Below are 57671 nucleotides of genomic sequence, written 5' to 3' on the forward strand. Positions count from 1 at the left end.
GCCGCGGCCTTCAGATCCAGCTCTTCAGCAACCGGAATCACAAAGACGTACGGCTGCGGCCCGCTGTGTGCGACCAGTGTCTTGAATACTACTTCAGGAGGCAGGCCAATCTTCTCAGCAACCGCTGTTCCGTGAATCAGCCCGTCCTCATTGTCGTAGCTATGAATGGTATAGCTTATCTTCCTTGCATCCAGTATGCGCATGGCATTCGTTTTGTTCATCTGCCGCTCCCCCTAATCCCGGGGGTAATTGATTTGCATAATGTCCATGAACGGCACCTTGATAATCTCTTCATGATTTCTGACATGCACCCTGCCGGTACGCGAATCCATCTCTACAATCACTCCGCGCACCTCTTCTTCCTTCCCCCAGACCGTCAGCAGAATCTCGGAATCCTCCTGCTTCGCCTCTACCAGCTGGTTGCCCAGCTCCTCAAGCACGAATTCGTCGCGGGTTGGACGTTTTGCCACTTTTGCCTTCGCCACACTTTGCCTCCAGTAAGCCATTACAGAATATAGGATCATGCCCGGTGTAAATGCTCCTGTCTATTATACCATGAGAGGAAGCCTGATTTTACACAATTCACGATTATTATTCATGATTCAAAAGCGCCGCCCCCGCGATGCCGGGATGGGTCATTTCATACGGGTCCAGAATGAGATTCAGCTCTTCTTCACTCAGTACATTGTATTTCAGACACAAGGCCCGGACCGATTCTCCGGTCAGAATAGCTTCCCTGGCAATCCGCGAGACGACCTCATATCCCAGATGCGGGTTCACGGCGGTAATAATGCCGACGCTTCGCTCCACCTCACGCGCAAGCTTCTCCTTATTGGCTTCAATCCCTGCCAGACAATAGTCGGTGAACACCCGGAAGGAATTGTTCATGATGCTGATCGACTGAATCAGATTGAACACCATCACCGGCTCCATCACGTTCAGCTCCAGTTGACCGGCCTGAGCGGCGAGACAGATCGTATGATCATTGCCGATCACCTGAAAAGCCACCTGGTTAATCACCTCGGCCATCACCGGATTCACCTTGCCGGGCATGATAGACGATCCCGGCTGGCGGGCCGGCAGCGTAATTTCATTGAAGCCCGAGCGCGGGCCGGAGGCCATCAGGCGCAGGTCGTTGGCGATTTTGGACATATTCATCATGCAGACCTTCAGGGACGCCGAGACTTCGGTATAGGCATCCGTATTCTGCGTGGCATCCACCAGATGCTCCGCGCTGACCAGCGGCAGACCGCTGATCTCAGCCAGCAGCTCGACGACCCGCGTAATATAACGGGGATCGGCGTTCAATCCGGTACCCACGGCGGTCGCGCCCATGTTCACCTCATAGAGATGGCCCCGCGTATGCTCGATCCGCTGAATGTCGCGCTCCAGCACCCGGCTGTACGCCTCGAATTCCTGTCCCAGACGGATCGGCACCGCGTCCTGCAGGTGAGTCCGTCCCATTTTAATTACGGAATCAAATTCAGCCGCCTTCTGCAAAAATACACCGTGCATCGTCCGCATCGTGATCAGCAGCTGCTCCAGCAGCGATAGCGTGGCAATATGAATCGCCGTCGGAAACGCATCGTTCGTCGATTGCGCCATATTCACATGAGTGTTCGGACTAAGCTGCAGATAATCTCCCTTGGCCTTGCCCAGCAGCTCCAGCGCACGGTTCGCAATCACTTCATTGGCATTCATATTGAGCGAGGTGCCCGCGCCGCCTTGAATCGGATCCACGATGAACTGCTCATCCCAGTTCCCCGCAATCACTTCTTCTGCCGCTTGGACGATGACCTCCCCCAGGCCTTTATAGAGGCGGCCGATTTCCATGTTGGCGAGCGCAGCGGATTTTTTGACAATCCCCATCGCCTTGATTAATTCATGATGCACACGGTAGCCGGTAATCGGGAAATTCTCCACCGCCCGGAGGGTCTGTATCCCGTAATAGGCCTGATGCTCCACCTGCTTACTGCCCAAAAAATCCTTCTCCAGCCGATATTCTGTCTCTGACATCCTGCTCTCCCCCATGTCTTCAGTAGTAGATCCTCAGCTGCAAATTAGTCAACTTATTCTTTCCTTGCAGCCCTAAAGATATTACCTTCATTGCTGCTCCATGCTCAGGCCCTATGCGGGTAGCGCAAAGAACCCGGCAGCCATTGCTGACCCCCGGGCTTTATGTCATTGTAGCTTAAAATTTGAGATAGTTCCAATCTGAAAAAATCTTAAGATCCCCAGGGGGCGGAGTGTCCCGTTTAGACCTTATAATGTTCAAATGATACCGGTTTGCCGTTAATCTGCGAAAGTATTCCCGTATGCTTATTGTCAATGCTGAGCTGCAGGCGTTCATTCCCGCTCCAGGCCGTATACGCTGCCGAGAGGCTCTCTCCCTCCGTAAATTCCGGTGCCCGCTTCATAGCGGCTGCAGCGAATTCCTCAAGCCCGTATATCCCCAGCTCTGCCGCCTGATCTGTGCTAAGCGCTTCGACCACGACGCCTCCCGGCATGTTCTTGGACGTTACCTCCAGATAGGATGACCGCTCCAGCAGTTCATAATCTTGTGATACATAGACGGCAAAATACACATTGCCCGCATAGCCAAGCAGCGCCTTGGGCTGCCTGATCCATTCGCCTAGCGGAAGCACCCCGACGATGGCTGTATCTGCTCCTTCGGGCACAGGGAACAGCGACAGTACCGTGTTCCGGTGATATAGCACCTCCATATAAGGACTCTGGTGCCGGGGATCGCCCGGCTGATAGCCTTGACCCGGATGGAAAAAGTAAAGCCGGTTCACACCTTCCGCCGCCGGAACCGGCAGCGAGAAGGCCCAGCGCAGCTGCTCATTGTCGAATTCCTCCACCCGCTCCCACATCCCGCCTGCCGCGTAATCCTTGCAGATATAGGCGTAAGAATGCAGCGCCGGCTGGCGCTCCGGGGAACCGGCAACCACCTTCTCAGTCTTCTTGCAGACCTCCACCGGTAACTGGCGGTTCAGCGCAGTAGAGCGCACCTCTTCCGGTGCTTCATAATAGAGGAACCCTGCGTATTCGGTACGGGGCATCTCCGCAGGCAGAGCAAAATCCCCGAACTGCACATAGTCGTGCAGCACATTGCCGTCTGCCGGAACATCATGCGGCCAGCCCCGGGAATGCGCGCCTGCCCACGCCCCTTGCAGATACCATTGGCTCCGCTCAGCCCACAGGAAGTCCAGCATCCCGCCAAGCATCTCTCTGACGCTGCTGTCCTCTTCAAGCTCCCAGGCACAAGTGAATGCCTGTACCCAGTGCCAGAACCACGGCAGGCTGCCATACTCCGGCATGCCCTTCGCACGGATATGCGCCAGCGTGATCTCCAGGCTGTGCCGCCCGTCTTCCCGCAGCTCCTCATCCTCAAACAGCTGGCCGAAGATCAGCTTCGCCGCCGTATATTTCGCTTCATGATGGCCGAACTCCGCTACCTGCTTCCGGAAGAAGCCGCTGCGGTAGATATGTCCAATTGCTGTATGGAACGCCACGCGCAGTCCCGCGCTGAACCGGGCGGAATATCGCTTGCAGAACCAGACCATCAGGCTGCCCATGATCTCCACCGGCAGCTCATGCGGTGCAGCCTCCTGAGGCGCGGGGCTTAGCCCCAGCGGCCAATGTCCATATAAGGGTGTTCCCGGCATCCGGTTCTGAAGTCTAACCGTCTCTAAAAGTACAGCTTCGGCCTTCCGCTTGGCATCCTCCCGGCTGAACGGCAGCTCCAGGTTATCATCCACCGCAGCGGCAAATAAATAGGAAGCATAATAGAAGTTGTTGCGCACATCATCATGGAACCAGAGTCCGCTGAACAGCAGCGGACGGCGCTCTGCCTCCACTGCGGCAGCGTACATAATCTCCCGCTGGCGTACTATATAAGAAGTCTCTTGCTGATGCTTAGGCTGGTCTGTCATATTGCTCACCCTCCACAGTGATATTTCTATCATTTATTTTACAGTGCAATTCGTTCTCTCCTGCTCTATTGTGCACGCTTTCAGTACATATGGCAATCTTATCAGTGAATAAATAAACTAAAATAAACGTACTAAAAAAGATTATGCTTGATAAATGAACGTAAATGGATTAAATTGTACCTATACGAACGAAAATATGTTTTCTAAGGAGACTGAATATTCGATGGAAAGACGTTTTGCATCACATCCGAATGAAGTGAAGCAGTTTGACACTGAGCGCCTGCGCAAGGAGTTCCATATCCCGGTGATCTTCGCACCAGACGAGCTGAAGCTTGTCCTGACGCATGAAGACCGCATGATCGTTGGCGGAGCAAATCCGGTGAACGGCGAGGTGGCTCTGACTACGGACCTCAAGGAGCTTGGCGTAACTTACTTCCTGGAACGCCGTGAGCTGGGCGTTATCAATGTCGGCGGCAAGGGTTCGGTTGTTGTGGACGGAACTGAATATGAGGTTGATTTCAAGGAATGCCTGTATGTGGGCCAGGGCTCGAAGGATGTTATTTTCAAGAGCGCTGACAGCGCCAAGCCGGCCAAATTCTATCTGAATTCCGCTCCGGCGCACCAGTCCTACCCGACTACGAAGACTACGCTGGCTGAATCCGAATCCGGGGCCATGGGCGGTCTGGAGAATTCCAATGAACGGACGATTCACCGCTTCATCCACACGAACGGCGTGCAGAGCGCACAGCTTGTCATGGGGATGACTCAGCTGAAGCCGGGCAGCATGTGGAACACCATGCCATCGCATACACATCCACGCCGGATGGAAGCCTACTTCTATTTCGATCTGCCGGACGATTCCATCGTCTTCCACCTGATGGGCGAACCGACCGAGACCCGTCACATTGTAATGCACAATGAACAGGCTGTTATCTCGCCAAGCTGGTCCATTCACAGCGGTGTGGGCACGCATAACTATACCTTCATCTGGAGCATGGCCGGAGACAACAAGCGGTATGATGATATGGACCCCGTAGGGATGAAAGAATTACAATAGAAGCAAATCAACTACGGAAAGATGAGGCAGGCGGATGAACCCGATACGGCGGCACGAGATGATTATGGAAGTTATGCTGAACCAGAAGGATGTAACCGTGAACGAATTGAGCGACAAGCTCCAGGTCACCGGCAAAACGATCCGCGAGGACTTAAGCAAGCTGGAGGAACAAGGACTGATTATGCGCGTCCACGGCGGCGCCGTGCTGGCACAGAGCGATCAGTTCGGCATTCTGCCCCTGCGCAATCCGCTGGATAAATACGCTGAGGAGAAGACGGAGATTGCCCGGCGTGCGCTGGCGCATATCGCTCCGGATGACATCATTGCCCTGGACGGCGGAAGCACAACGCTTGAGATTGCCCGGCGGCTGGACAATATTCCCCTTACGGTCATTACCAATGATGTCTACATCATCAGTGAGCTGGTTCCCAGAGACAACATCCGGCTGGTCGTTCCCGGCGGTTACCGTGTCCGCAATATGCTGGCCGGTCCCGAAGCCGTGTCCTATGTACAGAAGCTTAATATTCAAAAAGCCTTTCTCTCGGCCACAGCCGTTCATATTGAACACGGCCTGTCCATCTATACCGGCGATCTTATAGATTTCAAACAGGCGTTAGTCTCCACGGCCCGTCAGGTGTTCGCCGCATGCGATCATCACAAATTCGGTCAGACCGCGCTGCGCACCTTCGCTTCCCTGCAGGAGGTCGATGTGCTGCTGACGGACAGCGGGCTCGCCCCGGAGACCGCCGGGCTGTTCCGCAAAGCTGGCATTAATATTGAATGCGGGTAACTATACAATTCCAATAGCTCAAAGGAGAGATTAATCATATGTCATCTTTATTCAGCTTGGCAGGTAAAACAGCAATCGTAACAGGCGCAGCGCAAGGTCTTGGACAAGGCATTGCCATCGCCTTCGCAGAAGCCGGTGCAGACGTAGTCTCCGTATCTCTTAATTCCAGTGACGAGACCGTAGCAGCCTGTGAAGCTTTTGGCGTCAAAGCACTGAGCATCTCCGCTGACCTCAGCGATCATTCCAAGCTTCAAGGCATGTTCGACGAAGCCGTTGCCTTCACCGGCAAAGTGGATATCCTCGTCAACTGTGCAGGCATGATCCGCCGCACTCCGGCCAAGGACCATAGCGAGAAGGACTGGTTCGATGTCATCAACCTCAACCAGAACACCGTCTTCCTGCTGTCGCAGATTGTCGGACGTCACTTCCTGGAACGGGGAAGCGGCAAAATCATCAACATCGCCTCCATGCTCTCCTACCAGGGCGGCATCAACGTGCCGGGCTACACAGCAAGTAAGCATGCCGTAGCCGGTCTGACCAAAGCCTTCGCCAATGAATGGGCTGGCTCGGGCCTTAACATCAACGCGATTGCTCCGGGCTACATGGCTACCGAGAATACCGCTCCAATCCGTGCGGACCAGAGCCGCTCCGATTCCATCCTTGACCGTATTCCAGCCGGACGCTGGGGAACTGCTGACGATGTGAAGGGCCCTGCCGTATTCCTGGCCTCCGCCGCTTCCGACTACCTGAACGGCCACATTCTGAATGTGGATGGCGGCTGGTTGGCTAGATAAGGAACGACAAGTAGAAACGGGCGCCGTCCTTACAGAGACGGCACCCGTACAAAGAACCCCCGGTTGCTTCTTAATGAAGCATGGCCGGGGGTTTTGTATGTTCCTTATAGTCTGCTCATGAGCTGAGGCCGGGTTATGTTGTCCGAGATTCTTTTGAGACAGAATAGATTGCTAATTCCAAGAACCGCGAGATAGATCATGGACCCCATCATCATGTTCGGAGCCAAGTAGATGATATATAATACCGGGAACACAAACAGAAAGGACAGAAGGCTTGTCGCATACAAGCCCTGACGCGGAGTTCTGAGCCGCAGAGAAAGAATAGCTGCTATGAACATCATGGCTATGGATGAGAGCAGACCAACGGGAAACAGCAGGATAAGCTGTGCAGCTGTATAGCCTTGGATGGAGACAAGCTCAGGACTGATCAGCGCTGCAATAGATACCCCCGCCAACGTCAGCAGGGATGAGAGGGCCAGCATGACCGCCGTTACAAGCACTGGAATCATACATTTAGCCAGAAAGACCGGCCGGATCTGCAGAGGTGTAGACAATAGGGCTTCCCCTGTCTTATATACTTTTTCCCCGCCTATGGAGTACGCTATTAAGTTAGTCGGCACTCTCGGTATCATTAGCACGGTTAGCAGGACGGCATAGTTGAGGTCAAGCGTTCCCGTAAAATACAGCAGCAGACACACCATAGCAACCGGCGAGAAGCACAGAAATCCAAAGCTCAGGAGCATTCTTTTCAAGGTCATCAGCATCTTCCATTCCAATCTTAACACTATGCCAAACTGAGATCCCGGGAGAGCTAAGGATATACGCTGCTGATGCCCTCTCTCCGTCTTCTGGATGGCTATCGGCTGGAAAAAATCCGGCTGCTTCATCCTCCTGATCTTCGCCGCGAACATCGATATAACCCAAAGGTAAATCAATGTACAGATGCAACTTACAATCAGCGCCGAGAACAAGTCCACAGTTCTTATAACCGACAGACAGATGACCAGGAGAAAGCTGAGAGGATAAGCCATTAGCGACACCCGCTGGTTGGCAGCCCGCAAATCTCCTGATGTGGAGGAAACATACACCCCGCCCATGCATATTGCACTATAATTCAGTCCAGCTACAATCAGGATGCACATCCATTGCCAAGGAATCAACGCTGCTCCGCCGCCGGTAAGATAGCTCGTTAACGCAGAGCAGAGAACGGTTATAGTGAAGTAGACCAGCGCAAATAAGAAGCAGAACTCAAACTTCCTCCAAAGCATGCTTTTCCCATGGATGGGACTGGACAGGAGTGTCTCCAAAGTATGGTGCTCCCGTTCCCCCGCAATGCTGCCGGCTAACATGGGTCTCAGTAAGACTGACGTAAGTAATGCTGCGGTGGCTAAGGAGACTTCTACCCCGTGCATGAACAGCGGGAGGATTATACCGGTAATGCCTATGGACAGGCCGTAAAAGAAGAGCATCCCTTTGTCACTTGTAAACTCTGCGCACTGCATACGAAAAACGGGATAGGATCTGTTCATCTGCCTCCCCCCTGCTCTATCTCCATGTACAGCTTCTCAAGACTGAATTGCCCGTTCTCCCTGTAATGCTCGCTGTCCCGGAGCGCCGAGATAGAATCTGTAAAAATATTCCGCCCGTGCCGCAGAATCGTGATTCTATCGCACAGCTTTTGGACCTCTTCCAAATTATGCGTGGTCATAATAATGGTGGTCCATTCCTCCTTCGCCAGCCGCGATAACAACTTCCTCAGATCGGTTGTGCTGACAGGATCAAGCCCATTAGAAGGCTCATCCAGGATCAGAAGGCGCGGTTTATGCAGTATGGCCCGGATCAGGGCAACCTTTTTCTTCATGCCGGTAGACAAGCCCTTAATCATCGTTCGTTTCTTGTCCTGCAGTTCAAATGTCCGCAGCAGCTCGTCAATACGGCTACTAGATTCTACACGGCTCATACCATAAATGTCAGCGTAATACATCAGGTTATCCCAGACGGTCAAAGACTCGTACAGCCCTGTATCTTCGGATAATACTCCGCACAGCCCGCGCACGCTATCCCCCTCCTGTATAGGATTCCGCCCAAAAACATTGACCTCCCCGTCGTCCGGCTCCAGCAGACCAAGCAGCAGGCGAAGCGTTGTGGTCTTTCCCGCTCCATTGTGCCCAAGCAGTGCATAGACCTCGCCCTCCGCGATACTCAGATCCAGGCCGTTTACGGCAGCGACATCGCCAAAGGACTTTCTGACCCCTGCGAACCGTATATTCTCCATGCTCCCCGCACCATCCTTTAGGTTAACTTATGTATAGCTTACTGCACATATTTAGTGTAGTCAACTACACATAAATGGTATAGTTAACTTGACTAAGCCCTTAACCGTGCAACATAATAACAGAGTTGAGGTGCAGATAACATTACTTCAGGGGAGGTGGCTGGTTATTGAAGACAAGAATACGCGAGCTGCGAAAAGAGCGGCGGATTTCCCAAGAGGAATTGGCTAAGGCACTGCGTGTCACACGGCACACCATCACTTCAATCGAGAATGAAAAGTACATCGCCTCCCTCCCGCTTGCCTATAAAATTTCAAAATTTTTCGGTTTGCCGATCGAGGATATTTTTGATTTTTCAGATGTGGAGGAGATCGACTATGAAGTCTTTTGAACAGGAGCTGCGGCGGCGGATCGTTATCAATTCCTTCTACGCGGCAGGTATGGGGATAACCGTTATTGTGGCGTTTATACTCAAAGCATTCGTATGGGGCAGGCTCGACATGCTGGACAGCTGGGATATAGGGATTCTCGCCGGTTTATTGTCCGGTTCGTGGATTTCTGCAGCTCTCCGTATTGCCAGGCTCCGCAAGGCGCTCAAAAACCCTGAAATACTAGAAGCGTTACATATTGCCGCGCAAGATGAACGTAACCGGATGATCGCCTTAAAAACGGGCAGGGCTGCTATACGTCTGTTCTTTCTTTTATTGTCTCTTTCTGCTGTCGTCGCCTCTTTGATTAACCAAACCGTGTTCTTAACAATTGCTGTGACTTTGCTTACCCTTATGTTGTTGTACCTTCTGTTATCAGCATACTACTCCCGGAAAATTTAACTTACCGGGACAATGGAGGCGAATTGTATGAATGAAGAATTATTAGCTACATTCGATGAACAAGGAAATCGTACGGGGACGGCTCCCCGGGACGAGGTGCACCGCCAAGGCCTCTGGCATGAGACCTTCCACTGCTGGTTTGTCCGTAAGGCTGACAACGGGCTGAGGATCTGCCTCCAGCTGCGTAGTCAGCAAAAGAAAGATTATGCCGGGCTGCTCGACATCACCGCTGCCGGACATCTGCTGGCAGAGGAGACGGCCTTGGACGGCATTCGCGAGGTCCAGGAGGAGCTGGGACTTGCGATAGCTTTTGACGAGTTACAGCCGCTCGGGGTCATCCCCTACCAGATGGATTCCGCCGGATTCATGGACCGTGAACGGGCGCATGTCTATGTCTATGAGAACCGCTATGCGCTCAGTGCATTCACGCCGCAGCTGGAAGAAGTGGCAGGCATCGTAGAGGCCCGCTTCACTGACTTCCGCAGCTTCATCTCGGGCGCAGACAGCAAGCTTCATGTGCAGGGCTTCCAGATTAACGGGAACGGTGAACGAACGGACATCGATGAACTAGTGGACTTCACGCGCTTTGTCCCGCATGAGCGTGAATATTTTAGGCGGGTGATTGAGGGGATTGAGCGGTTGTACGGTCCAGCCATAACCTAAGACATACTTAAAAGGCAGAACCCGTCGATGGGGTTCTGCCTTCTTCATCTCAATGTATCTTTGCAGATACATGTACTATATAACGCGATTCAGCCGCTTCTTCTTATGCTTTAGCCGCTGCGCGCTTCAGAATTGCCAGTCCGTTCACTGCCAGCGTCAGCTCGGCCGGGGCCGCTGCGCCGGATTCAACATCAGTGTAGGCTTGTCCGTCCAGCTTCACTACTTGCTCAGAGCCGCTGAAATTCTGCACGAATACATACTCATGCTCGCCGTCGGAACGCAGTTGGGCGGTTACTCCGGTCGGAAGCTCACTGTTCAGGGTGCGGCTAATCCGCTCTTTTCCGGTAATTGCGGCGTACAGATCCACATAGAACTGCGCGTCCTTCACACGTGTTGCCAGATGATAAGCCTTACCCGCTCCCAGCTTATTCACAGTGAGTGCAGGACGTCCGGCGTAGAAGTCGCTGCGGTAATGACCCAGCGCCTCAGCGCCTTCCAGATGAATCAGCTCGGCAATCTCATGCGCATCGTATTCACCGCTCAGCTTCAAGCTGTTGCCGGGGTCAAGCACCAGACCGTTCAAGTCGCGGCTATGCAGCCCTTCTGTCTCTTCGGCCCAAATGCCCAGCGTTCTGCGCAGCGGTCCCGGGAAGCCGCCCAGGTGACACAGATCAGTCTCGCCGACCACTCCCGACCAATAGGTAGCCAGGAAGGTTCCGCCCTGTTCAACGTATTTCTCAATCCGCTTCCCGTTCTCTTCGCTGATCAGGTACAGCATCGGAGCAATCACCAGCTTATAGCCGGACAGGTCATCGCCTGAGCCTACCACATCTACCGGAATTCCAAGCTCCCACAGTCCCCGGTAATGCTGAAGCACCGTCTCTTCATATTTCAGGCCGGAATTGCGGATCCCTTGGGCATCCTTCACCGCCCAGCGGTTATCCCAGTCGAACAGAATGGCTGTCTCAGCAGGAGTTGTAGTACCTACAACTTCCTCCAGTCCCGCCAGGGTACGGCCTACCTCAGCTACATCCTTGAAGACACGGGTCTCCGTATGTCCGCTATGGTCGATCACCGCACCGTGGAATTTCTCGCTGGAGCCGCGGCTTTTCCGCCACTGGAAATACTGTACGGAATCCGAACCATGCGCAACTGCCTGGAGTGAGGACAGCTTGTGCATGCCCGGACGCTTCAGCTTGCTGACAATCTGCCAGTTTGTGAGGGAAGGCGTGCTTTCCATGAGCAGGAACGGCTTCTTTTTGAAGCTGCGGTACATGTCATGATGCATCGCTGTCCAGGCGGCCAAGCGGGCGTCATCATCGTCCTCGGTATATCCCCAGTCCGGGTAAGCATCCCACGATACCACATCAAGAATCTTAGCCATGTTGCGGTAGTCCACGCCGTCAATCATGTGCATATTAGTAGTTACCGGCAGATCAGGGTTGAAGCCGCGCACCGCGTCAATCTCATGCTGGCAGAAGTTGATCGTCTGATCGCTTACGAACCGGCGCCAGTCCAGGTTAAGCCCGTGAACCTGAGTCTCACCATGCGGAGCAGGGGACTCGATCTGTTCCCAGGAAGTGTACGTATGGCTCCAGAAGGTAGCCCACCAAGCGTGGTTCACCTCATCCAGATCATTATTGTATTTCGCCTTGAGCCAGTCTCTGAAGGCATCCTGACAGTAATTACAGTGACATTCGCCGCCGAATTCATTAGAGATATGCCAGCCGATCACTGCCGGATGATGCGCGTAACGCTCAGCCAGCTTGGAGTTGATCAGCGCTGTTTTTTCACGGTAGACCGGTGAAGTGAAGCAGTGATTATGACGGACGCCGTGCAGGTTGCGCACCCGGTTCCGTTCCACCCGCAGCACTTCAGGATACTTCTCGGACATCCATGCCGGACGCGCACCGCTCGGAGTCGCCAGGAAGGCGTAAATTCCATTCTCTGCAAAACGGTCCAGGAGCTGATCCATCCACTCAAAGTTAAATACTCCTTCTTCGCGCTCCAGGGATACCCAGGAGAAAATTCCGACAGACATGACATTACAGCCTGCCAGCTTCATCATGCGGATATCTTCTTCCAGCACCCCCGGATATTTCAGCCATTGCTCGGGATTATAGTCGGCACCGTGAAGCATTACAGGAGCCTTGCTGCTGATTGCAGGAACTTTGCTGCTCATATGATTTCATCCTCTCGTTTATGTGTGATAGCAGATGTCAGGATGGGACTTTTCTCGGATACAGTTTCTTCTGTAGCACTGTCCCTCTTGCTTGTATCGATTTATACTATTTATAATAAAGGATATTCTGTGATCAATGGTAGGATAATAATAGCGTTAACATAGCACAAAATGAATATGAGGTGTTCGTATGCTCCCCTTCTCTCTGATTGAAATGCCGCGTGACCTGAATGCTTTTCCCCTCTATCCATACTCTGTCGGCCGTCATATCCAGTATCACCATGTGCGTCCTGCCGGATTCCCGGTGCATCAGATTTTTCTGATCCGCAGCGGCAGCGGGCGGTTCCGTGATCTGGAGGACGGCACCGAAACGGTGTTGCAGCCGGGGATGGCCTATGCCTTTCCGCCTGACCGCGGACATGAATATTATCCGTTATCCCACGAACCGTGGCATGTCGGCTTCATCGGGTTCCACGGCAGCCAGTCTGCCTCTGTTCTGGAGAGTCTCGGCCTGTTGCCTTCGGCCCCGTTCCGCCCCGAGCGGTTCGAGGAATGCTGGGACATGCTCGGCGGGATCTGGCACACGGTGAACGGGAACAGCTCGGCGCGTCAGGAGGAACAGCCGATGCAGGAGTTGTCGGTGACGCTGTACCGGCTGCTGCTGATGCTGCGCAAAAGTGAAGTCTCCACAGGTCCGGCGACCCGGCTGGAGAACGAGAATGTCCGTAACGATGCGCTTAATAAAGCAGTCAGTCTGATCAACGAGCATTTCACCGAACCGCTGCTGATCACCAATCTGGCGGCGGCTGTCGGTTATTCCGTCCAGCATTTCCAGCGTCTGTTCCTGCAGGAATACGGCGTCACTCCGCATAAATATCTGCAGAACCTGCGGCTGCAACGCGCCATGCAGATGCTGACCGAGGACCCGGAGCGTCCCGTGCAGGATATCGCCCTTAACCTCGGCATGGAGACCAATTACTTCATCCGGGTCTTCCGGAAGGCTCATGGAGTGACTCCCGGGGTGATGCGCAGCCGGCTGCATCCGGGTAAGGATCATTGTTGAGCTCACTGGTCAAAAAAACAGCTGCGGCACACTTCCGTAGAAGTTCTGCCGCAGCTATTCACAATAATCGTATACCTAGTTACACCGCCGTAAACTGGCTGTTGTATAAGCGGGCGTAGTAGCCTCCGCTCTCCAGCAGCTCATCATGCGTTCCGCTCTCCACGATATCTCCATCCTTCATGAACAGGATGAGGTCCGCCTCGCGGATCGTGGACAGCCGGTGCGCAATGACGAAGCTGGTCCGGCCGGTGATCATTGCCAGGAAGGCCTTCTGTATCCGCGCCTCCGTCAGCGTATCAATGCTGCTGGTCGCCTCATCCAGAATGAGCATCGGCGGATCAACCAGCATGACGCGGGCAATGGTGAGCAGCTGCTTTTGTCCCTGGGAGAGATTATCTCCCGAGGTGCTGATCTTGGTGTCATAGCCTTCAGGCAGGCGCTTGATGAAGCTATGTGCATTCGCGGCCTTGGCGGCTGCAATCACCTCCGCTTCGGAGGCCTCCGGCTTGCCGTAAGCAATATTGTCGCGAATGGAAGCCCCGTACAGCCAGGTCTCCTGCAGCACCATACCGAAATTGCGACGCAGACTGTCACGGGTGATGGAAGTAATATCTACGCCGTCAATCCGGATCGTTCCGCTATCCACCTCATAGAAGCGCATCAGCAGGTTAACCAGCGTGGTCTTGCCCGCCCCGGTCTGGCCGACGATCGCCACGCGTGTGCCCGGCTTCACCTCCAGACTGAAGTTCTTGATCAGCGGAAGCTCCGGTGTATAGGCGAAGCTTACCTTGTCGAAGGTAATGGTTCCCCGGCTGTTCTCCATCACATAGGCATCCGGCTGGTCCGGGGCCTCCTGCGGGAGATCCAGAATGGTGAAGATCCGCTGCGCCGAAGCTGTGGCGGACTGCAGTTGTGTAATAACGCCAGTAATCTCATTGAACGGCTTCGCGAACAGACTGGAGTAGATCAGGAAGCTGGACAGATCCCCTACGGAGAACAGGTCTCCGATAACAAGCACACTCCCGATCATCGCAATCAGCGAGAAGGTGATATTATTGACCAGCCGCGTGGTCGGGTTCGAGAGCGAGCCATAGAACTGCGATTTCGTCCCTGTCTTGTACAGCTCATTATTCCGCTCCGCAAAACCTGCAAAGGAACGGTCCTCGTAATGATAAGCCTGCACCACCTTCTGCCCGCCGACGATTTCCTCGACATAGCCGTTCAGCCCCCCGAGAATCTTGGCCTGCTCACGGAACAGCTGCTGGGAGCGCATCGTAATGAAGCGGGCAACGAAGAAGGTTGCCGGAGCAGACAGCAGCACCACCAGCGTCATTATAGGGCTGATATAGAGCATCAGGCCTATGGCTCCGGCAATGGTTACGATCCCCGTCAAGAGCGTGGAGAAGCCTTGGAGCAGTCCGTCAGACACAGCATCCATGTCGTTCACGAACCGGCTGATGCTGTCGCCCTGGGGATGGTTATCATGGAACTTCAGGGGCAGGGCGTCCAGCTTGTCAAACAGCTCGCGGCGCAGGTCATAGACCGTGCGGAACGCCAGCTTATTCGTATAATAAGTGAGCAGCCAGCCGAAGAAGCTGCCGACCAGATACACACTGCCCAGGATCAGCAGCAGGCGCAGAATCTCCGGGAACTCCACCCGGTCCGGCCCGATCATATGGTCAATGGCGCGGCCAATCAGGAGCGGCCCGATCAGGCTGGCAATCACGCTCAGGATCGCGCAGAAGATAGCGCCATACGTTATTTTCCGGTACTCACGGGTATATTGAAACAGACGTTTCCAGGTCATTGTACTGGTCATTGTAATGCCTCCTCGCTTGAGAGCTGTGACATGCAGATTTCCTGATAGACTGCGCAGCTCTCCAGCAGTTCCTCATGCGTGCCGATTCCGGCAATACGGCCTTCCTCGAAGACGATAATCTGATCGGCCTGCCTTACTGTGCTCACCCGCTGGGATACAAGCAGCACGGTCATATCGGTACTGTTCTTGCTTAGTGCACGGCGCAGTGCCGCATCCGTAGCGAAGTCCAGCGCACTGGAGGAATCATCCAGGATAAGGATCGGCGGATGTCCTACGACAGCCCGGGCAATGGTCAACCGCTGCTTTTGTCCGCCGGACAGGTTATGCCCGCCGCGTGCGACCAGCGTATCCAGCCCTTCCGGCAGCCGGGTGATGAACTCCTCAGCCTGGGCAACCGCCGCTGCGGCCATGATCTCATCCCGGGTAGCAGACGCCTTGCCCCAGCGGATATTCTCAGCAATCGTCCCGGTGAACAGCACCGCCTTCTGCGGCACGATGCCGATTCTGCTGCGCAGCTGCTCCAGCCGGTAGTCCCGTACATTTACACCCTCGACTCTAACTTCCCCTTCCACAGCGTCATAGAAGCGCGGAATCAGATTTACGAAGGTGCTCTTACCTGAACCGGTACTGCCAATTAGCCCAACCGTTTGCCCTTTAAGGATATCTACAGAGATATTCTCCAGGGCCAGTTCACCGGTCGTGTTATAGCCGAAAGACACATTGCGGAAGGAAATCACCGGCGCTGCACCGTCCGGCTTCGCAGCAGGTGCAAGAGCAGGCACTTCAGCAACGGAAGCTGTCATAGCCAGCACCTCATTGATCCGGTTCGCAGACGACGAGGCTTTGGTGAACAGAATGACCAGATTGGAGACTACGATCAGGGCCAGCAGGATCTGGGTTACATAGTTAATGAATGCAATAATCTCACCCTGCGACAGACTCCCGGCTTCAATATGAAAGCCGCCTACCCAAAGTATAGCAATTATTGCCGCGTTCACTACCAGTGTCGTCATCGGTCCCAGCCAAGCGGAGATCCGCCCGACACGGATGGCCGTCTGCGTCAGATCCTCCGAGGCATCATTGAAGCGCTGCTTCTCGCGGCGGCTCTCGGCGAAGGCCCGGATCACCCGGATGCCGGAGAGATTCTCGCTGAGCACCAGCGCCAGACGGTCCAGCTTCGCCTGATATTTGCGGTACATTGGCGAGCTGCGTGTAATGATGAAGTACAGAATGATTCCGAATACAGGAGTAGCGGCAATCAAGATCAGCGACAGGCGGAAATCCAGAATCATCGCCATAATAATCGCCCCGATACAGATGAACGGCGCACGGATGACCAGCCGGATCAGCATGGCTACCGCCACCTGCAGCTGGTTGACATCGTTGGTGATCCGGTTGATCAGGGAAGGCGTGCCGATAATATCCAGCTCGGCATACGACAGCGAAGAGATATGCTTGAACATTTTGTTGCGCAGCGAGGTCCCAAAGCCCTGTGAGGCCCGCGCCGCATAATATTGGCATACCAGGGAGCAGCCGAAGCCCAGGATGGCCATTACCACCATCAGGGAGCCCATCTTGTAGACATAGCTGCTATCCTGCTTGGCAATTCCGTTGTTGATGATCAGGGCTACAATGGTCGGCAGCAGCAGCTCCAGAATCGCCTCCAGCAGCTTGAATACCGGCCCGATCGTCACTTCTTTTTTGTACGGTTTTAAGAAAACTGCAATTTTGTGCACATTGATCCTCACCTAACTTAGCGTAGTATGTAGTTCCTATTGAAAATAACAAAAGACCCGTTATGATTATGTCATACCTGTTTACATATTGATAATATTGGTTTCGTATCAATCCCATATGGATAGCATATGTCATAAACCTTAAGAACGGAGGCTGCACCATGGATATCCGCCAATTGAAATATTTCCTGGCGATTGCCGAGGAAGGACAAATTACATCCGCAGCCAGGAAGCTGAGGATGGCCCAGCCGCCGCTCAGCCAGCAGCTGAAGCTGCTGGAGGAGGAGCTGGGGGTCAAGCTGGTGGAGCGCGGACCGCGCAGCATACAGCTCACAGATGCCGGAATCATTCTGCGTAACCGGGCTCAGCAGATTCTGGAGTTAACGGACTCCACCGCCCGGGAGATCAGCGATTATGCCAAAGGGCTGAAGGGCAGCCTTACCATTGGGACGGTCTCTTCTTCAGGCGCCACCCTGCTTCATGAGCCGCTCACAGCGTTCCATAAGAGCTATTCGGGCGTGTCCTTTGAAATCCATGAAGGCAATACATTCATGATTATCGACCTGCTGAACAGGGGCATTGTTGAGGTGGGCATTGTCCGTACCCCGTTCAGCACCAGCAACCTGGAGTGTCTGTATTTCCATTCGGAGCCGATGATTGCAGTAATGACCACCGGTTATGACTGGGCCCCCAGCCAGAGTGCTGCCCAGCTTGGCGAGCTGCAGGACAAACCGCTGATTATCTACCGCCGCTTCGAGCAGCTCATCCGCGAGACCTGTCTGGAGCACGGCTTTGAGCCACAGATCTTCTGTATGAACGATGATGCCCGGACCACGCTGCTGTGGGCCAATGCGGGACTCGGGATCGGGATCGTACCCAAGTCGGCGTTCGAGCTGGCTAATCACAGCAACCTGATCTACAAAGAAATCCTGTGCGAGACCCTGCGCACCCGCGTGGCCGCCGTATGGATGAAGGATAAGTATTTGTCGTCCGTGGCGACCAAGTTCATCGAGACCTTCAAGTCCATTTGAACCGGCCGCGCACCACTTCCAGGCTCCGCATTCAGGAGGATGTCCAATCCCGGCGGCATTCATCCGCAGGCTGCCCGGACGCCATATTCCCTGATCAACGTAAATACCCCGCTACCAGTCAACACCAGTAGCGGGGTTTGTTATTCACTCAGGTCTGTGCCCGGCGACAGCGCCGGTGTTAGACCATGATTTTACAAATATCGTTCGTGAACTGCACCGGATCATTAACCTGCAGGCCTTCGATCAGGAGCGCCTGGTTGTACAAGAGGTTGGTGTACAGGCCCAGCTTCTCCTTATCGCCCTCGGCCGCCGCCTTCAGTGATTTGAAGACATCATGGTGAATGTTGATTTCCAGCACCTTGTCTGCTTGTACATCCTGGCCGCCGTTAGGCATGGCCTTGAGGATTTTCTCCATCTCAATCGTCAGCTCGCCTTCGGTGGACAGGCAGACCGGATGGGATTTCAGCCGCTTGGAGGCTTTGACCGCCTTCACTTTGCCGGACAGAATGCCCTGCATAGCTTCGAACAATCCCTTGTTCTCATTCTCTTCCTCTTCAGATGGCTTATCCTCGGCACTCTCTTCAATGCCCAAGTCACCGCTGGAGACATTTCTGAACTCCTTCTCCTTATAAGCCATGATCATCTTGATCGCGAATTCATCGATATCATCGGTGAAGTAGAGAATCTCGTAGCCTTTGTCCAGCACCATTTCGGTCTGCGGCAGCTTCTCAATGCGTTCTACCGATTCACCGGAAGCGTAGTAGATATACTTTTGGTCTTCCGGCATTCTCTCTACATATTCAGCCAGTGTCACCAGCTTCTTCTCTTTGGAAGAGTGGAACATGAGGAGATCCTGCAGCGTTTCTTTCTCCATACCGTAGTCGTTATAGACCCCGAACTTCAGCTGCCGGCCAAAAGACTTATAGAACGTCTCATACTGCTCGCGCTCATCCTTCAGCAGGCTCAGGAGCTGGCTCTTGATCTTGCTCTTGATATTCTTGGCGATCATTGTCAGCTGGCGGTCATGCTGCAGCATCTCACGGGAAATATTGAGCGACAGGTCCTCGGAATCGACCATCCCCTTGACGAAGCTGAAGTAATCCGGCAGCAGATCGGCACATTTGTTCATAATCAGCACGCCGTTGGAGTAGAGCTCCAGACCTTTTTCATATTCCTTGGTGTAGTAGTCGAACGGAGTATTCTCCGGGATGAACAGAATTGCGTTGTAGACCACTGCGCCGTCGGCACTGATGTGAATATGCTTCAGCGGCTTGTCGAACCCATAGCGCTTCTCTGCATAGAAATTGTTGTAATCTTCATCAGTCAGCTCTTTCTTGTTCTTGCGCCAGATTGGCACCATGCTGTTGACCGTCTGCTCTTCAATCGTATCGATGAATTCATTCTCAGCGCCCTCTTTGGGCTGTCTGCCGGTAATATCCATCTTGATCGGGAAGCGGATGAAGTCCGAATACTTCTTGATGATCGATTTCAGACGGAATTCTTCGAGGAATTCATCGTAGTTATCGTCTTCCGTATTCTCTTTGATCTTCAGCGTAATTTCGGTACCGACCGTATCCTTCTCACAAGGCTCAATGGTGTAGCCGTCCGCACCCTGGGATTCCCATTTGAACGCCTGCTCGCTGCCCAGCGCCTTACTGATTACGGTCACATCGTCAGCCACCATGAATGCGGAATAGAAGCCGACCCCGAATTGTCCGATGATGTTGTGGCCGTCCTTGGCTTCATTATCCTTCTTAAAAGCAAACGAGCCGCTGTTCGCGATAATCCCCAGGTTATTCTCCAGCTCTTCCTGTGTCATCCCGATGCCGGTATCGGCAATGGTTAACGTGCGGCTTGCTTTGTCAGCGGTTACTTTAATGTAGTAGTCCTCTTTATTGAACACCAGACTGTCATCGGCCAGTGCCTTGTAATAGATTTTATCGATGGCATCACTTGCATTTGAGATCAGTTCCCGCAGAAAAATCTCGCGCTGCGTATAAATGGAGTTAATCATCATTTCCAGCAGTCTTTTGGATTCAGCTTTAAACTCTTTTTTAGCCATGAATAAATAAATCTCCTTTCAAAAGTAACCTTCGGATTGCGGAGCATCGTTTAGCACTCCACTCACTTGAGTGCTAACACTCCCTTTTATATAACATATTCTAGTTTTTGATGTCAATATCTTGCTGCCTAAGAAGTCCACAAAAAAAGAAATGAATTCTATTTTAGTCCATGTTAGCATTCGGATTGTACTTCATTTGACCACTTAACCACAGAAAGGATAATGATTCATGATGAACATTCAGCTCGAAAGCATTCCGGCAACACGTATAGCTTATGTACGGCAGACAGGTCCCTACGGGCCCGCAAACGCTCAGGCGATGGAACAATTGAAGCAGTGGGCGCGGGAACAAGGCTTGCTTCAAGGCTCGGCGGTGCTGTTCGGCATTCCGCAGGACAACCCTGCAGCTACACAGCCGGAGCATTGCCGATATGATGCCTGCATCAGCCTGCCTGAGAATCCTCCCGCCGAGACCTCAGTACCTTACGGTGAGCTTCCCGGCGGAGCCTACGCAGTAATGAGCATCCAGCATACGGCTGAAGCCGTCCAGCAGGCATGGGCCGAGATTCTCCCGGCGATGTCACGCAGCGGCCGTAAGCTTGATCCCGGGCGTCCGGTGATGGAGAGATACACGGAGGACATGGTCAGCAGGCATCTTTGTGAGCTTTGTTTTCCTGTGCTTGAGTAAGAGCGGATTTGAAAAGCGGATGTGCCGAAATCCATGAATGGAGCAGGATCAACGTAGGCGCTTGGGTGGACACTCCGCAAACGGAACGTTGTTACAATCGCTGTGGTCTCCAGATTTTTTGATTCCCCTAAGCGGTGAAAATCCGGAGACCAAGGCGACCGCTAACGCTTTTATACAATCGTTCCGTCCGCTCCTCTGTTCAAGCGGGTAGCGGACAAAATCATCCTAACAGGCAAAGGATGCTGGTGTCTCATCGCCTTCTGGTGATATACTTCCAGCCCGTTTGCCTTTTACACACACCTTGTAGTCGATTTTCACATACGTCCTGAAATGTTTCTTCCTTTCCTGGAGGTGCTCCATCTATCTATCGCCAGTTCTGAACTTTTATCTCACCGACCACTTGTATGAAGCAGAATTGTTGCACATTTTGCAGGACTCCACTAAAAAAAGTTACTGGTTGTGGTACATTGTTGCATCATTTGCAGGAATTCCGGTGCTGGAAGCAAGTTAGCGCTGGCTTTGTTGCATTTCAGAGACAATTTCATAATTCAAAACCCTTGCTATATCTGGTTTTTTTGAGCATAGAAAAAGGAGTACCTCCCCAAATTCTCGAAGTTATAGGCGACGAAACCAACACCCGAGAAGAAAAGAGGTAATCCCTATCTATTCTATTCGACAAGAAGAACTGTTTTCCTTTGAGGAATTGCTCCAGATGGCTCCGGAAGATAAATACAGCCAAATCTTTGAACACTTACATTTAGCTCCAGTTCTATTCGCACTGGGGAAAAAGAGCCATCGCGGACGGCCTGAAAAATTAAACGTACCTGCCATGATCTACTCGCTGCTGATTGCTAAAATGGAGAACATCGAGTTTGTCTCTGCCTTGGTCCGGCGATTGAATCATAGCAACGAATTTCGAGTCCAGTGCCGGTTTACGGGCTCGGACAACATTCCCAGCCAGGCCTCCTATTCTCGTTTGATTCATGCGCTGGAGCAAACGGGAATGCTGGAACAACTGCAGGATCGCCTAGTCACATCTGCCCTAGAAGAAGGGTTTGTGAGCGGCACCCATCTTGCTGTGGATTCCTCCATGGTCGAGGCGTGGGATTGCCAATTTAGCGAATCGGCCTCCAAGCGTCGTGCGGCTCGCCGGGAGCAAAAGAAAGGTGAAGCTCCGGTGGCTGAACAACTTCAGCTCGAACATTCCGAGCCTGAGCCGAAGACGGTGAACAAGCCGCTGAAGAAACCCAGGTATAGCAAGCCTGGTCGTCCGTCCCCGGCGGAAAAGGAACGTCGGCGCGAGGAAATGGAAGCTTATGAACAAAGTCTCGGACCGTTCCAGAAAACCATTGAAGCGATGTTGCCCTACACGTACGATGAACTGCTGACCGCGTTGCCCCGGCATGCTGCGCGTTGTGACAAGAAAAATACGAAGGGCCGAATGACCAGCTATTACGGGTTCAAGGCGAATCTGCTGGTCGACACGGACAGCCAGTATATCCTAAGCGGCCTCTGGAGTTCAGCCCATCCGAATGACCAGCGTATGGCGGTCGTCCTTCTCAAAGGCCTGCTCCTGAAGTTTCCCATGCTAAAGGTCAAGCATATCTTGGGCGACAAGGGCTACGACTGCGCGGCAATCTACCAGTTGATTCATTCGCTCGGCGCCTATCCTGCGATTTCTCTGATTCACCACAAAGACCCGCCTGCGGGAATGAATCTGGATTACACGCCGGTGTGCGCTCAAGGGCATGCGTACCGTTACGACAGTTTTGAGGCCAAATATGAGACCCTGAAGTACACCCGGCCTAGTGAATGCCAAGGCTGTGCGCTGTCCGGTACCTCTTGCCAAAAAGTGTTTAAAATTCGCATCCAAACGGATTTGCGTTTGCATACCTATCCCGCCAGAGGCAGCGAAAGTTTTACCACGCTATACAACAAGCGGACGGCCGTGGAGCGTGTATTTGCCTATCTCAAAGAGTATTTCGGGTTGAAACGCACACGCCACCGCGGTGTCCGGGCAAGTGTCGATTTCCAGCTCAGTACGCTCGCGTACAATTTGAGCAAGTTTGCGTTAGACAAGTTGAACCAACAGTTGAAAGACTCCCAGCAAGTAGCCTGATTTTTTAAAAATTGATTTTAGATTTTGGCCAAATCTTGCTATTTAGCAAACTGAATTATGAAATTGACTCTTTCATGCAAGATTTCAGCATCAGTCGCTTCTACCGGGCCAGTATTGCTGCATTTCTTGCATGATTTCTCTACAATGTTACGGACTGCGGATGCATCTGCTCTTCTTTCTAAAACAAAAAAAGAGGCCATCTCTATAAGTGAAATTCCACTTATGAGACAGCCTCTTTTCATCCGTCATTTCATAGGCCTTCCAAATCCAACTCTTCCCCCGGCGCCATAGAATGCAGCGTGCAGCCGGTCAGCTGACCGCCTTGGATCAAGGCTTCACGGAGCTTGTCGGTCTCCGGCTTCGCGGCATGAACCAGTACGGCGTGCCGGACGGGGAGGGACTTCAGCATATGCTGCACATCTTCCCGGCCCTGATGCACCTTGTAACGCAGCTTAAGCACCTCGCATACTCCATGCTGTCCCGGTTCATGCAGCAGCTTGTATCCAAAGGTACCAGCCGCTACATGGCCGGTAATCAGCACGGAATAGGTTGAATGGGATGCCCACCTCGCATAGTACCAGCGGGACAAGGATGATTGCATCATGCCATCCGGTACGAACCATAGGGAAGGGCCGGAGCGTGACAGCAGCTCCTCCCGCTCCGCCTCGCTCTGCGGCAACGTCCAGCGGCGGGCGGTAAGAAAGCCCGCCATGTTGTCCTGTGCGGAATACTCTCCCGTTCTCTCAGTCCTCCTAAGCCAGAACGGCGATGCAGCAAGCCGCCTCATCCCCTCTATCAGCTTCGCTTCCACAACCATTGGCAGATCCGCAAAAAGCTCAGCGGCCCACAGCAGCATCTCCTGGCCGCGTCCGCCTGCCGGAACCGGGAGCAATACCTTGCCTCCCCTTGCCGCAGTCCTGCGGATGGCCTGCTCCAGCTGCCTTAGCTTATCAGACTGGCTCTCCTCGTCCATTCCGTAGGCCGCATCAGCAACCGCCAGATCAAGACGCTGGCCGCAGGACCATGTTCTCAGCCTCTGCTCAAGGTCCGGGATACCCCCAGCAGCTTGTATTGCTTCAGCCGGTGAATCAGCCGCAAGCAACAGGGATTCCGCCGTATAATCACCGGAATAGAAGATCGACCGCCCTTCCGCAGCGATCAGGAACCATACAGATCCCGCCAGATGACCGCTGCGCCCCCACATGACCTGAACTCCGGGAATTAGTCCGAACCAGGACAGGCAGCTGCCCTCCTCCTCCAGATACCGGTAACGGATCGCTTGTTCATCTGCTTCAGTGTATGGCAGTTCATGGCCCTCACGGCTCATACTCGAACGCCAAGAGCGGAAATAGGCATCCAGCTGCGCCCGCGTTTCCCGCGTTGTCCATACCTCACCCTTGTAACCCTGCGCATACAACAGCGGCAGTGCTACCGAATGATCCTCATGGGCATGAGAGAGCAGTACCGCATCCAGCAGGGCCGCCTGTCCGGGTTCAATGAGGGGATATTGTCCGGCACCGCCTTTTTTGACGCCGCAATCCAGCAGCAGACGGTAGCCGCCGCCACTCAGGAGATAAGCGGAACGCCCGTGTTCACCCGCCCCGCCCCATATGGTCAGCTTCGTCATGATCCATTCCACTTTCTTCTGGAATTCAGCAGTTCAATACCGAGCAGCAGCAGCACCGTCAAACCGACCGATACCACCGCCATTGCCATGCCAAGCGATACCTGCCCCTGCTCGAACTGGGCAAAAATATACGTAGCCGAGGTCTGCATCGAAGGCGGCAGAATCAGCAGCGAGCCGACCAGCTCCCGTACAGATATGGTGAAGGTCATCATCCAGCCTGCCAGCATGCCGGGCATAATGAGCGGAAGCAGAATCCGCCGCAGGATATAGAACGGGCCTGCTCCGCTGACCTGGGCCGCTTGAAACAGCAACCCGTTAATTTGCGAGAAGCTGGCCTTCACATACTGTACCGTATAAGGAAGAAACAGCACCACATAGGTAAGCACTACCATCCCGTAGGTGTTGTAGAGCGTGAAGGGCATCCATGGCGCATTCCAGAGCAGAATCAGCCCTACCACCATTACAATGCCCGGAACCGTATTAGGCAAAAGACTCAGCAGATCAATGATCCGCTGCAGCCGGGTAGAAGACCTGCCGATGGCCAGAGCAAGGCCGGCTCCAAGTATGACAGCCACCGATGCTGCGGCAAGCGACAGCCCCAGACTGTTCCCAATTGCCTTCAGACTCACCGATCCCCAGGAGAGCAGCTCCCTGTAATGATCGAGCGTCAGGTTGTCCAGCGACAACCCGGCACCGCGCAGCTTCATCAGCGAGGCGGCGATAATCGAGAAGTAAGGGATGCCTATGGATAATAGCAGTAGTGAAGCCAGATATAAGCCTGCGAGCCAGCCTGCGCCGCCGCGCAACGAATACGTCTTGGAGCGCTGTCCCTTGCCGCCCACCAGACGGTAAGTGAACCGGCGGCTGACTGCCGACTGCATATACCAGATGACCAGACAGACCGACAGCAGCACGGATGCGAGCGACGTAGCCTTGCCGAAGTCAATCGGCCAGCTGGAAATGTATTTATGAATTTCCGAGGTCATGACATAATAGCCGATCTTGCGGCCGAAGGTAGCCGGTGTTCCGAACTCCGCAATCGTCTTAACGAAGACGAGCATTACCCCCATACCATAAGCCGATAACAGCAGCGGCATGATGATCCGCCTGAAGCGGTAGCCTGCCTTTGCGCCGTGCACCGCTCCCGCCTCCTCCAGATTGCCGCCTATGCGGATAAGCGCATCCCGAAGCAGCAGGTACAGGAACGGGAACAGATGCATGCTCATGATGAAGACCATCCCCCAGAAGCTGAAGAAAGAATCACTTAACACACCCGCGCCAGGAAGCCACTGCTGAAGATAGCCGCCTTTTTGCATGAACAGAATCCAGCCCATGGAGCCGATATACGGCGGGGTCATGAACGGAATCAGCAGAATCACATCAATCCAGCGGTGCAGCCCCATACGGGTCTTAGCCATCATCCAGGCCAGCGGCATCGCAAGCAGCGTCGTTCCGGCCACTACGCATATTCCAAGCCATACCGAATTCAGCAGCACCCCGGACAGACTCTGTCCGGTGATCGTACGGAGCGGGGCCATCCAGTCCAGCCGCTGATTTGGGGTAATACTTTGCCAGAAGATGAGCAGAAGCGGAATGCCGATGCTGACCGCCAGCAAAAAGAAGGAGAGCAGTAAGCCCGCTCTCCGAAGTATCCGGTTACTGTCCATGGAGACTGGACTCATTGCTTTTCACCTCAACCTTAAGCCTTTATTTGTAGAGTTCTGCGAATTTCGAAGCCGCCATATTCCCGTGCTCACTCATCCAGGCCCAGTCTGCCTTAAGCTGCGGGATGTCCTTCAGATTGGTCCGGTTCGAAGCTTCAATATCCCCGCGGCCCGGGATGAGATACGCATCCGCTACCAGCTGCTGGGCTTCGTCGGACAACAGATAATCAATGAACGCTTTGGCGTTGTCTACGTTCGGGCTTGATTTAAGAATCGCCGCCGGTCTCGGACTAACCACTGTGCCTTCCTCAGGATAGACAATATCCAGCGGCTCTCCCTTAGCTTTGGCCTTGTAGGCCATATAATCTACACCTGCTGCGACAATACTCTTAGCTCCTGTAATCACCGGATCAAGCGCCTCCTGGTTCGCCCCAGCCATAGCAACACCGTTTGCCTTATAATTCTTGAACAGATCCCAGCCCTGCTCGCCGTTCACGCTGAGATAGCCTGTAATGAAATCCAGCGCAGAGCCTGACAGCGTCGGATCAGGAATGTTGACGGCATCCTTCCACTCCGCACCGGCCAGCTCTGCCCAGGTCTTGGGCGGATTCGCTACCAGCTTCGTATTATAGACAATTCCCAGCGCAGAGGCGCTTGAACTGAAATAATTGCCTTCGGCATCCGACCAGTCCGGATTCAGCTTCTCTTTGTTGGCTGCTTCCGGGTAGGGCAGCGTCAGACCGTCCGCCTTAAGAGCTTGTGCGGAGGGCAGAGAAGCCAGAATCACCACATCGGCCACCGGATTTGCTTTCTCCGCCTCCATCCGGGCCAGAATCTTGCCGGTTGTTCCCTGGAACATCTCCACCGTGAGTCCTGTCTTGGCCTTGAAGCCATTGACAATATCGTCTGCCAAGCCCTGCGGGCCGGCGGAATACAGTACCAGCTTGCCGCTTAACGCAGCAGCTGTAGCTTCAGGAGTGGACGCAGCTGCATCCGTTGCCTCTGGGGTACTCGTGCTGGCCCCGCCGGCACTGGTGCTGTTGCCCGTACCGCAGCCCGCCAGACTCACACTCATCACAGCAGATAACAGCAGCGTTGCCCCTTGTTTACGCGGATTGTTCCATTTCATGATTATGTTTCGCTCCTTTTAGGTTGTTCTTCATTTGAATTAGAATTCATTCGGCATATCCGCCGTGGTGAGACATAGAGCTGAACCCTTTCTTCTACAGGAATCCGGTTGTTCAGATAGACTGTCCATATTCCGGCCCCCTCCACCTCCGCACGGATCTCATAACGCTCTCCGACATAACTGACACTCCGTACAATAGCGGGATAACACAGATCCTCTGCCGCCGTGCGGCTCCATCCGATATGTTCAGGCCGCACCATCTCCTGCTCCGGCGTAAGCCAGTTCGACTTGCCGATGAACGAAGCAACGAACGGCTCTGACGGTGCCTCGTATACCGCTTCGGGAGTTCCTGTCTGCAATATCCGCCCGCTTTTCATAACCACAATCTCGTCGGACATCGACATCGCTTCGATCTGATCGTGGGTCACGTAGAGTGCAGTTAGACCCATGTCCCGGACCAGCGACATCATTTCCACTCTCATCTCTTCCCGGAGTACGGCATCCAGCGCGCTTAACGGCTCATCGAAGAGCACTACACCCGGACGGACAACTACTGCTCTGGCAAAAGCAACCCGCTGCTGCTGGCCGCCCGACAGCTGATGCGGATAGCGGTTCTCCATCCCCTGCAGCCGGACCATCTCCAGTGTCTCCAGTACCTTGCTCCGCTGCTGTGTACGCTGCCCTGAGGCCTTCAGCCCGAAGGCCACATTCTCGTACACCGTCATATGCGGCCAGAGTGCAAAATCCTGAAACACCATCCCGAAATTCCGCTTATGTACCGGAACATCGATCCGCTGCGCAGCAGAGAAATAACATTTCCCGTCAGCGTTTAATTCTCCGCCATCCGGGCGCTCAAGGCCCGCTAACATCCGCAGCAGCGTGGTTTTTCCGCAGCCGGAGGGCCCCAGTAAGGTGGTGAACTTACCGTGTTTCAGTTCAAGCTGGGCAGGCAGCAGCGCCGCTTGTCCGCCAAAGCTTTTATGAATCCCCTTGATCTGAATATTCATTTCGATCCCTGCCTGTCTTCTTGAGCTGTCCTCAGTCTAACGTCTGTATTCGCAGGTTGTTTATTTTTCATGTAAACATGTAATTAACTTTTTATATGAATTCTGTTAACGTTCATAGATAAAATCTATGGTGGGGGATCTCCCACTAACGCTTAGAAGAGGTAAAACCATGAATCTGATGAAACTGCAAATCATTGAACTAATCGACCAGCTGCACCATATGACCAGCGTAGCCGAGGTACTCGGGATCAAGCAGCCGACCGTAACCTTTCATATGAAGTCGCTTGAAGAAGAGCTTGGGGTCCGGCTGTTCGAATCCCGCAGCGGCAAAACCTTTCTCACCGAGGCCGGAGCAGCCCTCCTTCATTATTCCGTGAAAATTAATGCGCTTGCCCGTGAGGCCCGCCGGGTAGCCGGCGAATTCGACACCCTCTACCGGGGAACGCTGCTGATTGGGGCTAGTTATGTACCTGCAACCTATTTGCTGCCGCCTATATTACATGCGTTCTCCCAGGAGTTCCCCGGCATCCGTATGGCTCTGTCCGTAAAGCCCGCCCCTGTGATCCGGGAGATGCTGATCCGCCACGAAATTGACTTAGGCGTCATCTCCTCAGAGCCTTTCACGGAGCCAGCCCTGCAGGCTGAGCCGCTGATTACAGATTGTCTCGTCCTGATCTGCTCTCCCGGGCATCCGCTTGCCTGCAAGACTCAGCTTGGCATGGAGGAGATCAGTAAGACTCCCTTTGCTCTGCATGGAAGCGAGTCCACCACACGCAGCCTGACCGAACGCTGGTTCGAGCAGCAAGGGCTGCGGCTGCGTAATACAATTGAGGTGGATTCGCTGGAGGCTATCAAGCAGCTCGTGCGGCTCGGCGGGCACATCTCTGTGATGTCACGGATGGCGGTGCAATGGGAGGTAGAACAAGGACTGATCCTGGTGCTGCCTATTGAAGGGGGAATGGCACCGCGGTATATCTATGCCGTGCATAACAAGGACCGGCATCCTTCGGTACAAATGGAGAGCTTCCGGAATAGTGTAATGGCCACCAAAAACTGTTAGCTGCCATTGAGTAAGTCTATGCAGGATTAACGCAATTCCCCTTTCGCTTTGACCGCTCCCATATACTCAGCATATAAAGTGGGTCATGTACCCAAACCCGATCATAGGAGTGATGATGCTTGAGAAAATGGAAAAAGCTTACCCTGTCCTTCATGCTGAGTATAGTGACGGCAGGCGGTGGATTGGCCGGACAGGGCATCCTGCTGCCGGAGCGTGTCTCAGCTGCAGCTAACGCAGTTCCAGCCTATGAAGTAAAGTTTCTGGCGGACCCTGATCTTGTACTGGATAGCAGCGGATCGCCGCGCAGCGAGGTCGTGGATGCGCTGGACCTGGATTCTACTCCACAGGCTATTCGTGTTGAGTATTTCGATACGAATATGCTGGAGCTGAACAGCAAGGGGTGGGATGTGCGGCTGCGCAAAAAAGAAAACAAATCTGATTATGAATTGACCTACAAGAAACGTTATCCTGTCGTGAACGGAAATATCCAGGCAGCGCTCACCCTGGCGAATCAGGAGGGCTTCGATGCCTCCGATGACAACTATGAAGCAGAAGTGGATTGGGGGTATGGCAAGCAGACCCTCAGCTTCTCAAATACCAAGAAGGTCAGCACCAAAGTTGCCGGAGCCGTACTTCCCGCTGAGGATGACGCCCTGGAGCTGCTGCTAGACAAGCTGCCCGGTAAATTGAAGAACTGGTCTGCATCGAACTGGGGGAAGCAGAAGCTGGCAGCCTCCCGGGCGCATGGCCCTTTGACCTTCGAGCGTTATACAGGCACCTGGAATAATCAGGAGATCACCCTTGAGGTATGGCCTGTGCGTGACGAGGCGGGAACCGGCATCCAGAACATCGTAGAGATTTCGTTCAAAACAGCCGATAGCACCAGCGTAGCCGGATTACGTGCCGGGCTGATGAGCCTGCTGAACGCCGAGGGATGGCTTATTCCTGCTGATGGTCTCAAGACCCAGCTGATTCTGGAACGGTATTAACGTAATCGTCAATCAATATTTGCTTATAACACAAACAAGAGCACTACCGCACCCTAAATGAGGGTGATACGGCAGTGCTCTTCTAGATGGTATGAATTTGTTACGAGGCGACCCCCGCTGCTCCTTGCATCACCTTCACAGCACAGCAGTCTTCGCCTTAGCATCCTCAAGCAGCATCTGAATCAGCGACTGGAGCGGCAGGGACTTCCACTTCTTCGGATGCAGCAGAAGCTGCAGATCGAAATGAATCTCCGGGTGGGCAAAAGACAGCTCGGACAGGTTGCCCCGCTCGATCTCCTCCTCCGCCACAATCCGCGGCAGCAGCGCTATGCCCAGGCCATTGCGCACACACCGCTTGATCGCTTCCAGATTCGACAACTCAAAACCAATCCGAAACACGATCCCGTGATCCCGGAGCAGGTTCTCGAACAGGCTGCGGTAAATGCAGCTCTCCTCGGAGACAATCAGCTCGCAGTTGTTCAGATCCTGAAGCGTCACCTGCTCCAGCCGGGCCAGCGGATGGCTGGCCGGTGCCACCAGGACAAGCGGCTCCTCGCGGATGATCGTCCGCGAAAGCGCGCTATCCACCGTGCTGCGGTCCAGCAGAAGACCGATATCGACCTCGCCGTCCCTGATCTTGGAGATCAGGTTGGCCTCCTGCTCCGTCTGCAAATGAATATTCAGACCAGGGAACATCGTACGCAGCTGCTGCAGGAACGGCGGCAGATAGAAGGCCGCAAGGGAATCAATCGTTCCGATCGTAAGCGTTCCGCCGATTTGCTGGGCGATCGTTTCCTTAGAGCGGTCATAGAGCTCCAGAATCTCCACGAACAGCTTAAGCAGCTCTTCCCCAGGCGGCGTCAAGCGCAAGGCGCGGCCGTGACGTTCGATAAGCGGCACGCCGTATTCCTTCTCAATCTTCTGTATCTGCATCGTGACACTGGACTGTGCATAGCCCAGCTCTTCAGCCGCACGTGTGAAGCTCTGCCGCTTGGCCACTTCGCGGAAGGTCCGCATATATGTTAAATCCATCATCTCACCCTAACATCAATATTATTGATAGCCCACATCATTTATTATAGCTAACAACGATGCAATAATCCATGGTACAGTAGAACAAACGGATTTTACATTTTTGGAGGACGATATTCATGTTAACAGAAGAACAGATTTATGGAATTTATGTTCCCGTGGTCACCCCGTTCCATGCTGCCGGCGAGCTTGATCTGGAATCGTATCAGCATTATGTGAACAACATCATCAAGAACAATATTCATGGTCTGGTCGTCAATGGAACCACTGGAGAATCGCCGACAGTCAATATACAGGAATTACAAACACTCGTGGATACCTCACGGGAACTTTTGAAGACCAGCTCCATTCCGCTCGTGGTGGGCACAGGCACGAATGATACCTACTCTACCGTGGCCCGTACTGAGCTGGCGGCGAACGCAGGTGCAGATGCCGCACTGGTGGTTGTCCCTTATTACAGCCGTCCGTCTCAGGAAGGCATCATCGCCCATTTCCGCAAGGCGGCTGAGGTGGGTCTGCCCATTATGGCTTACGATATCCCGGGCCGTACTGGAGTCGGCATGACGCTGGACACCGCCCGTACGATCCTGGAGATGAATAATGTCGTAGGGTTAAAAGACTGCTCCGGCTCCCCCTTGCTCGTCTCCGAGCTGTCGAGGAGCGGCGGCAAGCCTGTGCTCTGCGGCGACGATCTGCATTTCTTCGACATGCTGGGCTACGGAGCCGCCGGAGGCATGCTGGCCTCAGCCAATGTACATACCGGCCGCTTCCTCAGTATCTACGAGCAGTACAGAGCCGGTCAGGTTGAGGCTGCACAGGCTGCGTATGATCAGCTGGTACCGCTGATGAAGCTGCTGTTCAAGGAATCCAACCCGGCCCCGATCAAGTGGCTGCTCAGTGAACTCGGAGAGCTCGCCTCGGATACGCTCCGCCTGCCAATGACCTCCATCAGCGCCGCGCTGCGCGAAGAGCTGGGCGCCTACCTTGCAAGGGAAGCTGTCAGTGGCAGACAAGAAGCCATTTAACTGATAAGAGACTAATGTAACAGACAAACACCCGCCATCTTCAGTGAGAACTGAGAATGGCGGGTGTTTGTTGTTAGCTAATTACGAGCGGCCCGCTTTAGCCGCCGGACGGCTGGACGGACGTCCGCTCTGATTGCCCCCAGGTCTGCTGCCCGGCTGGTTTGAACGGCCATATGAGCTGCCAGATGATTTCTGGCTCTGGCTGCCGCCTGGACGCCCGCTGGCATTAGCCTGGCTCCCCGAAGCGCTTCTAGCTCCACTGCCTGCAGGACCGCTTCCAGATGCGCCTTTAGCGCCACCTGTGTTGCCGCCGCTCTGCTGTTTACCTTGCGCGAACCATTCCGACTTCGGCTTGCGGGGCGGGTTCGTCTTGGCTTTCTGGGACGGTTTGACCGGTGCTTTGCCGGGACGGTCTGCCAGCAATGCCAGATTGCTCTTAGACATCGGGTACGCATGGTCCTTGATCTCTGGAATCGTCTTGCCGATCAGCTTCTGGATATCCTTCAGATACGGAATTTCCTCCGCTTCGCACAGCGAGATGGCGATGCCGCTCATCCCCGCACGGCCGGTCCGGCCAATCCGGTGAACATAGGTTTCCGGGATATTCGGCAGATTGAAGTTGATGACATGGGACAGCTCATCAATATCAATTCCGCGCGCAGCAATGTCTGTAGCTACCAGCACGCGGGTCGCTCCGCTCTTGAAGTTTCTCAGCGCATTCTGGCGCTCATTCTGTGATTTGTTGCCGTGAATGGCCTGTGCTGTAATATTAATGCGGGTTAAATCCCGGGTTACCCGGTCCGCGCCGCGTTTGGTGCGTGTGAATACCAGCGCCGATACAATCGACGGGTCCTGCAGCAGACGGTTCAGCTGATTCTGCTTATTGCCGTTCTCCAGCAGATAGATTGACTGCTCAATTCTGTCTACCGTAGAGGATACCGGAGTAATCTCGATTTTCACCGGGTTGACAAGCAGTGTCTTCACCAGCTGGGAAATCTCCGTAGGCATAGTCGCCGAGAAGAACAAGGTCTGCTTCTTGAGCGGCATCTTGGCGATAATCCGCTTCACATCATGAATGAAGCCCATGTCCAGCATGCGGTCCGCTTCATCCAGCACCAGAATCTGCACATGCTGCAGATCCACACGCTTTTGGCTGATCAGGTCGATTAGACGGCCCGGTGTAGCAATCAAAATATCGGCACCGATGGCCAGCGCCCGCTCCTGCGCCTTCTGTGATACTCCTCCGACAATGGCTGTCGAACGGATCGTTGTGAACTTGCTGTAGGCCTGGATGTTCTCCTGAATTTGCAGCGCCAGCTCACGGGTAGGCGTAAGAATCAGGGAACGGATGCGCTTGCCTCCGCCGGTTCTGCCCGGCTGCTGGCTCAGCAGCTGAATAATCGGCAACGAGAAAGCCGCCGTTTTACCGGTACCGGTCTGTGCACAGCCCAGGATGTCTCTGCCGGCCAATGCCGCAGGAATAGACTCTTCCTGAATAGGGGTTGGGGATGTATAGTTTTCCAGGCTAAGCGCCTTAAGAATCGGGGGGATCAGGTTCAAATCGTTAAATGTCATTTTATCTCCTTCATTGTGCATACATATATTGGTGAATCCTTAATTCCAGTGCTGTATATTCCTTTTGCGGCGTCTCCACATAGCGCTCAGCAAAGTCATAACACATAATGATAACACAGAAAAGCAAATATGAAAACTTTCATTTCTTTCTTTTCAAAAAATTTTACAACAAAAAAGCAGAGGATAGGTCCCCTGCTCTTGTCTTCATTATAATAAAATACTAATCTAGGATTTCAGCGGTATCGCCATTATTGGCACCGGCAGCATTAGCTTCATCGGTATCGATATGCATGTCCAGCTTGAAGCTGTCGGATACGCGTGCAATCACGTTCTCCAGCACCAGGCCGCGTTCGCCGCCCAGACGTACCTTCAGGAGCTGCTTATCGGCAATGCCCCAAGCTTCTGCTTCGGAAGTATGGAAGTGGATGTGGCGCGCTGCTACAATAACGCCAGTCTCCAGCTCAACTTCACCGGCAGGGCCTTTAATCGTAATGCCTGGTGTTCCTTCAATATTGCCGGATTCACGGACAGGTGCCTTCACGCCGAGGCTGAAGGAGTCTGTGCGGGATACTTCCAGCTGCGAAGCCGGACGGGCAGGTCCGAGGATTCTTACTTTGTCGAACTTCCCTTTCGAACCAATGACAGCCACTTGCTCATTCGCTGCGAATTGTCCGGGTTGGGACAGGGGTTTGAACTCGGTCAATTGGTAACCTGGGCCGAATAATGCTTCTACGTGCTCCTGCGTAAGGTGAATATGCCGGGCCGACACACCTACGGGTACAGTCTTGCTCATTTTTAAGTCACTCCTTGTATTTTCTCTAGTATCTGTACAAGCCATTGAACATTATACATCTAATTACCCACAAATAAAAAGACCCGCATCACAATGCGAGGCTTTTTTCCGGGCATATTACGATTCTGTGAATGCTTCATCCTGGTTTTTCCAATTCATAGTCACTTCCCGGCGAGACCAGAGCCTCTACCTGCGGAAGAAGGCAGTTGTTCCCTCAAGAACCCCAACGCATTTCCATACAGCCAACCCCGCACATCCGCCTCAGGATAATATTTCAGCAGCATTTCGGCGAACTCCGCGTATTGTCCCGGATGCTCCAGCCCTTCTACCCACACTTCAATCCCGTCAAAATCCGAGCCGAACATCAGCTGTCCGCTCCCCCCAAGACCACAGACATGCTCAATATGCCTCCGCATATCCTCCCGCCGGGCCGCTCCTTCATCCCGTACGAACCAGGGGACAAAGGTAAGCCCGATTCGCCCGTCCTTGGCGATCAGTGCCTTCAGCTGATCATCACTCAGGTTGCGGGGATGACTGCATACCGCTGCGCAATTCGAATGCGAAGCGATGAACGGACGGGTACTGTGCTCCACCAGCTCCCAGAAGCCTGCCGGGGCCAAATGCGACACATCCAGCAGCATTCCGCTCCCGTTGCACCAGTCGATCAGCTTCCGGCCATGCTCAGTGAAACCGCCGTTCCGCCGCTCCAGCACACCGTCCGCCGCCCAGTTGGCATAGTTCCAGGTAATCCCTAGACAACGCACACCCAGCTCGAAGCATAACTGGGCATAGAACAGATTGCCCTCCAGACCGTCCACGCCCTCCAGAGAGAGCATTCCATAGGCTGGTGCGGTTAAGCTGCCTTCCTCCACTTCTTCCTTCCATCGCAGCCACTGAAGCCCTCCAGGACCAGCAACCTTTTGGTGAAAGCACTCGATTTGCCCCAGAATATCCTCGAATTTGGCCCTTCCGCGCACCGCAGACAAGTAGATGGCAAAAACCTGCAGTCCGACATTCCCCTCTGCCAGCCGCTCTGCGGTCACATCCAGCCGGGGATCATTCCTGAAGTCTATCCCTGGATTCGCCTGCAGCTTACTCAGAGCATCACAATGAAAATCCGCTACCTTCAGCTTCCTGTTTCCCACCATAGGTCAGCTCCCCTTCTTCCTTCACCTGCTGAATATCCGAATGAACCGTTGATGGCTCAGCGTCTACTTCATGTATATGCGCCTAACTGAATCAGCAGTCAGCACAGCAAAAAGCCTGTTTACAGTGTAAACAGGCTTAATCTAAATGATTCACTTGAGTTATCTAGGTTCTACAATAAGTTTGATTGCCGTCCGGTCTTCCCCATCAATCACTATATCCGTAAAAGCCGGAATACAGATCAAGTCCACTCCGCTAGGTGCGACAAATCCCCGGGCGATGGCAACGGCCTTAACGGCCTGGTTCAGTGCTCCTGCTCCAATAGCTTGTAGCTCGGCCGATCCACGTTCGCGAAGAACACCTGCTAATGCGCCAGCAACGGAATTTGGATTGGATTTAGCTGATACTTTTAATACATCCATAGTAAGTACCTCCCCTGGGAAAATGATGGTGTTCTTCTTCCACTACAGTAGATGTTATTCGCTTCAGAAGAATTAATTCCTTCTTTTTGCGGACCTCTCCGGAGAAAATAGTTCAAAAGATACTCTTTTTCGATATAATAAATATCACACTTTACCCAAAACAAAATGAGTCTTACCGAATTACCTATTTGCACGAAAACCCTTCTAGCTCATCACCCATTCATCCTCACGCAGCCGGATCTTCTCCAGTCGTGTCGCTTTGCCTGTAGCTTCATCAAGTTCTGCGAATAGACCATGCAGCTGCCATTTGCCTTCGTCGACTACAAACCGGGAGGGAAGCTGAGTTGTAAATTTATAGATGATCGCATCCTTTTCCATACCCAGAATCCCTTCTCTTGAACCAACCATACCCGCATCTGTAAGATATGCTGTACCTCCAGGCAGGATCACATCATCATTGCTCTGCACATGAGTGTGTGTGCCGACCACAATCGATGCCAGTCCATCCATAAAATAGCCCATCGCTATTTTCTCGGAGGTTGCTTCCGCATGGAAATCCACCAGAATACACTTATGCTCTCTGCGCAGTTCCTCGACAATCTCCTCGCCTACCCGGAACGGATCATCGATCGCCGGAAGAAAAGTACGGCCTTGCAGATTCACAATCGCCAGCTGCTTGCCGTTCCCTTTAACAACGGTATATCCCCGGCCCGGCGTCCCCGGCGGAAAGTTAGCCGGACGGATGATCCGCGGCTCGTCGTCGATGAACTCGAAGATATCCTTGTTGTCCCAGGTGTGATTACCCATCGTAATACCGTGGATACCCCAGTTAAAGAATTCGTTAGCGATAGCAGCGGTGATCCCTCTGCCGGCAGCAGCATTCTCACCATTGGCAATGATGATATGCGGCTGATATTTACTTTTCAGGGAAGGCAGCATTTCACGCAGCGCTTTTCTGCCTGTATTGCCTACAATGTCTCCGATAAATAAAACTTTAATAATCTTCTCCTCCTAAATTTTAGGTTTGTATATGCTCTGCCAACCATAAATCGCTGCTTAAGTATAATTTCACCTATTCTGCTTCATTCCAAACTCACGGCGCACTGCAAGAAAAAAGGCCCCGCAAGGGGGCCGATTTCCTTATTTATTTCGCATATTCAACAGCGCGTGTCTCGCGGATTACCGTAACCTTGATATGACCCGGATAATCCAGCTCACTCTCAATCATCTTCGTAATGTCGCGGGCCAGACGGAAGCTTTCGGCATCATCAATCTTCTCAGGCTGTACCATTACGCGAACCTCGCGGCCCGCCTGAATGGCATAGGATTTCTCGACACCCTCGAAGGATTCCGAGATCTCCTCCAGCTTCTCCAGACGTTTGATGTACGTTTCCAGGGTCTCACGGCGTGCACCCGGACGGGCAGCCGACAAAGCATCAGCAGCTCCAACCAGCATAGCAATAACCGAGGTAGCCTCGCAATCTCCATGATGGGACGCGATACTGTTGATAACCACCGGATGTTCCTTGTACTTCTTCGCCAGTTCGACGCCGATTTCAACATGCGAACCTTCCACTTCATGATCAAGCGCTTTGCCGATATCATGCAGCAGTCCGGCACGTTTTGCAAGCACGATGTCTTCCCCAAGCTCACCGGCCATAAGTCCAGTCAAATAAGCAACCTCCATGGAGTGCTTCAGTACGTTTTGACCGTAGCTCGTGCGGAATTTCAGGCGGCCCAGAATTTTGATCAGATCCGGGTGCAGACCGTGAACGCCAACCTCGAAGGTAGCTTGTTCACCGTATTCGCGAATCCGTTCATCCACTTCTTTGCGGGATTTCTCCACCATTTCTTCAATACGTGCAGGATGGATACGTCCGTCTGCCACCAGCTTCTCAAGTGCCGTACGGGCCACTTCGCGGCGGATCGGATCAAATCCTGACAGAATAACCGCTTCCGGCGTATCATCAATAATAAGATCAATCCCGGTCAAAGTCTCCAGCGCACGGATGTTACGGCCTTCACGACCGATAATCCGGCCCTTCATCTCTTCATTCGGCAAGGTAACGACAGATACCGTAGTTTCTGCCACATGATCAGCCGCACAGCGTTGAATCGCCAAGGTAATAATCTCACGGGCTTTCTTGTCCGCTTCTTCCTTGGCCTGCTGTTCGATTTCCTTGATCATCTGAGCAGTTTCATGGCGAACTTCCTGTTCTACATTGCTGAGGATGATACTTCTGGCATCATCGATGCTCAGATTGGAGATACGCTCCAGTTCAGTAACCTGATTCTTGTAAATAACATCAATTTGCTGTTGGGTTTCATCAATTCGTTTCTCTTTGTTAGCTACTTGTTCTTCTTTTCGTTCAAGCGATTCCATTTTTTTATCCAGCGATTCTTCCTTTTGCAGCAAACGTCGCTCTTGCCGTTGGATTTCATTCCGACGTTCACGAGTTTCTTTCTCAGCTTCGGTACGGATTCTATGAACTTCGTCCTTAGCTTCGAGTACCGTTTCCTTCTTCAGCGCCTCCGCCTCTTTCTTCGCGTTCTCCACGATGACTACGGCTTCTTTCTCTGCGCTGGAAATCTTAGCTTCTGCAAGGGATTTACGAATAAAATAACCGAATCCAAAGAATGCTGCAGCTACAACGAGAACGATAATGACCCAGATCAATGGTTCCATCTGTTCACCTCCTCGTTGATATCCTCCAAGGTTCTTCCCTTGGGTATTTGTGCAGTTGTTAAACTATCCGTTCATCACCATACAAAAAACCGGTAATACACCGATTGCCATACTGCACATGCTGCACATGCACATTGCCCGCCTTATCCGGCGATTACATTTCATATGAGTTGTACGCGAACCGGAACATAAGAGTCTGCTTTTTGGGAAGGAAAAAGGATTCTTAGTTTATGCCGATTCATGTTATATTTTATTATTTATAAAAAGACCTTGTCAAGAGAGTCGATAACCGCATTAAAGTCAAGAGAATCAATCCGGGAAGTAAAACTCCTCTTCTTCCCCCTCAGAATCCTGCTCATCCCGCAAAATCCCGATCACCTGGCGCACCATTTCACCTGAGAATCCCCGGCGCATGAGGAACGCACCTGTCTTCCGGCGTTTGTCGTTCACCTCTCCACGGATCGTATTCCACTTCTTCCGTCCGGTCTGCAGCGCGCTCTCCAGCTCCTGCTCCGGTGTGATCTCATCCAGCGCTTCCGCAATCAGCGACTTATCAATTCCCTTCTCGCGGAGCTCCTGCCTGATCCACATCTTGCCCTTACGCTGATTCACAATCCGCTGCTCCGCCCACTGCTTGGCGTATAAGGGATCATCAAGCAGACGTTCTTCCTGCAGCCGGAGCAGAACTTCGGCAATAACAGTCTCTCCTATTTCCTTCTCCCTTAAACGGCGGGCCATCTCCTGTCCCGTTCTGGGCTTGCGCTCCAGATACCTAAGCCCCTCGACATACGCCCGCTGGCGCTCATCTGCGGCAACAATATCCTCCAGATCCGCTTTTACAAAAGTACTCCCGGTAATCATCCGGTATTTAATCATGACATCTTCATGAACAGTCATGTTGTAATCTCCGAAATGGATTAGATAACGATAGTTAGACTTCTTGAGCCGCTCTACCCGTGTAATTACCAGCTCCTCGTCTGCCGGGAAATCCGCCAGCACCTGCTCATCCTGTTCTTCGAATTCCTCATCCAATTGTATAACCATCCTGCCAATCACCTACTTAAGCTGAAATATTTGCGAAAAGGCACCCTGTTATATCTTCACAGGGCGCCTATCCATCTTGACTTCATTATTCAATTAGAAGTAGAGGGGTAGAGTACTTAATTACTCAATCTCAAGCAACAGCTTCTCTTCTTCCTCTTGCTCTGCAGCCACAGCCGCTTCGGATGGTGCCTCTACCAGAGTCGTGAGATTACTTGCCTCACGGATCTTATTCTCGATCAGCAGAGCAATATCCTGATGTTCCTTCAGGAACTGCTTGGAATTCTCACGTCCTTGACCCAGACGTTCGCCTTCATAGGAATACCAGGCACCGCTCTTGTTAACGATATCCATCTCTGTACCGATATCCACAAGGCTTCCCTCTCTGGAGATTCCTTCGCCGTACATGATATCTACATCCGCTTGCTTGAACGGAGGCGCTACCTTGTTCTTCACAACCTTGATCTTCGTGCGGTTACCCACAACATCGTTACCCATCTTGATGCTCTCTACCCGGCGCACATCCAGACGGACAGAGGAGTAGAACTTCAGAGCGCGTCCACCCGGAGTGGTCTCAGGGTTACCGAACATTACGCCGATCTTCTCACGAAGCTGGTTAATGAAGATCGCAATGGTGTTGGATTTGTTGATGGCGCCTGACAGCTTCCGCAATGCCTGAGACATCAGACGGGCCTGCAAGCCTACGTGGGAATCACCCATATCGCCTTCAATTTCCGCCTTCGGTACCAATGCAGCTACAGAGTCAACTACGATGATGTCTACTGCTCCACTGCGTACAAGCGCTTCAGCGATTTCCAGGGCCTGTTCACCTGTATCAGGCTGGGACAGCAGCAGTTCATCAATGTTAACGCCAAGCGCCTTAGCATACTTAGGATCAAGTGCATGCTCGGCATCGATGAAGGCAGCTTGTCCGCCCTGCTTCTGTACTTCAGCAATCGCATGAAGTGCAACCGTTGTCTTACCGGAAGATTCCGGTCCATATACTTCAATAATACGTCCTTTGGGAAGTCCGCCAATACCTAGTGCAATATCAAGTGCCAAAGATCCGCTAGGTACAACTTCCACTTTCATGTGAGTGGATTCTCCCAGTTTCATTACCGAACCTTTACCGAATTGTTTCTCTATCTGACGAAGCGCCATATCAAGCGCTGCACGACGATCTGACAATCAGACCACTTCCTTCACTGTTTATAGTATTATCATAACGTGTTTTGAAGGTCTTGCCAAGTCTTTTTTAGAACATACATTCGTTTTTTTTGCTCCCAGGGATAATACTCCCTTTAATTGTAAGAGACTAACCTCCTTCCGGATGCAAGGACTTAGCAGGCAGCTTCTCTTCCGCTTCTTACGTTAACAGGAACAATCATAGGATAATTTGTTATACCTGATATAAAACAAAAAACCGCAGCATGATTGCTCAAGCCACGGTTCTTCCGCATGTATAAATTATATACCGCCCTGAAGCGTTATTGCAAGGCCGAGCCTTCCAGCGGAGTCGCCACCTTGCGTTCTTCCAGCCTCCGCCACAGGCGGTACAGCAGTGCCTTGACGGTCCGCAGGCGGATGTTGTCACGGGTACCCTTCAGATTCAGCTCATATACCTCTGTCTTGCAGCCCCGCTCAGCCAGTCCTACGAACACAAGACCCACAGGCTTGCGCTCCGAATATCCCGGTCCGGCTACACCGGTAACCGATAAGCCGAAGTCCGTGTCGCCGATCATACGCACCTGCTCAGCCAGCACCTCGGCAACCTCGCGGCTCACCGCTCCCGGGGCATCCGGGCCTTCAAGCATAGCAGCGGGCACATTCAGCAGTTTTTTCTTAATATCATTGGAATAACAGACGATGCCCCCGGCAAACATGGAGGCGCTGCCCGGGATATTCGTAATGCTCTCCATCAGCAGCCCGCCCGTACAGCTCTCGGCAGCACTCAGAGTGAGTCCCGCATCCGCCATCCAGTCCACAATCAGCTGCTCCAGCGGCACATCAATGTTGGCATACAGGTTCTCCGGCAGAATATCCGCTATCGTCTTCTCCAGAGCATCGAGCTTGACCATAGCTTCCCGCTCGGACGGAGCCTTGGTAGAGATGCGCACGGTCACTTCGCCTTCCTTGGCATACGGGGCAATCGTAGGATCGCTCTGGCTGCGGATCAGATCAATCAGCTTGTCCTCCAGCAGCGACTCGCCAATCCCGGCGAACTTCAGCATCTTCGAGTAGAGGGGCATTTCACTCGTAAGTGCATGCTGCTGCAGCCATGGCTTGGCCTTATCCGTGAACATCGGCTTCATCTCCCGGGGCGGGCCCGGCAGTACGATATAATATTTGTCCTCTTCTGCAAAAGCAATCCCTACCGCAAGGCCGGTATCATTGGACAGAGGAGTCGTCCCTTCAATGACAAGCGCCTGCTTGCGGTTATTCTCAGTCATTACAATCTTGCGGTCATCGAAGAAGCGCTGCACATGATCCATGGCCAGCTGGTCGATGTGCAGGGTCCGGCCAAGCGCCGCAGCCAGCGCATCCTTGGTCAGATCATCCTCGGTCGGACCGATGCCGCCGGTGAACAATATAACATCCGCCCGGCTCTGAGCAATCCGGATCGCTTCCAGCAGGCGGCTTTTGTTATCTCCCACAACGGTCTGAAAATAAACGTCAATGCCTAATGCAGCCAGCTCTACTGAAAGAAACTGGGCATTGCTGTTCACGATTTGTCCAAGTAAAAGTTCTGTTCCAACGGCAATAATCTCTGCTTTCATAGCTGACGTTCTCCTCCTGATTGTAGGTATCCTGCAAGGTTCAGCCTGTTCCAGCGTCTCAGGCTTTGTTCAAATCCAGCAGTTCCTTATTCTTCACGAAATAATCAATACCCGAGTAAATGGTAATGATGGCTGCTGCCCAGATGGCAATATCATCCACAGGGATGCTGACGAACTGGAACGGGAAGTTGTTAAGCAGCAGCAGGGAAATGGCAACAATCTGAATCACTGTTTTTACCTTGCCCCATTTGCTTGCAGCCACTACCTTCCCTTCCAGCAATGCCACCTGGCGCAGTCCGGTCACGGCAAACTCACGGCTGATGATGACAATGGCAATCCAGGAATCGCATCTTCCCAGCTCAACCAATGAGATCAGTACGGCTGAGACCAGCAGCTTATCCGCTAAGGGATCGAGCAGCTTGCCCAGATTGGTGACCATGTTATATTTTCTGGCTATGTAACCGTCAATTCCATCGGTACTGGCTGCCAGCAGAAAAATAACCGCCGCGACCAAATGATTAATTGAAAGCTGAAAGGAGCCCCAATGTATCGGTTCCGGATAGAAGCTGAAGTCCACCAGCAGAAAAAACATCATGATTGGGATAAGGCAAATACGCGCTAATGTGATACGGTTGGGTAAATTCACTGAAGGTTCCTCCCCTAGTCCATACGAATCCAGTATTCCAGCAATTTCTTCAAAACTGCTTAGCTAGTATATTATAGCCATAAATAAGTGTCAAAAAAACATGAAGCACCCCGCAAGTAAGGTAAGTATACACTGCGGGGCACATGATCTTACTTTAAATTGTTAAACTGCAAATCAAGCGGCAAATCAGCCTTGCGTAAAAGCTGAATAATCTGCTGGAGGTCGTCGCGGCTTTTACCGGTCACACGGATCTGATCACCCTGAATCGTGCTCTTAACCTTCAGCTTGGAATCGCGGATCAGAATATTGATCTTCTTCGCGTTCTCCTGGTCTATCCCTTGCCGCAGTCCCAGCCGCTGGCGCACCGTGCCTAATGAAGCCGGCTCCACTTTGCCGAAATCCATATTCTTTAGCGTGATTCCCCGCTTCACCATCTTGGTCTGGAGGATATCAATCACTGCATTCAGCTTGTATTCATCCTCTGAGGCGATGACAAGCGCATCCTTCTCCAGCTTCAGGCTGCTCTTGCTGTTCTTGAAATCAAACCGGTTATCGATTTCCTTCTCGGTCTGATGAACCGCATTGGTCAGCTCCTGCATATCCATCTTGGATACGATATCAAACGAACTTTCTGAACTCATGGTTCCACATCCTTTAGTTACAATTAGTCTGTTCCTATTATATGAGATAGGGGCTCTTAAGTCTAATACTGGAAAAGAGTCAAGTGGAAACAGCATTCCGTCCTTTGTAAGGACGGTACCGTTTCAGCGAGAAATAGAAGGATAATTTATAGCGTGAACATATAAATTCTTATATTTGCACCTAAAAACACGCCTCCCGGAACCCGTCCGGGAGACGCTCACATCTAATTATTATCTGCTGCGTGCAGGAGCCCGGAACATATCCAGAATCCCCAGCAGAACATGTGCCAGTCCAAAGCCCAGAATACCATATCCCCAGGCGCCCGGTGTCAAATAATACCCCAGGAGACTGACGATAATACCAAGCCCTGTTACAATCCAGCTGACGGTCATGAGAGAATACACCTCACTTTGGCGAGAGAACTGTTAAACACTTCTAGGTTCTCCATTCCGCCAAAGACTATACATCGGGTCTACTATTCTCCCGTAGTACTCTCGCCAGTAGCGCCGTCCGTCCCGCTGTCCAGTTCAAGCAGCAAACGCGAGGAGGTTTTGCCGTCGGTGATAGCCTGTCCGTTGACCGAAATTGCCGTAGCCGGTGAATATCCCGATTTGATATACATTCCGCCGCTGTCCAGCGTAAAGCTCAGATTCTCGCCGGCCTTGGTGTTCCCGAAGCTGAGCTTCTCCCCCTTGGAGTTCTCGCCCTTGTACACTTCAAGCCAGCTGACTCCGGTAGCGGCAATCTGTACCTGAACCGGGGTTCCGGCAGGTGCAGAGACCTTGTAAATGGTCGTCTTGCCCGATTTACGGTCCTGAGTAACGGTGACAGCCCCCGGAGAAGCCGATGGAGACGGCTCTGGAGTTGTAGAAGGCGCAGTAGTAGCCGTGGCTCCTGCCTCAGGCGTAGCTGCCGCCCCCGCTGTCGCTGAAGGCACTGCTCCCCCGCCAGCGGCCGTAGGTGAGGGCTTCACCTTGGCCGGATCTTGCGTTGCGTCAGTCAGGCTTGCGTTATCTGCTTTCTTCGGCCCTGCATCATTACTCATCGTGGAAGAGGCATACAGGTAGATGACCACCAGGATCAGCACCGGGAAGGTCCACATCAGCAAAGTCGGCAGCCACTTGGCATTACGCTCCGTTTCAGGCTTGCGGCTCCGCTTCTGAATCACGGTTTCCATGGTGGTATCGACGGGAGCGGCAGGCACATTGCCATGCTCCTCCATCAGCTCATCCGGGTTAACCCCAACTGCCTCGGCATAGGTTTTAATAAAGGCCCGGACATAAAAACTGCCCGGAAGCACTTTATAATCCCCTGCTTCGATGGCTTCCAAATATTTTTTACGGATCTTTGTTACTTCCTGGACATCATCAAGACTCATCCCCTTTTGCAGACGAGCCTCCTTCAAATGCCGGCCCAGTTCCGACATACCATCACCTCCTGAATGTTGTGTGAGCAATGCTCTGAATGAAATATATTAAAGATCTTCACTGTAGCTTGTCGTAAACGACTCGTACAATATCTCTTCGTTCGGTGAATTGCGCAGCTCAATAATAATATCGAAGTCATCGAAGGTGAATTCGGACTCCCGCACAAAAATATCAGGATGCTCAATCACCTTGGTGCTTGCCATACCCATGACATTCTGCAGCAGGTTGTAATGCTTCTCGTTCGAGCGGATGGTGCTGACGATCCCGTCAATGATAAATACATTATGCGGATTCATCTCGTCTTCGGCGAGCTGGCTGCGGACGGTCTGGCGCAGCAGCGTAGAGGAGACAAACGTCCAGCGCTTCATCGCACAGACGCTGCCGGCAATGATCGATTCCGTCTTGCCTACCCGCGGCATGCCACGTAGTCCTATTACCTGATTGCCTTCTTTTTTAAACACCTCACCGAGGAAATCGACCAGCAGTCCAAGCTCATCCCGGGTGAACCGGAAGGTCTTGCGGTCATCCGAGTCACGGTCAATATACCGTCCATGCCGGACGGCCAGCCGGTCGACAAGCCGCGGTGTACGGAGCGCCGTAACCGTTATATTATCAACTTTCTTGAGCATCTCGCCCATCAGCATAATCTTCTCATCGTCGCTGGTTTCCAGCAGCATACCGCGCGTCTTGCCTTCCACACCGTTAATCGTCAGAATATTGACTTCCAGCATCCCCAGCATAGAAGCGATGTCGCCTAACAGACCGGGTCTGTTCTTATGTATCTTATACTCCATATACCATTGTTTATATTCCACTTGTGCGCACCTCATAGATTCCTTTTCCCTGCATGTTGTTTCAGACACACGGGTCATGTTAATGATATAGAAAAAAAAATTGAAAGGCAAGGACACGATTGTAATAATTGCAGAAAAGCTCCCTCAAGGGGAGCTTCTTCCGCGTACCTATGCGTTTTTCTTCGCCAGTTTGACCATGAGTCCGGCAATGGTATGCTTCTCATCATCCGTTCCGACATCCCACAGCTCTTTGATGGCCCGGTTGGAATAGTTGCCCGGATCGACCTTCTTGTCGAGGAATTCCCCGATTTCGAACGCAAGCTTGGTGATGGTCTCGTCGCTCATCCCCATTTTTTCGGCCTGAATGACCCGGTCGCCCAAAAAGCTTTTCCAGGTATCAAAGTTCTTCACTACGGAATCTGTTGACATCTTAAATCCTCCTCAGGTTTGTAATGATATTGAGATTTAGAAGCAACAGTTATAATATGTCTCAAGCCGGAAATTCTTATGCTGGAGCATTTCTCCAGAGCAGACTCATGGTTCCTGGTATTATACCGGATATTAAGTAATCCAGCCGCCGTTCGGACTGATGACCTGCCCCGTAATATAGCCGGATTCAGGCAGCGCCAGAAAATAGACAAGCGAGGATATATCTTCAGGGGTAGCCAGTCTCCCCGCAGGGATCTCCTCCTCCAGCATCTTCAGCTCATCCGCCTGCAGATTGGACAGCATGGCCGTGTGCACCGCTCCTGGCGCTACTGCGTTCACAGTGACCTTCGAGGGGGCCAGCTCCTTGGCGAGCGCCTTGGTAAAAGCATTCACTCCGCCCTTGCTGGCCGAATACGCCACTTCACAGGATGCGCCTGAGATCCCCCACACAGAGGACACATTAATAATCCGGCCGTAACGCTGCGTGACCATATAAGGCATGAAAATCTGGCTGCACATAAAGGTGCCCTTCAGATTTACCGCCATGATATCGTCCCATTCCTCCTCGGTCAGATCGGCTAACATGCCATAATGTGCTTTTCCGGCATTATTGACCAGGATATCCGGCATCATGCCGCTGCTCTCCAGTCTTTCGGCCATGCGTACGAGCTGACTGCGGTCTTTCATGTCCGCCGCTACGGTCATTACCTTCGCCCCCAGCGCCAGACAGCGCCGGGCCACATCATTGGCCGCTTCATGCGAATTCATATAATGAATCACAATGTTCATTCCCACCGAAGCAAAACGCTCAGCGATCGCGCCGCCGATTCCCCCGCTGCCCCCGGTAATGAGCACTGTCATTTCACCAATCGGTTTGCTGTCCTCTCCCGGTAACATCATTAAGGACTCACCACCAGCGACACGGCCAGCTGCTCCCAGTCCACATGGGCATGTAGCCGGTCATTCACTTCATCCAGAGTGATCGATTCATACAGGGGAAGCACTTCAAACAGATCTCCTCCACGGAACTGGTAACGGGTGAACTCATGGGCAATGCTCTCCGGCGAATTCAGCATCCGCAGGAAGCCGCCGATTTTCTTTTTGCGGGCCCGTTCGAAATCCTTCTCCGCGAAGCCCGTCTCCAGAATACGTCCAACTTCTTCCTTAATCCGTTCAAGCAGCAGCCCCGGATCTTTGGTATCGCCGCCGATTGCCGAGAATGCATACTCCGCAGAGCTGTTAAATTCATGGCCGAAGCTGTCCGAGATCAGTTCCTCGTCGTAGAGCTTCTGATACAATGCTGTACTGCTGCCAAACAGCAGATCCAGCATCAGCTTCGTGGTCAGGTCACGGCGCACCGCCGCTTCACCGCTGAGACCATCCACCTTTTCCTTGAAGCCGAACATCATTTTGGGAATAGAGACAGCAAGCCTGCTCTCCACATGCTTCGAGGCTACCTGCTCAGGCTCCTCCGCGAAGATGCGTGTAATTTCACCCTGCTTCTCATAGCTCTTGCCCTGCTGATTGCTGCGGATCAGTTCAAATACCTGCTCAGGGTCCACCCCGCCGACCACGAACAGCAGCATATTGCTGGGATGATAAAAGGAATTGTAACAGGTGTACAGCGTTTCCTTCGTAATGGTTGAGATCGATTCGATCGTTCCAGCGATATCTATATGAACCGGGTGGGTAGCATACATCGCTTCAATAAGCCCAAAATAGACGCGCCAGTCGGGATTGTCGGCATACATGTTAATTTCCTGCCCAATAATCCCCTTTTCCTTCTCCACATTCTCATCTGTGAAATACGGACGCTGCACAAAATCAACCAGGGTACTGAGATTCTGCTCAATATTCTCTGTGGCCGAGAAAAGATAGACCGTCTGGTCGAAGCTGGTGAAGGCATTCGCAGATGCACCATTGGATGCAAAGTTAGCAAATATGTCTCCTTCCGGCTCCTCGAACATTTTATGCTCCAGGAAGTGGGCAATGCCGTCCGGCACGGTAGTCTCCTCGCCGCCCGCCACCTTGAAGTGATTGTCTACTGATCCATATTTCGTGGCAAAGGTGGCGTAGGTTTTGAGAAAAGCCGGCTTCGGCAGTACATACACCTGAAGACCGTTATCCATAACCTCATGATAAAGTGTTTCTTGAAGCCGTTCGTAATGGAGCTTTTCCATCCCTATTCCTCCTTCCCTGTCAGGAAATAAATCGTATCCAGCTCAAAAGTCTCCGCCGCTGCTTTCACTTCAGCCGCCCCCATGCCGTCAACCTGGTCCATCAGTTCTTGGGCAGAACGGTCTTTGCCTGATAACTGGCGGTTGAAATCAAAGGAGATCATCTCAAATGCCGAATCCTGAATCTCGGACAGCAGGTTGCGGATCATCGCCTTGGTCTGGCTAAGCTCCAGGTCAGTGATATTGCCCGCCTTCAGCTCATCCAGCTGCTTGCGGATAATATCAACGGCTTTGCCGTAATTCTGGGTCTCAATCCCCGATTGAATCGTCCCGATGCCTTTATGCCCGTCATAACGGGAGGAGGCGTAATATGCCAGACTCTCCTTCTCACGCACGTTGACGAACAGCTTGGAATGCGGGTATCCGCCAAGGATACCGTTGTACATCAGCGCGGAAGCATACCGGTCATCCTTGTAGGTAATCGAAGTCCGCAGCCCCATATTCAGCTTGCCTTGATTCACATCCAGCTTCTCTTCCACCGTCCGTACTTCTGTAACCGTTACCGGGGTGAAGTCTGAGGTGTAGTCTCCAGCTTCGGAGTGATGTGCCCGGCCGAAATGAGCGGTCACCAGCTTCTCGACTTCCTCAGGTGTGGTATCGCCCACTACATACAGATCAAGTGTTGCGCCATTCAGCCAGGAGGTATAGCTCTGGTACAGCGTCTCAGGCGTAATAGCATCCAGATCGGCCCGCTGGCCAAGGGGATGAAGACGGTAAGGCTCGTTGCGGCACATTTCCTCAATGCAGCGTTCTGCCGCATAACGGATTTTGTCATTCACAATGGATTCCAGCTTCTTGCGGATGGTCTCGCGTTCTGTAGCTACATAAGAAGCCCGGAAGCTTCCATTCTCAAGCAGGGGACGGGTCAACACCTCTCCCAGAAAAGCAAAGGATTCTCCAAGCAGGCTCTCCTTGCTCTGCACAAAGGAATCATTGATCGTATCCATCCGGAACTGGACAATCTGGTAATCCCCGCGTTTGTAAATATCGAAGCCAAAGCCTGCACCGTACAGCTCCTCCAGACGCTCACGGAATTGGGTAGTCTCCGGGTAGGACGCTGTCCCCCGCCGGAGCACAAACGGAACCAGTGCGGTAGAGGTTACTGTACTCTCTTCAAGCGGAAGGCCTGCATACAGTGAGATGGCGAACGTCTTGAACGCCTTGGTCGGCAGAACATGTATACGCATGCCTGCGGCATGCCCATGTTGAAATCCATTATTAGTCAAGTCCAAAACTCCTTTGCAGCGTGGATTGATGCTCTATAACAAGTTTATGAAGTATTATCCATTCTAAACCATTCCAAAGTAAGGAAGCAACCGGAGGACAGCGTACCGGTTGCTCTTACGGAGGGTTGTATACAGACACTGTAAGCTACATGCAGAAAATATGCTGGCCGATCGTCTTCACCTGCGGACGGGACCAAATCCACTTGGAGGTCGCCGTCTTGGGATTGAAGTAATAGATGCAGCCGCCCGACGGGTCCCAGCCACTCAGTGCCTGCTGTACGGCCTTCCGGGCCTGTTCATTAGGCTCCAGATAGATCTGTCCGTCAGCTACGGCAGTGAAGGCTCCCGGCTGGAAAATGACGCCCGAAGGCGTATTCGGGAAGCTTGGGGATTTTACACGGTTGAGAATAACTGCTGCTACGGCTACCTGCCCTTCAAAAGGCTCCCCGCGTGACTCGCCGTAAACCGCATTAGCCATGATCTTGAGGTCATTTTCGGACAGGCCCATCGTATTGCCGGAGGACAGCTCAGCCGTATTGGATTTGGACGCAGCTGCGCCGGAGGGCGCTTTTTTCTGGGCGGTAGACGTCTCGGGCGCTGTCGGCTTCCAGGCTGTAGTCGCATTGTATAGCTTAAGCTTCGTCTTGGCCCCGACCACCCCGTCGGATTTCAGGCCGAATTTCCACTGGAACCAGGTCACGGCATTCTTCGTCTTGGTCCCGAACTGGCTGTCAATCTTCCCGTTAAAATAACCCAGGTGCTTCAGTCGTCCCTGCAGCTCATATACATCCTGCCCGGAGGAACCTACCTTAAGCGGAGTTGTGCCGAACACGGGCATGGCCTCCTCCCCTTCATCAGGGATGTCTGCGGCAACCTGTTCTGCTGCATAGGGCTTGGCATAGATCAAATCATGATCTTTGAAGACTACACCGGCAAACGGTACAGCTGCAAGGACAAGGGTAACGGCTGCAATGATCCACTGCTTATGTTTTGTCATAGGATTCGCTCTACCTTTCTCTTGGAAGTTCTGCATGAATGGCTAAAGTTATTATGACGACTGGCAGGACTTCCTATGCATGACCGCAAAAGCTTGATAGCGTAAATCCATTGCAACTGAGAACGATTATCAACTATACTTGGGTTATGAAACAACAGGAGTTGAGAAGAAACATGGATTTTATGGACCATATTGTACTTTGGAACCATGCTGCTGTAGAAGTTATCGATATCCGCAAGGCCTCGTTCACTTCCGGACAACCTCCGCTGAAGTACCGCCTTCCGGCTAGTACATACCTGTATATCGTCCGCGGCAGCGCAAGTGTGCTTATAGATGACAACCCCTATGAAATCAGCGGCGCAAGTGTCTTTCACGGGGGCAAAGGTGCTATTATCCAATTGCTGCAAACCCAGGGAATTCTGGATTATTACCTTATTATGTACCGTTCAACGTTAACCCTGCCTGCCCGGCGCAACCTGACAGCGCTTCTGGAACGCAGCAAGCCTTTTACCCGAACCTATCACTTTACTCCTGCCCATCCCCTGCCGCTGTATGAGATTCTAGACCAGATGTATGGTGATTGGCAGACACGCCGCGCCCTGGAGCATCTGCATGTCAAAGCCCTGTTCTATCAGTGGGTCCATGAGCTGCTTCATCAAATGCAGGTGCAGGAACATCACCCGCTTAGAACAGATGTGCTCGACCAGGCTGTACGCTATATGCATGATTCTTACAACAAGCCCTTCACCCTGGATACACTAGCCGGTACTTTGGGCACCAGCCCGAGGACGTTATCGAGGTTATTCCGTATACGGCTTCAGACCAGTCCTGCACAATATCTGGTTCAGATTCGCATGGACAAGGCCCGTGAGCTGTTACTGGACACAGAGGCCACACTGCATGATATTGCTGCTGCTGTGGGCTACCTGGATGCGTATTCTTTTGGAAAAATGTTCAAGAAGCACTTCGGAAACTCCCCAGTGAGGTACAAAAATTCTGTACAGGCCGCTTCACCGTGGCGGGATATGCCATCTGCGCTGTCTGCAAATGACATTGCCCGTGAAGGTACTCTCCGATATATTGATGATGATAATCATTATCAATATGATCTAAAAGGAGCGTCATCCATGTTCAGAACGGCTAAGCCATCCCTAATGTTAACCTTGTTGTTATGCTTCACCATAGTGTTAAGCGCCTGTTCCTCAGGAAATACCGGTTCTAACGCAGCGGGTAATGCCAGCCCTTCGCCGGCTTCTTCTCCTGCAGCCACCTCCCCCGCCACACCCTCTCCAGACCACACTGCAGCCGAGGCACAGACCCGGACAATCTCTACGGTAAAAGGAGATATCGAGGTACCCGCCGATCCTCAGCGTGTCGTTGTGCTGTACTTGCTGGGCGATGTGTTGGCGCTGGGCATTAAGCCCGTAGGTGTATCTAGTGTTAATGAAGGTGCTGCCTTCGAAAACGAATTGAAGGATGTACAGAAGCTGGGAAGTTGGTTCGAGGCCAGCCCGGAAGCTGTCTTATCGCTTGATCCCGATCTGATTATCGTTCCTTCCGAGGAGACCTACAATGCCTTGCATGACATTGCACCCACTGTGTTAGTACCTTATGAGAAAATGACGACTGCTGAGCGGGTCAGCTTCATTGGTCACACTCTTAACAAGGAAAATGAGGCCACCAGCCTCTTAAACGACTTCAATGCCAAAGTAGAGAATAGCAAGCAGAAGCTGCGGGAGGCGGAAATTCTAGATTCAACCATCTCCATCATGGAAGGCGGTGAAGAGCGGAATATGCTAGTAATTATGAGCAAACAATATGGCCGGGGCTCGCAGGTCTTATATGAATATCTTGGCATGAAAGCACCGGAGAAGATTCAGCAAAAAATAGACAGCAAGACTGATGTAGGCGGCGAGTCAGTATCCTTTGAAGTCATTTCCGATTACAGTGGAGATTATATCTTCCGTTCCTCCTATGACGGGATGACTGATCTGACGGGGGACCCGCTCTGGAACAGCATTCCGGCAGTCAAAGAAGGCCGGTTGATGAATATCGACTTCGGATTATCTTACTATAATGATATCTACTCCCTGAATGCACAGCTGGATTACATTGTTAATGCTCTGCTTGCAGCACCCCGGGTGAAGAAATAGCAGTTCAACCGCTCATTGCATAACTTATCTTTCGCAAAATAACCCCACAAAGTGGGGATTTAGCTTCGATGATAACTCAGGTACTTTGCGGGGACCCCAAAACATATAAATTCTTATCTATCAAAAAAAGAGATGGCCCAAGTATTGGGTCATCTCTTTGTCTAAGAACTCAGCCTACCATGCTGATACTGCTCCAGCGACATCAGCACCTCACGCGGCTTGCTGCCCTCGTAAGGGCCGATGACCCCTCTGGCCTCCATGGAGTCGATTAAGCGTGCAGCGCGGGTGTAGCCCACCCGCATACGCCGCTGAAGCAGCGATACAGAGGCTTGCTTGGCTTCCAGTACGATCTGAACCGCTTGTTCATACAATTCATCCTGCGGTTCCTGGTCATCGCTCATGGTGTCGTCCACCTCCGGCACAAGCGACTCATCGTAATTCGCTTCCCCCTGGCTGCTGACATACTGGACAATCGTCTCCACTTCCTGATCGCTCATGAAAGCACCCTGAACGCGGATCGGCTTGGAAGCTCCCATCGGCAGGAACAGCATATCGCCGCGTCCGAGCAGCTTCTCGGCGCCCGGCATATCCAGAATGGTCCGGGAGTCCACATTCGAGGAGACGCCAAAGGCAATACGCGAAGGAATATTCGCCTTGATCAGGCCGGTGATAACATCCACCGAAGGACGCTGCGTGGCGATAATCAAATGAATTCCCGCTGCCCGCGCCATCTGGGCAAGACGGCAGATGGCATCCTCCACATCATTGGCCGCAACCATCATCAGATCGGCAAGCTCGTCCACAATGACAACGATATACGGCAATACTGCTGCGGGATTATCCTTCATCAGGTTGTTATAGCCTTCCATATTACGTGTGCCGGATTTGGAGAACAGCTCATACCGCTTCTCCATCTCCACCACAATCTTCTTCAAAGCCAGACTCGCTCGCTTAGGGTCTGTAACTACAGGAGCCAGCAAATGCGGAATGCCGTTATATACATTCAGCTCGACCATCTTGGGGTCAACCATAAGGAATTTCACTTCATTCGGCTTAGCTTTATATAGAATGCTGGTAATAATACCGTTGATGCAGACCGATTTACCGGAGCCGGTAGCTCCCGCTACCAGCAGATGGGGCATCTTGGCGAGATTGCCGATAATCGTCTGTCCGGAGATATCCCGTCCGAAGGCAATGGATAGCCGCGAATCTGCCTCCTGGAAAATCTGTGTCTCCATCACTTCCCGCATGGTGACGACTGATACTTCTGAATTCGGAACTTCAATACCGATGGCTGATTTGCCGGGAATCGGCGCTTCCATACGGATATCCTTGGCAGCCAGTGCCAGCGCGATGTCATCGGTAAGATTAACAATCCGGCTGACCTTCACGCCGATATCCGGCTGAATCTCATACCGGGTCACTGCAGGTCCGCGAACCACTTCAAGCACCTTCGCCCTTACACCGAAGCTCTCCAGTGTAGCCTCCAGCTTGCGTGCCGTCTGCATATAATCATTCTGATCGCCCGCCTTGGCCCCGTTATTAGGCTTAGCCAGCAAACGGAAGGACGGCAGTTTGTACGGCTTCGGTGGAGGTGGAGGCGGTATAACAGGAGCCATCTCCCCCTCCTCTGCCGTTCCCAGCAGCCCGTCCAACTCCACGGGCGGTGTATCTTCGTCGGATTCCCCCGGCGAAGCCAGGTCTGCTCCCGCTCTCGTCAACTCCCCAGCACCCATGCCCGTGACAGCACCGCCACGCGCCGCTGGCGAGAATTCGCTCCATTCCTCCCGGTCCTCAGCATTCAGCCCTTCAGAGCGGATATGCTCGAAGAAGTCACGGATGATTGGCGTAACAGGCTCAAGCTCCTCATCCGGGAATTCCTCCTCGCCATACTCCTCCAGAGGAACTCCTCCCGCTGCTGTCATCCCGGAGATGACCGGACCTGTGCGCGGATCAGTAATTATAATATCCGGCAGCTCTTCCTCCAGATCATCCATGACTTCCGGCTGGTTCTGGCGGGCAGACCCGCCGAACCAGCCGGTAATTCTGCCCAGCAGCTTCGACTGTCCGCGTCTTGGCAGCTGCTGACCCGATCCGTCATCCTCTTCAAAGTAATCGTCATCATCCGCAGGTTCCGGCGTTGTAACTCTGCTGGCTCTGGCCGGTCTGTTGTTCACCACCGGAACAGCAGCCGGGCGGTTAGCCGCCCGGAGCTTAATTCCTTCAATCAGCTTGACGGCCCTTACCCGGAGTAAGGTAAACAGCTCTACATAGGAAAGATTGGTAATCAGCATGAAGCTGATCGCCAGCAATACAATCATCAGCAGCTTAGCGCCCAGATTGCCGAACAGCCACAGAAGCGCAGCGTATTCAAGCGCGCCGATGTACCCGCCGCTGATATCCTTGCCCAGCATGTATACGCTGCTGTCGCCGGCGCCCGGTGAGAGGGCGCCGGATAAATCATTATGTATTTGAGACAGTACATTGCCCGGATGCAGCATCCCAATCGGACCCAGCTTCTGCTGCATAGCTGATATGCTACTCATCAGGCACATGGACAACAGCAGGAGCAGGCCGCCAGTATAGCGGCTGTTCCAGGTGGACGGCCATTTCCTGTGAATCATTACCATCAGGCCGTAGAAGATGCCCGCCAGCGGCAGCACAAAATAGAATCTGCCAAGCAAATAACCCGCCATGCTTGAGAGCGTGCGGCCGACAGCCGCTTCCCCCGACAAAGCAATGACGGAAATCGTAATCAGCAGAATTCCGTAGATTTCATATTTTAAAACACTGCCCAGCAGTGCTTTCTTCTTCTTTCTTCTCCGTTTAGCCACGCCAGCCACCCCCGAGTCAACATTATACCATATAATGGCGTGGCGTACCTATGTTCTCTTTTGTCAGAATATGCATCTTTAGGGGGTTTGTTCGCACTTAGCGGTCCAGCTGAACGATTGCACCCGGGGAGAAGGCCGCATCCAGATATTTATCCAGCGGACACTGCAGCAGACGGACCACCTTAGCCTGGCCTCCATCCAGCATTTCGACCTGCATCAGCATGCCCTGAATCGTGATCTCCTGCACAGGAGAAGCATAACTCAGCGCCCCCTCGAATACCTGCTCCATCGGCAGAATGGTATAAAAGGTCATTGGGTCAGCCCTCCTTGCGGAAGCATATCGTTCGTCTGAGAAGGAGCAGCGGCAATCATCCGGTTCAGATGGGCCAACGCGGCACCGATCCCGCCCACTTCATCCATCAGGCCGAATCTGACGGCATCCTGACCGCCCACTGCGGTACCGATGTCCCGGTTAAGCTCTCCGGTCTTGAACATCAGATCCTTGAACTGTGATTCCGTGATCCGGGAATGAGAGGTTACGAATTTCACCATCCGCTCCTGCATCCGCTCCATGTACTCGAAGGTCTGCGGCACGCCGATCACCAGGCCGTTCATTCGGATCGGATGGATTGTCATGGTAGCACTTTCTGCAATAATGGAATACGTCGAGGATACTGCTATTGGTACGCCGATGCTGTGGCCGCCGCCGATGACAACTGTGACCGTAGGCTTCGACAAGGAAGCAATCATCTCCGCTATAGCCAGGCCAGCCTCTACATCCCCGCCAACCGTATTAAGAATAATCAGCAGTCCCTTGATGGTCTTATTCTGTTCGGCGGCAACAAGCTGGGGAATAATATGCTCGTATTTCGTGGTCTTGTTATGCGGCGGCAAGACGAAATGACCTTCAATCTGTCCAATAATCGTCATACAAAAAATATCCGGCTCCCCTGTCGGCACCGCTGTCTGTCCCAATTCTTTAAGCACCCCTACAGGTCCCGGTATTCCTGGAGGAACCGGCTCATTCACTACGGGCTTTATCTCCCCTGGCAGGATTTCTTCGTTACGCCCTCCACCCGCCTTGCTAGCTTCTGTAATTTCCATCGTACACAGCGCTCCCCTTCTGCCTGCAACACCCGTGTGCTTCAGGATTCTGATTTCTGTTAGTATGACATTCCGGGGGACTCCCTTATACACCATTAACTTGAACTATCACATAGAGACAGCGGCCGCTCCTCAGAACGTCCGCCGTTATTGCCGGTTAGTATTTG

General features: G+C 52.7%; 52 protein-coding genes (2 of these 52 cut by a window edge). 14 read left to right on the top strand and 38 right to left on the bottom strand.

Going from position 1 to position 57671, the window contains the following annotated elements; translation table 11 throughout:
• The 4 genes from ybaK to NSS83_RS05220 all read right to left on the bottom strand — a co-directional run.
• Nucleotides 1-221, bottom strand: partial view of a Cys-tRNA(Pro) deacylase gene (ybaK, locus tag NSS83_RS05205; RefSeq protein ID WP_341185436.1) — the 5' end (the start) only. Its footprint begins 250 nt before the window's first position; 221 of the gene's 471 nt are visible here — the first part of the coding sequence; the start codon lies at nucleotides 219-221; the stop codon falls past the left edge of the window.
• Nucleotides 222-233: 12 nt separating this feature from the next.
• Nucleotides 234-506: a YolD-like family protein gene (locus NSS83_RS05210; RefSeq protein WP_341186786.1), complete on the bottom strand. Its 273-nt coding sequence runs from the start codon at nucleotides 504-506 to the stop codon at nucleotides 234-236.
• Nucleotides 507-591: 85 nt separating this feature from the next.
• On the bottom strand, nucleotides 592-2016 hold the full coding sequence (gene aspA / locus NSS83_RS05215; protein WP_341347811.1) for an aspartate ammonia-lyase: 1425 nt from the start codon (nucleotides 2014-2016) through the stop codon (nucleotides 592-594).
• A gap of 239 nt (nucleotides 2017-2255) precedes the next feature.
• Nucleotides 2256-3935: a hypothetical protein gene (locus NSS83_RS05220; protein WP_341347812.1), complete on the bottom strand. Its 1680-nt coding sequence runs from the start codon at nucleotides 3933-3935 to the stop codon at nucleotides 2256-2258.
• 223 nt (nucleotides 3936-4158) lie between these two features.
• On the opposite strand from NSS83_RS05220, the gene kduI reads away from it, so the two are divergent.
• From kduI to kduD, 3 genes are read left to right on the top strand one after another with little or no spacing between them, the layout of a single operon-like run.
• Nucleotides 4159-4992 (top strand): 5-dehydro-4-deoxy-D-glucuronate isomerase, encoded by an 834-nt coding sequence (gene kduI / locus NSS83_RS05225; RefSeq protein WP_340940149.1) that lies wholly within the window; start codon nucleotides 4159-4161, stop codon nucleotides 4990-4992.
• Nucleotides 4993-5026: 34 nt separating this feature from the next.
• Complete coding sequence (locus tag NSS83_RS05230; RefSeq protein WP_341185434.1) at nucleotides 5027-5782, top strand: DeoR/GlpR family DNA-binding transcription regulator; 756 nt, start codon at nucleotides 5027-5029, stop codon at nucleotides 5780-5782.
• 38 nt (nucleotides 5783-5820) lie between these two features.
• Nucleotides 5821-6576 (top strand): 2-dehydro-3-deoxy-D-gluconate 5-dehydrogenase KduD, encoded by a 756-nt coding sequence (gene kduD, locus NSS83_RS05235; RefSeq protein ID WP_341347813.1) that lies wholly within the window; start codon nucleotides 5821-5823, stop codon nucleotides 6574-6576.
• 104 nt (nucleotides 6577-6680) lie between these two features.
• Here kduD and NSS83_RS05240 read toward each other — a convergent pair whose 3' ends face one another.
• A complete protein-coding gene (locus NSS83_RS05240) occupies nucleotides 6681-8105 on the bottom strand; it encodes a hypothetical protein (protein WP_341347814.1) in 1425 nt (474 codons plus the stop codon).
• A complete protein-coding gene (locus tag NSS83_RS05245; RefSeq protein WP_341347815.1) occupies nucleotides 8102-8851 on the bottom strand; it encodes an ABC transporter ATP-binding protein in 750 nt (249 codons plus the stop codon). Before NSS83_RS05245 ends, NSS83_RS05240 begins: the two co-directional genes overlap by 4 nt.
• Nucleotides 8852-9018: 167 nt before the next feature.
• Between NSS83_RS05245 and NSS83_RS05250 the strand changes: the two genes are divergently transcribed.
• From NSS83_RS05250 to NSS83_RS05260, 3 genes are read left to right on the top strand one after another with little or no spacing between them, the layout of a single operon-like run.
• On the top strand, nucleotides 9019-9240 hold the full coding sequence (locus NSS83_RS05250) for a helix-turn-helix transcriptional regulator (RefSeq protein WP_340940141.1): 222 nt from the start codon (nucleotides 9019-9021) through the stop codon (nucleotides 9238-9240).
• Nucleotides 9227-9679 carry a hypothetical protein gene (locus NSS83_RS05255; RefSeq protein ID WP_341347816.1) on the top strand — a complete coding sequence of 151 codons (453 nt, stop codon included), beginning with the start codon at nucleotides 9227-9229 and terminating at the stop codon, nucleotides 9677-9679. The genes NSS83_RS05250 and NSS83_RS05255 overlap by 14 nt, the downstream gene beginning before the upstream one ends.
• Nucleotides 9680-9706: 27 nt before the next feature.
• Complete coding sequence (locus NSS83_RS05260) at nucleotides 9707-10342, top strand: NUDIX domain-containing protein (protein ID WP_341185429.1); 636 nt, start codon at nucleotides 9707-9709, stop codon at nucleotides 10340-10342.
• A 103-nt stretch (nucleotides 10343-10445) separates the two neighbouring features.
• Here the strand turns inward: NSS83_RS05260 and NSS83_RS05265 are convergent, their stop codons facing one another.
• Nucleotides 10446-12524 carry a beta-galactosidase gene (locus NSS83_RS05265; RefSeq protein WP_341185428.1) on the bottom strand — a complete coding sequence of 693 codons (2079 nt, stop codon included), beginning with the start codon at nucleotides 12522-12524 and terminating at the stop codon, nucleotides 10446-10448.
• Nucleotides 12525-12714: 190 nt separating this feature from the next.
• Here NSS83_RS05265 and NSS83_RS05270 point away from each other — a divergent pair, with 190 nt between their 5' ends.
• Nucleotides 12715-13587: an AraC family transcriptional regulator gene (locus NSS83_RS05270; RefSeq protein WP_341347817.1), complete on the top strand. Its 873-nt coding sequence runs from the start codon at nucleotides 12715-12717 to the stop codon at nucleotides 13585-13587.
• A 79-nt stretch (nucleotides 13588-13666) separates the two neighbouring features.
• On the opposite strand, the gene NSS83_RS05275 is transcribed toward NSS83_RS05270, so the two are convergent.
• Together NSS83_RS05275 and NSS83_RS05280 are read right to left on the bottom strand one after the other, a co-directional pair.
• Entirely contained in the window at nucleotides 13667-15406 is a 1740-nt protein-coding gene (locus NSS83_RS05275) for an ABC transporter ATP-binding protein (RefSeq protein ID WP_341347818.1), read from the bottom strand.
• Nucleotides 15403-17142 carry an ABC transporter ATP-binding protein gene (locus NSS83_RS05280; protein ID WP_341185425.1) on the bottom strand — a complete coding sequence of 580 codons (1740 nt, stop codon included), beginning with the start codon at nucleotides 17140-17142 and terminating at the stop codon, nucleotides 15403-15405. Before NSS83_RS05280 ends, NSS83_RS05275 begins: the two co-directional genes overlap by 4 nt.
• Before the next feature lie 161 nt (nucleotides 17143-17303).
• Between NSS83_RS05280 and NSS83_RS05285 the strand changes: the two genes are divergently transcribed.
• The gene (locus NSS83_RS05285; protein WP_341347819.1) at nucleotides 17304-18173 is read left to right on the top strand and encodes a LysR family transcriptional regulator; all 870 of its coding nucleotides are present in this window, start codon (nucleotides 17304-17306) and stop codon (nucleotides 18171-18173) included.
• A 178-nt stretch (nucleotides 18174-18351) separates the two neighbouring features.
• Here the strand turns inward: NSS83_RS05285 and htpG are convergent, their stop codons facing one another.
• On the bottom strand, nucleotides 18352-20235 hold the full coding sequence (gene htpG, locus NSS83_RS05290; RefSeq protein WP_341185423.1) for a molecular chaperone HtpG: 1884 nt from the start codon (nucleotides 20233-20235) through the stop codon (nucleotides 18352-18354).
• 229 nt (nucleotides 20236-20464) lie between these two features.
• On the opposite strand from htpG, the gene NSS83_RS05295 reads away from it, so the two are divergent.
• Both NSS83_RS05295 and NSS83_RS05300 read left to right on the top strand, forming a co-directional pair.
• Nucleotides 20465-20923: a GyrI-like domain-containing protein gene (locus NSS83_RS05295; RefSeq protein ID WP_341347820.1), complete on the top strand. Its 459-nt coding sequence runs from the start codon at nucleotides 20465-20467 to the stop codon at nucleotides 20921-20923.
• Between the two features lie 712 nt (nucleotides 20924-21635).
• Entirely contained in the window at nucleotides 21636-23042 is a 1407-nt protein-coding gene (locus NSS83_RS05300; protein WP_341182742.1) for a transposase, read from the top strand.
• 250 nt (nucleotides 23043-23292) lie between these two features.
• Here the strand turns inward: NSS83_RS05300 and NSS83_RS05305 are convergent, their stop codons facing one another.
• Genes NSS83_RS05305 through NSS83_RS05320 form a run of 4 tightly spaced genes read right to left on the bottom strand, consistent with a single transcriptional unit; the run spans nucleotide 23293 to nucleotide 28469 of the window.
• On the bottom strand, nucleotides 23293-24669 hold the full coding sequence (locus NSS83_RS05305) for an MBL fold metallo-hydrolase (RefSeq protein ID WP_341185421.1): 1377 nt from the start codon (nucleotides 24667-24669) through the stop codon (nucleotides 23293-23295).
• On the bottom strand, nucleotides 24666-26351 hold the full coding sequence (locus NSS83_RS05310) for an iron ABC transporter permease (protein ID WP_341185420.1): 1686 nt from the start codon (nucleotides 26349-26351) through the stop codon (nucleotides 24666-24668). The genes NSS83_RS05305 and NSS83_RS05310 overlap by 4 nt, the downstream gene beginning before the upstream one ends.
• Nucleotides 26352-26376: 25 nt before the next feature.
• Entirely contained in the window at nucleotides 26377-27462 is a 1086-nt protein-coding gene (locus NSS83_RS05315) for an ABC transporter substrate-binding protein (protein ID WP_341185419.1), read from the bottom strand.
• 2 nt (nucleotides 27463-27464) lie between these two features.
• Nucleotides 27465-28469 (bottom strand): ABC transporter ATP-binding protein, encoded by a 1005-nt coding sequence (locus NSS83_RS05320; protein WP_341185418.1) that lies wholly within the window; start codon nucleotides 28467-28469, stop codon nucleotides 27465-27467.
• Nucleotides 28470-28638: 169 nt separating this feature from the next.
• Here NSS83_RS05320 and NSS83_RS05325 point away from each other — a divergent pair, with 169 nt between their 5' ends.
• Nucleotides 28639-29529 (top strand): LysR family transcriptional regulator, encoded by an 891-nt coding sequence (locus tag NSS83_RS05325; RefSeq protein WP_341185417.1) that lies wholly within the window; start codon nucleotides 28639-28641, stop codon nucleotides 29527-29529.
• Between the two features lie 119 nt (nucleotides 29530-29648).
• Nucleotides 29649-30518 (top strand): hypothetical protein, encoded by an 870-nt coding sequence (locus NSS83_RS05330; RefSeq protein ID WP_341185416.1) that lies wholly within the window; start codon nucleotides 29649-29651, stop codon nucleotides 30516-30518.
• 135 nt (nucleotides 30519-30653) lie between these two features.
• Here the strand turns inward: NSS83_RS05330 and NSS83_RS05335 are convergent, their stop codons facing one another.
• Complete coding sequence (locus NSS83_RS05335; RefSeq protein WP_341186784.1) at nucleotides 30654-31550, bottom strand: LysR family transcriptional regulator; 897 nt, start codon at nucleotides 31548-31550, stop codon at nucleotides 30654-30656.
• Between the two features lie 119 nt (nucleotides 31551-31669).
• Here NSS83_RS05335 and dapA point away from each other — a divergent pair, with 119 nt between their 5' ends.
• Nucleotides 31670-32575: a 4-hydroxy-tetrahydrodipicolinate synthase gene (gene dapA, locus NSS83_RS05340; RefSeq protein WP_341347821.1), complete on the top strand. Its 906-nt coding sequence runs from the start codon at nucleotides 31670-31672 to the stop codon at nucleotides 32573-32575.
• Nucleotides 32576-32656: 81 nt separating this feature from the next.
• Here the strand turns inward: dapA and NSS83_RS05345 are convergent, their stop codons facing one another.
• From NSS83_RS05345 to sleB, 19 genes are all read right to left on the bottom strand, one after another.
• Nucleotides 32657-34150, bottom strand: a complete 1494-nt coding sequence (locus NSS83_RS05345) for a DEAD/DEAH box helicase (protein ID WP_341347822.1) — start codon at nucleotides 34148-34150, stop codon at nucleotides 32657-32659.
• Nucleotides 34151-34370: 220 nt separating this feature from the next.
• The gene (locus tag NSS83_RS05350; RefSeq protein ID WP_036692683.1) at nucleotides 34371-34943 is read right to left on the bottom strand and encodes a phosphate propanoyltransferase; all 573 of its coding nucleotides are present in this window, start codon (nucleotides 34941-34943) and stop codon (nucleotides 34371-34373) included.
• Nucleotides 34944-35104: 161 nt separating this feature from the next.
• Nucleotides 35105-36091 (bottom strand): membrane dipeptidase, encoded by a 987-nt coding sequence (locus NSS83_RS05355; RefSeq protein WP_341347823.1) that lies wholly within the window; start codon nucleotides 36089-36091, stop codon nucleotides 35105-35107.
• A gap of 159 nt (nucleotides 36092-36250) precedes the next feature.
• Entirely contained in the window at nucleotides 36251-36511 is a 261-nt protein-coding gene (locus NSS83_RS05360; protein WP_019910496.1) for a stage V sporulation protein S, read from the bottom strand.
• 204 nt (nucleotides 36512-36715) lie between these two features.
• Complete coding sequence (locus NSS83_RS05365; RefSeq protein ID WP_341023368.1) at nucleotides 36716-37510, bottom strand: TIGR00282 family metallophosphoesterase; 795 nt, start codon at nucleotides 37508-37510, stop codon at nucleotides 36716-36718.
• 145 nt (nucleotides 37511-37655) lie between these two features.
• Nucleotides 37656-39197 (bottom strand): ribonuclease Y, encoded by a 1542-nt coding sequence (gene rny, locus NSS83_RS05370; RefSeq protein ID WP_036692679.1) that lies wholly within the window; start codon nucleotides 39195-39197, stop codon nucleotides 37656-37658.
• 309 nt (nucleotides 39198-39506) lie between these two features.
• On the bottom strand, nucleotides 39507-40241 hold the full coding sequence (locus NSS83_RS05375; protein WP_341347824.1) for a RecX family transcriptional regulator: 735 nt from the start codon (nucleotides 40239-40241) through the stop codon (nucleotides 39507-39509).
• A gap of 120 nt (nucleotides 40242-40361) precedes the next feature.
• Nucleotides 40362-41426, bottom strand: a complete 1065-nt coding sequence (recA, locus tag NSS83_RS05380; RefSeq protein WP_341185411.1) for a recombinase RecA — start codon at nucleotides 41424-41426, stop codon at nucleotides 40362-40364.
• 299 nt (nucleotides 41427-41725) lie between these two features.
• Nucleotides 41726-43015 carry a competence/damage-inducible protein A gene (locus NSS83_RS05385; protein ID WP_341185410.1) on the bottom strand — a complete coding sequence of 430 codons (1290 nt, stop codon included), beginning with the start codon at nucleotides 43013-43015 and terminating at the stop codon, nucleotides 41726-41728.
• Between the two features lie 58 nt (nucleotides 43016-43073).
• On the bottom strand, nucleotides 43074-43661 hold the full coding sequence (pgsA, locus tag NSS83_RS05390; protein WP_340753219.1) for a CDP-diacylglycerol--glycerol-3-phosphate 3-phosphatidyltransferase: 588 nt from the start codon (nucleotides 43659-43661) through the stop codon (nucleotides 43074-43076).
• A 149-nt stretch (nucleotides 43662-43810) separates the two neighbouring features.
• Nucleotides 43811-44302, bottom strand: coding sequence for a YajQ family cyclic di-GMP-binding protein (locus NSS83_RS05395; RefSeq protein ID WP_036724757.1), 492 nt, complete (start codon nucleotides 44300-44302; stop codon nucleotides 43811-43813).
• 231 nt (nucleotides 44303-44533) lie between these two features.
• Complete coding sequence (locus NSS83_RS05400; RefSeq protein WP_179090467.1) at nucleotides 44534-44695, bottom strand: hypothetical protein; 162 nt, start codon at nucleotides 44693-44695, stop codon at nucleotides 44534-44536.
• Nucleotides 44696-44778: 83 nt separating this feature from the next.
• Nucleotides 44779-45729, bottom strand: coding sequence for a RodZ domain-containing protein (locus NSS83_RS05405; RefSeq protein ID WP_341347825.1), 951 nt, complete (start codon nucleotides 45727-45729; stop codon nucleotides 44779-44781).
• A 48-nt stretch (nucleotides 45730-45777) separates the two neighbouring features.
• A complete protein-coding gene (locus NSS83_RS05410) occupies nucleotides 45778-46545 on the bottom strand; it encodes a DUF3388 domain-containing protein (protein ID WP_341185408.1) in 768 nt (255 codons plus the stop codon).
• Between the two features lie 147 nt (nucleotides 46546-46692).
• Nucleotides 46693-46953 carry a DUF3243 domain-containing protein gene (locus NSS83_RS05415; protein WP_036692667.1) on the bottom strand — a complete coding sequence of 87 codons (261 nt, stop codon included), beginning with the start codon at nucleotides 46951-46953 and terminating at the stop codon, nucleotides 46693-46695.
• Between the two features lie 132 nt (nucleotides 46954-47085).
• Nucleotides 47086-47853: a 3-oxoacyl-ACP reductase FabG gene (gene fabG / locus NSS83_RS05420; RefSeq protein WP_036724753.1), complete on the bottom strand. Its 768-nt coding sequence runs from the start codon at nucleotides 47851-47853 to the stop codon at nucleotides 47086-47088.
• A complete protein-coding gene (locus NSS83_RS05425) occupies nucleotides 47853-49133 on the bottom strand; it encodes a pitrilysin family protein (RefSeq protein WP_341347826.1) in 1281 nt (426 codons plus the stop codon). Before NSS83_RS05425 ends, fabG begins: the two co-directional genes overlap by 1 nt.
• Before the next feature lie 2 nt (nucleotides 49134-49135).
• The gene (locus NSS83_RS05430; RefSeq protein WP_341348711.1) at nucleotides 49136-50377 is read right to left on the bottom strand and encodes a pitrilysin family protein; all 1242 of its coding nucleotides are present in this window, start codon (nucleotides 50375-50377) and stop codon (nucleotides 49136-49138) included.
• Between the two features lie 184 nt (nucleotides 50378-50561).
• Nucleotides 50562-51413, bottom strand: a complete 852-nt coding sequence (sleB, locus tag NSS83_RS05435; protein ID WP_341347827.1) for a spore cortex-lytic enzyme — start codon at nucleotides 51411-51413, stop codon at nucleotides 50562-50564.
• Nucleotides 51414-51586: 173 nt separating this feature from the next.
• Here sleB and NSS83_RS05440 point away from each other — a divergent pair, with 173 nt between their 5' ends.
• Nucleotides 51587-53566 carry an AraC family transcriptional regulator gene (locus tag NSS83_RS05440; protein WP_341347828.1) on the top strand — a complete coding sequence of 660 codons (1980 nt, stop codon included), beginning with the start codon at nucleotides 51587-51589 and terminating at the stop codon, nucleotides 53564-53566.
• A gap of 161 nt (nucleotides 53567-53727) precedes the next feature.
• Here the strand turns inward: NSS83_RS05440 and NSS83_RS05445 are convergent, their stop codons facing one another.
• From NSS83_RS05445 to NSS83_RS05460, 4 genes are all read right to left on the bottom strand, one after another.
• Nucleotides 53728-56400 carry a DNA translocase FtsK 4TM domain-containing protein gene (locus tag NSS83_RS05445; RefSeq protein WP_341185404.1) on the bottom strand — a complete coding sequence of 891 codons (2673 nt, stop codon included), beginning with the start codon at nucleotides 56398-56400 and terminating at the stop codon, nucleotides 53728-53730.
• 97 nt (nucleotides 56401-56497) lie between these two features.
• A complete protein-coding gene (locus NSS83_RS05450; protein WP_341347829.1) occupies nucleotides 56498-56713 on the bottom strand; it encodes a YlzJ-like family protein in 216 nt (71 codons plus the stop codon).
• The gene (locus NSS83_RS05455; RefSeq protein WP_341347830.1) at nucleotides 56710-57504 is read right to left on the bottom strand and encodes an ATP-dependent Clp protease proteolytic subunit; all 795 of its coding nucleotides are present in this window, start codon (nucleotides 57502-57504) and stop codon (nucleotides 56710-56712) included. The genes NSS83_RS05450 and NSS83_RS05455 overlap by 4 nt, the downstream gene beginning before the upstream one ends.
• Nucleotides 57505-57661: 157 nt before the next feature.
• Nucleotides 57662-57671, bottom strand: partial view of an anti-sigma factor gene (locus NSS83_RS05460; RefSeq protein ID WP_341185401.1) — the 3' end only. 1010 nt of this gene lie beyond the right edge of the window; the window shows 10 of its 1020 coding nt (coding positions 1011-1020); its start codon lies beyond the right edge, outside the window; its stop codon occupies nucleotides 57662-57664.

This window comes from Paenibacillus sp. FSL H3-0469 (assembly GCF_038051945.1).
Taxonomy (GTDB): Bacteria; Bacillota; Bacilli; order Paenibacillales; family Paenibacillaceae; genus Paenibacillus_AQ.

Excerpts from the sequence above, each read along its gene's own strand:
- NSS83_RS05210 (WP_341186786.1), bottom strand. The coding sequence starts at position 506 with ATGGCTTACTGGAGGCAAAGTGTGGCGAAGGCAAAAGTGGCAAAACGT.
- aspA (WP_341347811.1), bottom strand. The coding sequence starts at position 2,016 with ATGTCAGAGACAGAATATCGGCTGGAGAAGGATTTTTTGGGCAGTAAG.
- NSS83_RS05220 (WP_341347812.1), bottom strand. The coding sequence starts at position 3,935 with ATGACAGACCAGCCTAAGCATCAGCAAGAGACTTCTTATATAGTACGC.
- kduI (WP_340940149.1), top strand. The coding sequence starts at position 4,159 with ATGGAAAGACGTTTTGCATCACATCCGAATGAAGTGAAGCAGTTTGAC.
- NSS83_RS05230 (WP_341185434.1), top strand. The coding sequence starts at position 5,027 with ATGAACCCGATACGGCGGCACGAGATGATTATGGAAGTTATGCTGAAC.
- kduD (WP_341347813.1), top strand. The coding sequence starts at position 5,821 with ATGTCATCTTTATTCAGCTTGGCAGGTAAAACAGCAATCGTAACAGGC.
- NSS83_RS05240 (WP_341347814.1), bottom strand. The coding sequence starts at position 8,105 with ATGAACAGATCCTATCCCGTTTTTCGTATGCAGTGCGCAGAGTTTACA.
- NSS83_RS05245 (WP_341347815.1), bottom strand. The coding sequence starts at position 8,851 with ATGGAGAATATACGGTTCGCAGGGGTCAGAAAGTCCTTTGGCGATGTC.
- NSS83_RS05255 (WP_341347816.1), top strand. The coding sequence starts at position 9,227 with ATGAAGTCTTTTGAACAGGAGCTGCGGCGGCGGATCGTTATCAATTCC.
- NSS83_RS05260 (WP_341185429.1), top strand. The coding sequence starts at position 9,707 with ATGAATGAAGAATTATTAGCTACATTCGATGAACAAGGAAATCGTACG.
- NSS83_RS05265 (WP_341185428.1), bottom strand. The coding sequence starts at position 12,524 with ATGAGCAGCAAAGTTCCTGCAATCAGCAGCAAGGCTCCTGTAATGCTT.
- NSS83_RS05270 (WP_341347817.1), top strand. The coding sequence starts at position 12,715 with ATGCTCCCCTTCTCTCTGATTGAAATGCCGCGTGACCTGAATGCTTTT.
- NSS83_RS05275 (WP_341347818.1), bottom strand. The coding sequence starts at position 15,406 with ATGACCAGTACAATGACCTGGAAACGTCTGTTTCAATATACCCGTGAG.
- NSS83_RS05285 (WP_341347819.1), top strand. The coding sequence starts at position 17,304 with ATGGATATCCGCCAATTGAAATATTTCCTGGCGATTGCCGAGGAAGGA.
- htpG (WP_341185423.1), bottom strand. The coding sequence starts at position 20,235 with ATGGCTAAAAAAGAGTTTAAAGCTGAATCCAAAAGACTGCTGGAAATG.
- NSS83_RS05295 (WP_341347820.1), top strand. The coding sequence starts at position 20,465 with ATGATGAACATTCAGCTCGAAAGCATTCCGGCAACACGTATAGCTTAT.
- NSS83_RS05300 (WP_341182742.1), top strand. The coding sequence starts at position 21,636 with ATGGCTCCGGAAGATAAATACAGCCAAATCTTTGAACACTTACATTTA.
- NSS83_RS05305 (WP_341185421.1), bottom strand. The coding sequence starts at position 24,669 with ATGACGAAGCTGACCATATGGGGCGGGGCGGGTGAACACGGGCGTTCC.
- NSS83_RS05310 (WP_341185420.1), bottom strand. The coding sequence starts at position 26,351 with ATGAGTCCAGTCTCCATGGACAGTAACCGGATACTTCGGAGAGCGGGC.
- NSS83_RS05315 (WP_341185419.1), bottom strand. The coding sequence starts at position 27,462 with ATGAAATGGAACAATCCGCGTAAACAAGGGGCAACGCTGCTGTTATCT.
- NSS83_RS05320 (WP_341185418.1), bottom strand. The coding sequence starts at position 28,469 with ATGAATATTCAGATCAAGGGGATTCATAAAAGCTTTGGCGGACAAGCG.
- NSS83_RS05325 (WP_341185417.1), top strand. The coding sequence starts at position 28,639 with ATGAATCTGATGAAACTGCAAATCATTGAACTAATCGACCAGCTGCAC.
- NSS83_RS05335 (WP_341186784.1), bottom strand. The coding sequence starts at position 31,550 with ATGGATTTAACATATATGCGGACCTTCCGCGAAGTGGCCAAGCGGCAG.
- dapA (WP_341347821.1), top strand. The coding sequence starts at position 31,670 with ATGTTAACAGAAGAACAGATTTATGGAATTTATGTTCCCGTGGTCACC.
- NSS83_RS05345 (WP_341347822.1), bottom strand. The coding sequence starts at position 34,150 with ATGACATTTAACGATTTGAACCTGATCCCCCCGATTCTTAAGGCGCTT.
- NSS83_RS05350 (WP_036692683.1), bottom strand. The coding sequence starts at position 34,943 with ATGAGCAAGACTGTACCCGTAGGTGTGTCGGCCCGGCATATTCACCTT.
- NSS83_RS05355 (WP_341347823.1), bottom strand. The coding sequence starts at position 36,091 with ATGGTGGGAAACAGGAAGCTGAAGGTAGCGGATTTTCATTGTGATGCT.
- NSS83_RS05360 (WP_019910496.1), bottom strand. The coding sequence starts at position 36,511 with ATGGATGTATTAAAAGTATCAGCTAAATCCAATCCAAATTCCGTTGCT.
- rny (WP_036692679.1), bottom strand. The coding sequence starts at position 39,197 with ATGGAACCATTGATCTGGGTCATTATCGTTCTCGTTGTAGCTGCAGCA.
- NSS83_RS05375 (WP_341347824.1), bottom strand. The coding sequence starts at position 40,241 with ATGGTTATACAATTGGATGAGGAATTCGAAGAACAGGATGAGCAGGTG.
- NSS83_RS05385 (WP_341185410.1), bottom strand. The coding sequence starts at position 43,015 with ATGAAAGCAGAGATTATTGCCGTTGGAACAGAACTTTTACTTGGACAA.
- NSS83_RS05395 (WP_036724757.1), bottom strand. The coding sequence starts at position 44,302 with ATGAGTTCAGAAAGTTCGTTTGATATCGTATCCAAGATGGATATGCAG.
- NSS83_RS05400 (WP_179090467.1), bottom strand. The coding sequence starts at position 44,695 with ATGACCGTCAGCTGGATTGTAACAGGGCTTGGTATTATCGTCAGTCTC.
- NSS83_RS05405 (WP_341347825.1), bottom strand. The coding sequence starts at position 45,729 with ATGTCGGAACTGGGCCGGCATTTGAAGGAGGCTCGTCTGCAAAAGGGG.
- NSS83_RS05415 (WP_036692667.1), bottom strand. The coding sequence starts at position 46,953 with ATGTCAACAGATTCCGTAGTGAAGAACTTTGATACCTGGAAAAGCTTT.
- fabG (WP_036724753.1), bottom strand. The coding sequence starts at position 47,853 with ATGATGTTACCGGGAGAGGACAGCAAACCGATTGGTGAAATGACAGTG.
- NSS83_RS05425 (WP_341347826.1), bottom strand. The coding sequence starts at position 49,133 with ATGGAAAAGCTCCATTACGAACGGCTTCAAGAAACACTTTATCATGAG.
- NSS83_RS05430 (WP_341348711.1), bottom strand. The coding sequence starts at position 50,377 with ATGCGTATACATGTTCTGCCGACCAAGGCGTTCAAGACGTTCGCCATC.
- sleB (WP_341347827.1), bottom strand. The coding sequence starts at position 51,413 with ATGACAAAACATAAGCAGTGGATCATTGCAGCCGTTACCCTTGTCCTT.
- NSS83_RS05440 (WP_341347828.1), top strand. The coding sequence starts at position 51,587 with ATGGATTTTATGGACCATATTGTACTTTGGAACCATGCTGCTGTAGAA.
- NSS83_RS05450 (WP_341347829.1), bottom strand. The coding sequence starts at position 56,713 with ATGACCTTTTATACCATTCTGCCGATGGAGCAGGTATTCGAGGGGGCG.
- NSS83_RS05455 (WP_341347830.1), bottom strand. The coding sequence starts at position 57,504 with ATGGAAATTACAGAAGCTAGCAAGGCGGGTGGAGGGCGTAACGAAGAA.